This window comes from Pseudomonas sp. NCCP-436, assembly GCF_019656335.1.
Lineage (GTDB): Bacteria > Pseudomonadota > Gammaproteobacteria > Pseudomonadales > Pseudomonadaceae > Aquipseudomonas.
The window spans coordinates 112,416-168,790 of sequence record NZ_BPLZ01000007.1; the positions used below are offsets into that span (position 1 = coordinate 112,416).

The following is a 56,375-nucleotide window of genomic DNA, read 5'->3' on the forward strand; positions in this document are numbered from 1 at the left end:
CCAGAATGGCCGGCACCGAGCACCAGAGACTGACCCGGTGTTCGGCCAGCAGACGGTTCCAGCTAACCGCGTCCTTGTCTTCGCCGGGGCCCGGCAATACCAGTGTGGCTCCCGCACTCAGGCAGCCGAACAGGTCGAACACCGACATGTCGTGATGCAGTGGCGTCACCGAGATGAACACGTCGTCGGCCGTCACCTTCCAGTTGTGCAAAGTGCTGCCGATCACGTTGGCCGTGGCGCGGTTGCCCAGCACCACACACTTGGGCCGGCCGGTGGTGCCGGAGGTGTACAGGTAATAGGCAGGTGTGTCGCTGAGCGACAGTTCATCCAGGGTTGCCAGCTCCGGCAGGCGTGGCGGACTGTTCAGCAGTTCCTGGAAGGAGGTGCTTGTCCAGTCTGGGGCAGTCGTGTCGTTTGCCACCACCAGATCTGGCTGGCAGTTGTTCAGCAGGTAATGGCGTCGCTCATCCGGTGCCGTGGCATCAATCGGCACCCAGACGATACCGCTCAGGGCGCATGCCAGGGTCAATTGGACATGCTCCGGGCTGCGCGGCAGGCAGTTGGCGAGCACGCTGCCCGGGCGCAGTCCGCGACCCTGCAGCGCGCCCATGATGCGTGCCACGCGCTGGCCCAGCTCGCTATAGCTCAACTGCTGGTTGTTACAGATCAGGGCTGGATGCGGATTCTCGGCGGCGAACAGATTGGCGGCGATCCGGCTGAGAAATGCGTAGTCATTGGCCTGTTCCGGAGGACTGTTGAAACGATAGTGGCGACGGTCGATCAGCGCGGCACCGTCCAGTGCAAAGGTGGCGGCACCGGCCAGCTGTTTCAGCGCCTGATCGATGGCACTCAGCAACTCGTCGATCATTTCGTCATCCAGGGCCGGCCGGGCATAGTCGAGGTCGAGCAACAGGTCGCCGCTGGTATCCGTCGAAAAGCGCAGATCCAGTGCAACCTGGGGGGTCTGAGTCAGTCCGCCGCACAGGCGCATTGAGTTGTCGGCGGACAGTGCCGGCCAGGAAAGGCCGTTGGTAATGACCACCGGCAATGCCGGCCCCGGGCCGTTGTGTTCGAGCAGCAGGCGTCCCAGGTCGACCCCGGAAAAGTCCAGATGCTCCAGCCCTTCGAGCACGTCGCCCTGCAACCGGGCAGCGCGTTCGGCGAAGCTGCCCCGTTGTGGCTGCCAGTTCACTGCGATAAAGCTGGATCGATTGGCCAATTCGCCGGCGCTGGGAATGGCTACGGGCACGGCCACGCACAGCTCACCTTCGTCCAGCCAGCGTGACAGTACTTCCAGTAACAGGGCCATCAGCGTGGTATTGCGAAACAGCTGCTGACGGGCGCCGAGGCGGCAGGCCGCATTGAACACCGGTTGTGCCACGCGCAGGCTGCGGCGTGCAAAGCGTGCCGTGGCCAATTGCTCTAGCGGTTTCTTCCAGGGCAGACGTGGCGCCCCGCTGACCGTCGCCAGCTTGTTCTGCCAGTAGGCGGCGGCCGCTTCGCGGGCAGTTTCGCTGGCCGGCGCAGCATCCGCCGGGGGCGGTAGCCTTGCCGGCTGACCGTCGAACAGCTCTACCAGCAGGGCGGCGATGGCGCGGCCATCGAGGATCAGCGCATCGAAGCGGACAAAGACGACCAGTTCCTCATCGGCCAGTTGAAACAGGGTCAGGTTCCAAGGCGCGTGATGCAGGTCGGACAGCGTATGGGCATAGGTTTCGCGTCGTCTGTCCAGTTCGGCGAGGGCGGCGTCCCGGCTTAGATGGCGCAGGTCGACCTCATCGAGGTTGAGCCGCGCTGCCGCGCTGAGGTACTGCCGGTTGCGCTGCGCGTCGATCCGCGTGCGCAGGGACGGATGGCGCTGCACCAGCGTGGTCAGGCGCTGGCGCAGCAGTTGCGGATCGAAACGGCCGCGGTACTCGCGAAACTCCTGCATGGCCACGCCGCCCAGTGCCATCTGCTCGCTACGGCCGAACAGGTAGGCCTGCTGCAGGGCATTCAGAGACTGGGCCGGCTGCAGTGGCTGTTCCAGCATCTGCGGTTGTTTCGCCAGTTGTTGCAACTGTGCGACGAAATCATCGAACAGGCTTTCGACCCAGGCTAGCGGCAGGGCGTCAAGGCGGACGTCCCAGTTGATCAGCAGTCCATCATGGACGCTGGCAAGTTGGGCATCCAGTGCCACCTGGGGGCCTTGCGAGACGATCCAGCCCGGTTCGCCCAGTTGCTGCCGGACACGTGCGGAAAACAGCTCTTCCCCGGGCAGATCCAGTGCGGCCGTGAACACTACCGGAGCCAGTTGCGGCGAGCCTTTCAGGCGCGACAGGTCGCGCATCACGCTGACCCCGGAGTAGGCACTGTGGGCGATCAGTTGCCGTGTTTCGCCAGCCAGCTCATGGCACAGCTGCGCCAGCGAGCCAGCCTGCTGCAAATCGACGTTGACAATCAGCACGTTGGCAAACTCGCCGACGATTTCCTGGGTGCCGGCAAGCAGGGGCGGTCGCCAGAAACATGGCAGGTTAAGACGAAAGCGGCGGTCGCCGGTATGCCGGGCCAGGCTCTCGGCAAACAATCCCAGCAGCAGAACGGAAAAGCTCAGGCGCTGTTGCCGGGCCAGTTGCCGCAGAGCCTGCCGCTTGCTCAGCGAGAGCCGGGCGTGAAGTCGCCGGGTGCAGGGTTTCAGGACACCGCTGGTCAGCGGTAGGGAGGGTGCAGGTGCAAGCTGAGGCAGACGCTGGCGCCACCACTGGCGGGCTTCGGCCTGCTCTGCCTGTAGAGCGGGATCGCTGTGCGCCCGATCCAGCCATGCAAAGAAATCCGCAGGGGCCGGAATCGATGTTTGCGGATCTTCGTAGAGCCGCGCCAGATCCTCGACCAGGAGGCGAAAGCTGGACGGATCGACGGCCATCATGTCGCAGTCCAGGTGCAGGCGGCTGCGACCTTCCGGTAGCAGGCTCAGACACCAGCGGGCTACCTGACCACGGCTCGGATCCAGTCGCTGGTGCGTCCACTGCTGGCGGATCTCCTCCAGTCTTTGCTGCACGCTGGCGGTGTCAGTGTTACGCAGATCCTCGATCTCCAGCGGTGCGGCTGGCGGAGCTGGAGCAATGCGCTGGCCTCCTTCGGCGCTGATCTGCATCCGCAGCATGGGATGCAGGGCATAAAGACGATCCAGCGCCTGTTGCAAACGCCCTGCATCGATTCCGCTGCGGTCGAATTCTGCATACAGGTGGGCCGCTACGCCTCCCAGTTGCGCATGTTCTTCGCGCCCCATCCAGCAGGCGGCTTGCATAGTGGTAAGTGCTCTCATTGACGCCATGGCCTGGTTGACAAGTCCGTGTGGTATCCGTTTTTCTAGTATTAGAAATGAGAATCATTATATTTCAAGTGTTTTTTACCGTCCCGCTCAATCGCCACGGAGACATGTCTCATGAGAACGGCTCGTCAGCTGGTGTATGGATCACCCGAACAGGAAGGGGATGGCGACTGCCAAACCTTCTCCTTCGCCTCAGGTGATCTCGAACTTATCGCCCGGGGGCCGATGCAGCGCATTGACGCCCCGGCAGCCGGCGCCCAGTCAGCCGGCAGTCCCTTGCTGCACAGCATCGAGCAGGCCCTGGAGCGGGCAGTTCGCCACGGCCAGCGCCAGCCCATGGTGGTAGGGGCCATTCCCTTCGATACCAGCCAGCCGTCCTGCCTCTACGTGCCGCAATGCGTCGAATGGCGGCCGCTGGCCGCACCGGCCGAGACGGACGAGCCGCTGCCGGTGTTGCTGGAACAGCGCAATGTTCCAGGGGAAGCTGATTTCAAGCGCGCGGTCGAGCACGCCATCGTCAATTTTCAGCACAGTGATGTGCGCAAGGCTGTGCTTTCGGTGCAGCGCGAGCTGAGCTTTGCCGAAGACGTGGATGTGTCGGTCGTGCAGCAGCGGCTAAGGCGGCAGAACCGCAGCGGTTATCACTTCTGCGTACCGCAGGCCGACGGTGGGGTATTGCTTGGGGTCAGCCCTGAATTGCTGATCCGCAAGCACGGCCGGCAGTTCGTTTCCAATCCGCTGGCCGGCTCGGTGCGGCGCAGTGCCGAGGCCCGTGAGGATCAGGCCAATGCCGCCTGGCTGGCGGCTTCGGAGAAGGATCACTACGAGCACAGCCTGGTGGTGGAGGACATCCGTGCGCGGCTGCAGGGCATGTGCAGCCGTTTGCAGGTGCCGGAGCGGCCTTCGCTGATCAGCACCGCGGCGCTGTGGCACCTGTCCAGTCGCATCGAGGGCGAGTTGCCGGATGACAGGCTGTCAGCCCTGCAGCTGGCCTGTCGGCTGCATCCGACGCCTGCGGTATGCGGTTTTCCTACCGAGCGCGCGCGTCAGTTGATCCGCTTCGTCGAGCCATTCGAGCGTGGCCTGTTCACCGGCATGGTGGGCTGGTGCGATGCCGAAGGCAACGGCGAATGGGTGGTGACCATCCGCTGCGGCTCGATCCAGCGCAATCGCGTCCGGCTGTTTGCCGGTGCCGGCATCGTCGAGGCATCCCGCCCGGAAAACGAATGGAACGAGGTGCAGACCAAGCTCGGCACCATGCTGCGGGCCTTCGGTCTGCCCACCGATTCACCCGCCACTAGTAGGGACTGACATGAGCATCGAATTTACTCGCTGGCCGGAGCCGCGTGCCCGCCGTTACCGGGAGCTGGGCTACTGGATTGGCCAGCCGTTGAGCCGGATTCTGGAAATCCAGGCTCATGAGCGACCGGAGGCGCCGGCGATCATTTGCGGTGAGCGCATCTTCAGCTATGCCCTGCTTGACCAGCTATCCGGCAACCTGGCCAGCCGCCTGCTGGCCGGCGGCATGCGCCGTGGTGATACGGCGCTGGTGCAGTTGCCCAATGTCGCCGAGTTCTACATTGTCCTGTTCGCTCTGCTGAAGGCCGGTATCGTGCCGCTCAATGCGCTGTACAGCCACCGCCAGCTGGAGCTGGGCCACTATGTCGGGCAGATTCGTCCGCGCCTGCTGATAGCCTCGGCCAGCCATGAGGTGCTGCGTGACGACAGTTGGCTGCAGGGGCTGCGCGATGCCGGACAGGCGCCAGAGCGCGTGTTGCTGTTGGGTGAGAGCGCACTGGGCGAGCGTCTCGAGGACTGGATGCAGGCCCCGGCACGGCAGGCGCTCGCCTGTCGTCCTGGTCAGCCGGACGAGGTGGCGCTGTTTCAGCTGTCCGGTGGCAGCACGGGTACACCGAAACTGATTCCGCGCACCCATGACGACTACTGCTTCAACGCTAGGCGCTGCGCCGAGGTCTGTGCCTTGAGTGAACGAACGCGCTTTCTCTGCGCCTTGCCGGCGGCGCACAACTTCGTGCTCAGTTCGCCGGGCGCGTTGGGCGTATTCCATGCCGGTGGCTGCGTGGTATTGGCCGCCTCGCCGGACCCGCAGCTGTGTTTCCCGCTGATTGCCCGGCATGGCGTCAACGTCGCCGCACTGGTGCCCAGCGCCGTCGTCCTGTGGCTGGAGGCGGCGGCCGGCGATCGCGAAGCGCTGCGCTCGCTGGAGGTGTTGCAGGTAGGTGGCGCCAGTTTCGCCGAAGCGCTGGCGCGGCGCGTGCCGCAGGTGCTGGGCTGTCGTCTGCAGCAGGTGTTCGGCATGGCCGAAGGACTGATCAGCTATACCCGCCTGGACGATCCGCCGGAACAGATTTTCACCACTCAGGGCCGGCCGATCTGTGCCGACGATGAGATCCGCATTCTCGACGAGAACGGCCAGCCATTGCCCGACGGCGTGAGCGGAATGCTCGCCACCCGCGGCCCGTACACCTTCTGTGGCTATTACGCCAGTCCGGAGCAGAACGCCCGGGCCTTTGATGCCGAGGGTTTCTATCTGTCGGGTGATCTGGTGCGGCGCACTGCCGACGGTTTCCTGCAGGTAGTGGGGCGGGTCAAGGATCAGATCAACCGTGGTGGCGAGAAGATCGCCGCGGAGGAGGTCGAGCACCTGCTGCTGCAGCATCCGCAAGTCAGCCAGGCCGCTCTGGTGGCCATGCCTGACGAGCGCCTCGGCGAACGGAGCTGCGCCTTTATCGTCGCCTCCGCTAACGCTCTGAAGGCTCCGATGCTGCGCCGCCATCTGCTGGAGCTGGGCATCGCCGAATACAAGCTGCCGGATCGTATCCGTCTGCTGGACGCCATGCCGCATACCGCCGTGGGCAAGATCGACAAGCAGCAGTTGCGCCGGCAACTGGCGCTGGAGGCCAACCGCGAATGGCTGGCTGAGCGGGTGCGCCAGCTGGTGGAGGACGGCGAGGAGCTGGATCCGGCGGAGAACCTGATCTTCTACGGCCTCGACTCCCTGCGGGTGATGAATCTGGCGGCGGAGCTTAAGGCTCGTGGCATCGCCGTCAGCTTCGAGGAGCTGGCGCGCACACCCACCCTGCAGCACTGGCAGAGTCTTCTGGAAACCCGTCAGACGGCCGGTTAGGTCGGGCTGCATTGCTTTTCCCACGCATATGGAGTCAACCATGATCCTTTCGGCCACCGATCAGATGAAGCTGAACAGCTTCTGGCAGTACTGCCTGCAGCATCAGTATTTCAACATCAGCTACCCGGAGTCGGCGGATTTCGACTACTCGCAGCTGGAGCGTTTCCTGCGTTTTTCGATCAACAACTGCGGCGACTGGAGCGAGCCCGGCAACTATCTGCTGAATACCTTCGCCTTCGAGCGCGAGGTGATGAGTCACTTTGCCGGGCTGTACCGGATCGCCGTGCAGGATAGTTGGGGATACGTCACCAATGGCGGCACCGAAGGCAACATGTTCGCTTGCTACCTGGCTCGTGAGCTGTTTCCCAATGGCACTCTCTACTATTCGCGTGACAGTCACTACTCGGTGATGAAGATCGCCCGCCTGCTGAAAATGAGGAGTCAGGTAGTGGCCTCGCTGCCCAGCGGCGAGATCGATTGCAACGACCTGCTGCAGCGGATTGCCGCCAACCGGGGTTCAGCGCCGATCATCTTTGCCAATATCGGTACTACCCTGCGCGGCGCCGTGGACGATATCGCCGACATCCGTCAGCGTCTGGCGCTCGCCGGCTTTGCCCGTGACGACTACTATCTGCATGCCGACGCCGCGCTCAGCGGCATGATCCTGCCCTTCGTCGGCAGCCCCCAGCCCCATACATTCGCCGACGGCATCGATTCGATCAGCGTGTCCGGGCACAAGATGATCGGCTCGCCGATACCCTGCGGCATAGTGCTGGCCCGGCGGCGCCATGTGGAGCGCATCTCCGTGGAGGTGGACTACATCGCCGCGCGTGATCGCACCATCAGTGGCTCGCGCAACGGCCATAGTCCCTTGATTCTCTGGGCAGGACTGCGCAGTCGGACTCATGAGCAGTGGTGTCGCCGTGTGCAGCACTGCCTGCATATGGCCGAGTACGCAGTGAGCCGCTTGCGGCAGGCTGGCATCGCTGCCTGGCGCCACGCCAATTCGGTCACCGTGGTGTTCCCGCGCCCCTCCGAACCGTTGGTACAGGCCTTTGGCCTGGCTGCGTCGGGGCATGAGGCGCACCTGATTGCCATGCCCCATCACCGTGAGCCGGCTGCCTTCGACCCCTTGTTTGATGCTCTGATCGCCGACCGCCGCGAGCAGTTGCAACCGATCCAGGTGTATGCAGTCTGAACCGCGAGCCCTCGACTTTTGAGCCATTACGGAAAACATCCATGAGCACAATCAAAGCCCCGCAAGACTGCAGCAGCCTGGAGGACATCCGGGCCGCCATCGATCTTTACGACCGGCAGATTTTCGACGCCATGTGTCAGCGCCTGAACTATGTCAGGGCGGCGGCCCGCTTCAAGCCGGACGAGCAATCCATCCCGGCTCCGCAGCGGGTTGCGGCCATGCTGGCCGAGCGCAGCCGCTGGGCCGCCGAGGCCGGGTTTGACGAAGGCTTTACCCGCAGCCTGTTCGAGCAGCTCATCGCCTGGAATATCGAGCAGCAAATCCAGCACTGGCGACATCAGCGACAGCAGGCGGCGGGCTAAAGGCTGCCCTCAGCGGCTCAGGCGGCAAACACCCTCGGTAGTGCCGAGCAGCAGCAGGTCAGCCGGGCGGGCGGCGAACAAACCATTGGTCACTACGCCGACGATGGCGTTGATGTCGGCTTCCAGCTTCACCGGGTTGGTGATCGACATGTTGTGCACGTCGAGGATGATGTTGCCGTTGTCGGTCACCACGCCCTCGCGGTACACCGGGTCGCCGCCCAGCTTGACCAGCTCTCGGGCCACGTGGCTGCGTGCCATGGGGATGACTTCCACCGGCAGCGGGAAGGCGCCCAGCACCGGTACCAGCTTGCTGGCATCGGCAATGCAGATAAAGGTCCTGGCTACCGCCGCGACGATCTTCTCGCGGGTCAGTGCGGCGCCGCCGCCCTTGATCAGGTTCAGGTGCTCGTCGCTCTCGTCGGCGCCGTCGATGTAGAACTCCAGATCACTGACGCTGTTGAGGTCGTAGACCGGGATGCCGTGTGCCTTCAGGCGCGCTGCGGTAGCTTCGGAGCTGGCTACGGCACCGTCGAACTCCATCTTGTGCCGGGCTAGGGCATCGATGAAGAAGTTGGCAGTGGAGCCGGTGCCGACACCGATGATGCTCTTGCTGTCGAGGTTGGGGAGGATGGTGTCGACAGCGGCCTGGGCCACGGCCTGTTTCAATTGATCCTGGTTCATCACGGGGGATATGCCTGGAGGGTGGGAAGGTCGGAGACGGAATTATAGCGCCAAGCCCGGGGCGGCCGGCAAAACCCCTCCTTTCATGTGGTCGGCTGCGGCGGGGCTGCGGTAGACTCGTCAGCTACCTCCCGCCTCAACACCTGCGAAACCGCCATGCTTGAACAGTACGTGAAGAAGATCCTGACCTCGCGCGTCTACGACGTTGCCGAGGAAACCCCGCTGCAACCGGCCCGTCAGCTCAGCGAGCGACTGGGCAACCAGATTCTGCTCAAGCGCGAGGATCTGCAGCCGGTGTACTCGTTCAAGATTCGTGGCGCCTACAACAAGCTGGCTCAGTTGTCCCCCGAAGAACTGTCCCGTGGCGTGGTTACCGCCTCGGCCGGCAACCATGCTCAGGGCGTGGCGCTGGCGGCCAGGCATCTGGGGGTGAAGGCGACCATCGTCATGCCGCGCACCACCCCGGAGCTGAAGGTGCAGGGCGTGCGTTCGCGTGGCGGCAAGGCTGTTTTGCACGGCGATGCCTTTCCCGAGGCGTTGGCCCATTCGCTGAAACTGGTCAAGGAAAAGGGTTACACCTATATCCACCCCTATGACGATCCGTTGGTAATCGCCGGCCAGGGCACCGTGGCCATGGAGGTTCTGCGCCAGCATCAGGGCCGCCTCGACGCCATCTTCGTGCCGGTCGGCGGAGGTGGGCTGATCGCCGGCATCGCCGCGTACGTCAAATACCTGCGCCCCGAGATCAAGGTCATCGGTGTCGAGCCGGACGATTCCAACTGCCTGCAACAGGCCATGGCCGCCGGTGAGCGTGTGGTGCTGCCGAGTGTCGGGCTGTTTGCCGACGGTGTGGCCGTGGCGCAGATCGGTGAGCACACCTTCGAGATCTGCCGGAACTACGTGGATGAGGTCATCACCGTCAGCACTGACGAGATCTGCGCGGCGATCAAGGACATCTATGACGATACTCGCTCGATCACCGAGCCGGCCGGTGCTCTGGCCGTGGCCGGTATCAAACGATACGTAGAGCGTGAGGGCCTGCAGGGACAGGTGCTGGTGGGCATCGACTCCGGCGCCAATGTCAATTTCGACCGCCTGCGCCATGTGGCCGAGCGTGCCGAGCTGGGCGAGAAGCGCGAGGCCATCATCGCTGTGACCATCCCCGAGCAGCCGGGCAGCTTCAAGGCCTTCTGCGAGGCTCTGGGCAAGCGTCAGATCACCGAGTTCAACTACCGCTACAACACTGGTCGCGAGGCGCATATTTTCGTTGGGGTGCAGACCCACCCGGAAAACGACCCGCGCCAGGCGCTGGTCGATGGCCTGCGAGCGCAGGGCTTCCCGGTGCTGGATCTGACCGACAACGAGCTGGCCAAGCTGCATATCCGCCATATGGTCGGCGGCCATGCGGTCGGCGTCAGCAACGAGATGGTGCTGCGCTTCGAGTTCCCGGAGCGGCCGGGGGCGCTGTTCAACTTCCTGCAGAAACTCGGCGGGCGCTGGAACATCTCCATGTTCCACTACCGCAACCACGGCGCTGCCGATGGTCGCGTGCTGGCCGCACTGCAGGTGCCGGACGATGAGCGTCAGTTGGTGCCGGCAGCGCTGGAGGCGATTGGCTATCCCTACTGGGATGAAAGTGACAACCCGGCCTATCGCCTGTTCCTGGGCTGATGGCCGACACGCCGGGCGCCTGCAGCGTCCGGCGTTTGTGTATATGTAAAGCCTGTCTGATTGAGGAAAGCCTGATGGAACACTACCTGCTGGTACGCATTCTCCACAGCGCCCCTGGCGTACTTCTGCTGCTGGGGCTGATCGCTCATGGATTCATGCTGTTCAGGGCGCAGCGTAGTGGTGACGCCTCGGTGCTGGCACGCAAGCTGCGAGTCACTCTGCGTTACAGCCTGCCGGCCTTCGCCGTGCTGGCGCTGAGCCTGCCACTGAGCGGCTTCTGGCTGGTCGATACCGCCGGCTGGCCGCTTGACCAGACTTGGCTGCTGCTGGGCAATGTCCTCTTTCTGCTGATGCTGCTGGCTGGCCTGCTGCTGGTCGGGCGCCTCTCGGCCTGGCGTGCGCTGGGTGAGGCGCCTGCATCTGTGGCGCTCAAGCGCCTGTGCCTGATCTACGCCATCCTGATCGCCGTGCTGCTGCTGGCGATCATGGCCTTGATGGGAGCCAAGCCGGCATAGTGCGCATTATCGCAGGCTGATTATCGGCCAGCCGCGCTCGGCAGCAGTGGCACGCAACACCTCGTCCGGGTCGACCGCGACCGGGTTGCTCACTGCCTCGAGTAGCGGCAGGTCGTTGCGCGAGTCGCTATAAAAGTACGCGCCATCGAGGTTGTGTCCCGTTTCGGCCAGCCACTGGTTCAGGCGGGTCACCTTGCCGGCCTGGTAGCAGGGGATGCCAGTGATCTGCCCGGTATAGCGCCCGTCGGCCATGCCGCACTCGGTGGCAATCAGCGTCTCCACACCCAGGCGTTCGGCAATCGGTGCGGTGACGAAGCGGTTGGTGGCGGTGATGATCACCAGCTTGTCGCCAGCCTCGCGATGCTGGGCCAACAGGGCCTCGCCCTTGGCCAGGATGATCGGTTCTATCACCTCTGCCATGAACTCGCGATGCCATTGCGTCAGTTGCGCCATGTCGTGCCGGCCGAGGATCGCCTGGCTGAAGTTTTGGTAGGCCACTACATCCAGCCTGCCGGCGCAGTAGTCGGCATAGAAGGCATCGTTGCGGGCCTGGTATTCGTCGGCATCGACGAGACCGCGTTGGCAGACGAAGTCGCCCCAGCTATGGTCGCTGTCGCCGGCAAGCAGGGTGTTGTCGAGGTCGAAAAGGGCCAAGCGCACGGTTCTTCACCTGTATCAGCTATGAGGAAGGCGCGCCAGAATAGCCGCTTTGATCCGCCTTTCCCACTACAGTAAAAGCCGCGTTGCTGCTGTGCTTGGCTTTGTGGAACAATGCCGGAACTTGTGTCTACGAGGTTGCATGCCGTGATTGATCCCGATGGTTTTCGACCCAATGTCGGCATCATCCTGACCAACGATGTCGGCCAGGTGCTGTGGGCCCGGCGTATCAACCAGGACGCCTGGCAGTTCCCGCAGGGCGGCATCAATGATCATGAAACGCCGGAAGAGGCGCTATATCGCGAACTCAACGAAGAGGTCGGGCTCGAAGAGCGCGACGTGAAGATTCTCGCCTGCACCCGTGGCTGGCTGCGTTATCGCCTGCCGCAGCGTCTGGTGCGTACGCACAGCCAGCCGCTGTGCATCGGCCAGAAGCAGAAGTGGTTTCTTCTGCGTCTGACCGGCTCTGAGGATCGGGTACGCATGGATCTTACCGGCAAGCCGGAATTCGACGGCTGGCGCTGGGTCAGTTACTGGTACCCGCTGGGCCAGGTAGTCACATTCAAGCGCGAGGTTTACCGTCGCGCACTCAAGGAACTTGCTCCGCGCCTCGTGGTGCGTGACTGAACCCGGGATACCCTATCGAGCATGCTCAATACCCTGCGCAAGATCGTCCAGGAAGTGAACGCCGCCAAGGATCTCAAGGCGGCACTGACGATTATCGTGCAGCGGGTGAAGGAGGCCATGGGCAGTCAGGTCTGCTCGGTCTATCTGCTCGACCCGGAGAGCAACCGTTTTGTTCTGATGGCCACCGACGGCCTCAACAAGCGTTCTATCGGCAAGGTCAGCATGGCCCCCAGCGAGGGCCTGGTGGGTCTGGTCGGGAGCCGCGAAGAACCGCTCAACCTTGAGGACGCCGCCAGCCATCCACGCTATCGCTACTTCGCAGAGACCGGTGAGGAACGCTACGCCTCGTTCCTGGGGGCGCCGATCATCCACCACCGCCGCGTGATGGGCGTGCTCGTCGTGCAGCAGAAGGAGCGCCGCCAGTTCGACGAGGGCGAAGAAGCCTTTCTGGTCACCATGAGTGCGCAGCTTGCCGGGGTGATTGCCCATGCCGAGGCCACCGGCTCCATCCGTGGCCTTGGCCGGCAAGGCAAGGGCGTTAGCGAGGCCAAGTTCATCGGTGTACCCGGGGCGCCGGGTGTTGCCGTGGGCACCGCGGTGGTGGTGTTGCCGCCGGCTGATCTGAACGTGGTACCGGATCGCACGATCGACGATATCGAGGCCGAGCTGGCGCTGTTCGACAAGGCTCTGGGCTGGGTGCGTGAGGATATGCAGGAACTTGCGCAGAAGCTTGCCACCCAGTTGCGCAAGGAAGAGCTGGCGCTGTTCGAGGTCTACCTGATGATGCTCGACGACGCCGCTCTGGGTAACGAGGTGCGCAAGATCATCCGCACCGGACAGTGGGCCCAGGGCGCGTTGCGCCAGGTGGTGCTCGACCATGTCGGTCGCTTCGAACTGATGGACGACGCCTACCTGCGCGAACGTGCCAGTGATGTGCGCGACCTTGGCCGCCGTCTGCTTGCCTACCTGCAGGAGGAGCGCAAGACCACTCTGGTCTACCCGGATGACACCATCCTGGTCAGTGAGGAACTGTCGCCGGCCATGCTCGGCGAGGTGCCGGAAGGCAAGCTGGCCGGCCTGGTATCGGTGACCGGTTCCGGCAACTCGCATGTGGCGATCTTTGCCCGCGCCATGGGTATTCCCACGGTGATGGGGGTGGTCGATCTGCCTTATTCGAAGATCGACGGCATCCGTCTGATTGTCGACGGTTACCACGGTGAGGTATTCACCAACCCCAGCGAACTTTTGACCAAGCAGTACGCCGAGGTGGTCGAGGAGGAGCGTCAGCTCACCGAGGGGCTGGATGCGCTGCGTGAACTGCCCTGCGAGACGCTGGACGGCCACCGTATGCCGTTGTGGGTCAACACTGGCCTGCTTGCCGATGTAGCCCGGGCCCAGCAGCGTGGCGCCGAGGGCGTGGGGCTGTACCGCACGGAAGTGCCGTTCATGGTCAATGAGCGCTTTCCCAGCGAGAAGGAGCAACTTGCCACCTATCGCGAACAGCTGCAGGCCTTCCATCCGCTGCCGGTGACCATGCGTACCCTGGATATCGGTGGTGACAAGGCGCTGACCTACTTCCCGATCAAGGAGGATAACCCCTTCCTTGGTTGGCGCGGCATCCGCGTGACCCTTGACCACCCGGAAATCTTCCTGGTGCAGGTACGCGCCATGCTCAAGGCCAGCGAAGGGCTGAACAACCTGCGCATCCTGCTGCCGATGATCAGCGGGATTCAGGAGCTGGAAGAAGCGTTGCACCTGATCCATCGAGCCTGGGGCGAGGTGCGTGATGAAGGCACCGACGTGCCGCTGCCGCCGATCGGAGTGATGATCGAGATACCCGCCGCGGTCTATCAGACCCGCGACCTGGCACGTCAGGTGGACTTCCTTTCGGTCGGCTCCAACGACCTGACCCAGTACCTGCTGGCGGTTGACCGCAACAATCCACGTGTGGCCGATCTCTACGATTTCCTCCACCCGGCGGTGCTGCATGCGCTGCAGAGGGTGGTCGAGGATGCCCATGCCGAGGGCAAACCAGTGAGTATCTGCGGTGAAATGGCCGGTGATCCGGCGGCCGCTGTGCTGCTGCTGGCGATGGGGTTCGACTCGTTGTCGATGAACGCCACCAACCTGCCCAAGGTGAAATGGCTGTTGCGCCAGATCACCCGCAGCAAGGCCTGCGAGCTGTTGAGCCAGGTGGTGGCCATGGACAACCCGCACCTGATCTACAGTACTCTGCATCTGGCGCTGCGTAACCTGGGGCTGGGGCGGGTCATCAACCCTGCCTCCAACATTCAGGCCTGATCAGAGCGGGCTACTGCACAGCTGAACTTCGCCGAGCCACACCCCGTTGCGGCCGAAACTGCGTTCGCGAATCTGCCAGCTGCCGTCCTGATGCAGGGTCAGCAGCGTGCTGGCGCGGGTGCCGTAGGTCGGGCTGACGATGAATACGCTCGACAGCAGGCGCTCGGTTTCCTCGTCCAGGCCGGTGTTCGGTAGTAGGTGCGCCGATGGCTGGCGACCGTCGGCCATGATCTCCAGTAGTTGCTCGTCCTCGGCGTCGATTGCCCGGGCCAGTGCGTCACGAGCCTGCAGCAGCTTCGGCCAGGGGGTGTCGAGGCTGGCGTTGGCCAGGCCGTAGACACCACTGTTCAGTTGTCGGGGCTGACCTTCCTGTGAGTTGAAATGCCATAGCTGTCGGCTGTCACCGAGCAGAAGGTTGAAACCGGCGTATTGCTGCGCGTCTTCCATGACCTGCTGCAGGTAGGTCTGTGGTGTGCAGTCGCCGCGCAGGAAGGTGCTGGTCAGCTCGCCGCGTGAACGCGAGCGCAGCGGTTGGGACGTATCGCGAATATTGGTCAGAGCAGCGAAGCGCCCGCTTCGGGTTATTCCCAGCCAGGTGCCGCCTGCTTCCAGATCGCGCCCGCCGAACAGACCCGGTGCATCGGCCCATTCAGCCAATGGCGCGCTGGCGCGAGAATAGAATTCGTCACGATTGGCGGCGAGGCGCAGCGGGACTGGTGTGTTCGGGCGCCAGGCAAAGACGATCAGGCACATGGGATCCACCGGGTTAGGATTCTGCTGCAGGCTAGCGAGGCGGCAGGCTTAGGGCAACCGTGGGCGTATCGGCTGGCTGCGAGACACTGCAGAGGTCGGCGCGACTGCCGCAGACAGGGCTTTTCCGCTAACATGCCGGTTTGTTTTCGGGAGAATGGTGATGGAGCTGCTGCTGTACCTGGTGCTTGGCGCGGCGGCCGGCGTGCTGGCCGGACTGTTCGGTGTTGGTGGTGGTCTGATCATCGTCCCGGTACTGGTGCTGAGCTTCGCCTCGCAGGGTATTGCGCCGGAGGTGCTGACGCATCTGGCGGTGGGAACCTCGCTGGCTACCATCGTCTTTACCTCGATCAATTCCACCCTGGAGCATCACCGCAAGGGGGCAGTGCGTTGGCCGCTGTTTCGCTGGCTGGCGCTGGGGATACTGTTTGGCACACTGCTCGGGGCGCTGACGGCGGCATCCATTGATGGGCCGTGGCTGCAGAAGATCATCGGCACCTTCGCCGTCCTTATCGCGCTACAGATGGCGTTCGATCTGAAACCTCGTGCCAGTCGTGATGTCCCAGGCAAACCCGGGTTGACGGCTGCAGGTGGGGTGATTGGCTGGGCTTCGGCCATTTTCGGCATCGGTGGCGGTTCGCTCACCGTGCCATTTCTGGTCTGGCGCAGTGTGCCGATGCCGCAGGCAGTGGCCACCTCGGCGGCATGCGGTTTGCCCATTGCCATTGCTGGAGCCTTGGGTTTTATCTGGACCGGTTGGAACAATCCGCTGCTGCCCTCATGGAGTCTGGGCTTCGTTTATCTTCCGGCGTTGTTGGGGATTGCGCTGACCAGCATGTTTTTCGCCCGTATCGGGGCGCGTCTGGCTCATCGGCTGTCGCCGCGCCTGCTCAAGCGGCTGTTTGCCCTGCTGCTGCTGAGCGTGGGCCTGAATTTTCTCGTTTAAGGAGTAGCCAATGCTGCCTTACCCGCAGATCGATCCAGTGGCGCTGTCCCTCGGCCCGCTGAAAATCCACTGGTATGGCCTGATGTATCTGGTTGGTATCGGCGGCGCTTGGTGGCTGGCTTCGCGCCGGCTGAATCGTTTCGATGCAGCCTGGAGCAAGGAGAAGCTTTCGGATCTGGTGTTCTGGGTGGCCATGGGAGTGATCCTCGGCGGGCGGCTCGGCTACGTATTGTTTTACGACCTGGCGGCCTATATCGCCGAGCCGGTGAAGATCCTGCGGGTTTGGGAGGGCGGTATGTCCTTCCATGGCGGTCTGATCGGGGTGATGTTGTCGACCTGGTGGTTCGGCAAGCGTAACGGCAAGAGCTTCTTCGAGTTGATGGACTTTATCGCACCCCTTGTTCCGATCGGGCTGGGAGCCGGCCGGGTCGGCAACTTCATCAACGCCGAGTTGTGGGGCAAGGCCACGGATCTGCCCTGGGCGATGATCTTCCCGACTGATCCGCAGCAGTTGGCGCGTCATCCCTCGCAGCTCTATCAGTTCGCCCTTGAGGGTGTCGCGCTGTTTACCATCCTCTGGTTCTATTCGCGCAAGCCGCGTCCGACCATGGCCGTGTCCGGACTGTTCGCTGCCTGTTACGGCGTGTTCCGCTTTATCGTCGAATTCGTCCGCGTGCCGGACGCCCAGCTCGGCTATCTGGCCTTCGGCTGGCTGACCATGGGGCAGATTCTCTGCCTGCCGATGATCCTCGGCGGCATCGGCTTGATCGCCTATGCCTACAAGCGCCAGTGCGTTCAAGGAGCTGTCTGATGAAACAGTACCTCGACCTGATGCGTCAGGTGCGTGAGCACGGCACCTTCAAGGAAGACCGTACCGGCACCGGCACCTACAGCGTGTTCGGTTACCAGATGCGCTTCGACCTGGCCGATGGTTTCCCCATCGTCACCACCAAGAAGTGCCACCTGCGCTCGATCATCCATGAGCTGCTGTGGTTCCTGCGGGGCGATACCAACATCAAGTACCTCAAGGACAACGGTGTCAGCATCTGGGACGAGTGGGCCGATGAAAACGGCGACCTCGGTCCGGTGTATGGCTACCAGTGGCGCAGCTGGCCGGCGCCGAACGGCGAGTCGATTGACCAGATCAGCAAGCTGATCGAGATGATCAAGAAGACCCCTGACTCGCGCCGGCTGATTGTTTCGGCCTGGAACCCGGCGCTGGTGGATCAGATGGCCCTGCCACCGTGTCATGCGCTGTTTCAGTTCTATGTGGCCGATGGCAAGCTGAGCTGCCAGCTGTATCAGCGCTCGGCGGATATCTTCCTCGGTGTACCTTTCAATATCGCCAGCTACGCGCTGCTGACCATGATGGTTGCGCAGGTCTGTGGTTTGCAGCCGGGCGAGTTCATCTGGACTGGCGGCGACTGTCACCTGTACGCCAACCACCTTGAGCAGGCTGACCTGCAGCTCTCGCGTGAGCCGCTGCCGTTGCCGACCATGAAGCTCAACCCGCAGGTGAAGGATTTGCTGGCCTTCCGCTTTGAGGATTTTGAGCTGGTCGGCTATCAGGCCCACCCGCATATCAAGGCGCCGGTGGCGGTTTGAGGTCAGGGAAGCAGGGTAGGCTTTGAGCCCAACGCTTTACTTTTTGGAACTTTCTGTAGCAGGCCGCAGTGCGGCAAGCTCGGTGCGCAACTGTTCCAGTTGTTCGGTGCGCTCGGCATCCTGCAGGCGTGAGTGTGGGTTGAGCGATGACCACTCCGGATGGGCGCGGGCCATGCTCAGGGCTGTGGGTAGTCGACCCTGGCGCCATAGCGCCTCCTGCGGCGCGCTCAGGGTGATGGCTTCCATGGCGGCATGACCGCGACTGTCCAGTGCGGCCAGCAGTTGCTGCTGGCGCAGGGCAAGCAGGCGCAGTACGGCATCGTCGACTGTCAGCTCGCGCTGACCCTTGAGTTTGCTCTTCAGTCGCTGGCCGTAGTTGCGCAGGGTCTGGGCTGTTCCACCAATTACCGCGCCCACCGCTGCTGCGGCCCCGAGTGTGAGTCCGCCGACCAGAAGATCCACGCCGACTCCGGTGGCGGCACCGGCGGCCATGCCGCCACCGACCTTGATCCCCAACTGCCTGAGGGTTTCCGGGTTGAACAGGTCATCGCCCCAGCGGCCGTCCAGTAGCGGTAGGTCGCTGGCGTGGGCATCGTCCGGGCGGAAGGCGTACAGGCGCAATAGGGCTTCGACGCAACGTTGCTCGCGCTGGCGGATGGCATCGCGCAGCTCGAACATGGCCTGCTGTTCCAGTTGTGACTGGGCTGCGACGCTACGACGACAAGCGGCGCAGTCGATCAGCAGCTCGGCGATCAGTCGCTGGCCGGTCTGGCGGCGTGCCTGGCGCTGTGCCTCGTGATCATCGATCAGTCGCTCAAGCTGCGGACGGGCGCGCTCGATCATCAGCGCCAGGCTCTCGTACAGGCGGCGCTCGCCATCCTCGGGTGGTGCCACGCTGTCGAACGCCACCAGTGCATGCAGGCCCAGACGCGCCAACGCCTCGCGCCATTCGCCTTCGCGGTGGTTGTCGCTGGCGACGAAATTGAGTACCGGCAGTAGCGGGCGACCGCACATGCTCAGCACTTCCAGTTCGTCACGGTATTTGGCCAATACCGGCTCGCGTACGTCGATTACGTAGAGTCCGGCGTCGGATGCCAGCAACTGGCGCAGTACCTTGGCCTCCTGCTCGTAGCGCTGGCGTGCTTCGCTGCCGGCCAGAAATCGCTCAAGACGCGCCGGGCCGTCCAGACGCTCGCCGGGTCGATCCAGGCGTTCGAGGTAATCGAGTAGGGCGATGGCGTCTTCCAGACCGGGAGTGTCGTACAGTTCGAGCTGCGGCGCGCCGTCCACCGACAGTCGCGCACCTTCAACATGGCGCGTGGTGCTGGCACGCGGGGAAACTTCACCGAAGCCGACATCGCGCGTCAGGGTGCGCAGCAGCGAGGTTTTTCCGACGTTGGTATGGCCGACCAGGGCCAGTTTCAGTGGCTCAGTCATGGCCGTTCTCCAGCCAGCTCAACGGGGCGGCATCGTCATAAGCCAGTTGCAGCCTATCGAGGGCCTGATGCCAGTCAGCGAGGCGTGCGCTGTCGAGACTTTCTCCAGGGGCTGGCGGCATCAGCCAGATACGGGTGGCCGCAGCCGAGCGTGCCAGCTCTGCGAGCAGCGCCAGGGTGCCGCGATCCGGCGAACGGCGCGGGTCGCAGGCTATGGCCAGGCGCTCGGGCGGGAAACAGGCTAGTTGTTCGAGCAGGCGGCGGCGTTGTTCGCGACTGTCGATAATGCCGGCGTCGCTGACCGAGGACGTCAGCTTAAGTGGTGGCCAGGGACGTCCGGCGTCCAGCTCCACACCCACCAGCACACTGCCGCTGCCGGGCTGGCCGGCGCTACCGGCCTGCGGCTGGTGCAAGACCGAGGGTGCCAGATCGCATACGCCCAGACGCTCGCTGTCCGGCAGTAGGCGCGGGCGCAATAGGTTGTAGCTGGGCAGTTCGGGATCCAGCTGCAATGTGCTCTTGCCGCTCTGCCAGCGCCACAGGCACAACAGCGTCAGCAATAGACGTGGCAGCAGACCGTAGACCAGCACGACGCCGACCAGCCAGCCAGCCCAGTGTTGTCGGGCGGCCTCGCTGGACAGGGCTGTATCGCCGCTGGCACGGATCAGCTCGGCGTCCGGCAGGCTGAAACCGAGCAGTGCGGGCAGGGCGCCGAGAGTTTGAGTCAGGGCGATGAAGGCGTCGCCACCGAGGATGGTAGTTTCCCAGACAAAGCCGTAACGGCGCGTGGCGAGCAGCAGCAGCAGGGTGCTCAGGGCAGCGAGCAGTGCCAGCGTCCACAGCGCGTTGACCATCAGGCCCAATCCCCAGCGAGTCAGGCGCCTGCGTTGCAGCATCAGCAGCAGAGCCGGTGCCAGTTGCACTGCACTGGCGTTGCGGGCCAGCTTCTCGCTTAGCCACAACCACAGGCGTCCGAGGGCACCCGGATTGTCGCGGCTCAGTAGCAGACCAATTAGCCAGGCGGTCAGCATCAGCAAATTCGGTCCCAGCAGGCTGCCCAGTGCCCAGAACACATTGACCGGTTGGCGACCGTCGCCGAGGGCCGCCAGCGCCAGGCCGGCGCCACTGCAGAGGGCCAGTAGAGCCAGTAGCAGACCGGCCAGGCGAGCACCCTGCAGCCAGTGCAGCAGGGCCTGATACTGGCCGTCGCGACGCGCCAGCAACAGCGCTCGCTGTCCGATGCGTTCGGCCAGGCTGCCACCGGCCACACGGGCCAGGCGATTGGCTTCGTCATCCTCAAGCGGGCCAGCTTGTTCTTCGCGCAAACGGATTGTCTCGCTGAGCCAGAGGCGCTGGAAAGAGGTTAGGCGGGCGTCGTTCACGCGGTGTCTCGTCATCCGGATATGCGCTTGAGGATAACCTCTGTGCAGCGTCGCTGCGAACAGTCGATGTGCGGGCGGGCGCAGGCAGAGGGCTGCGCTTCTGCTATCCTCGCCGCCATGAAAACGAACCTGTCTCTTTGTCTTATCGCCGCCCTCGCGCAAAACCGCGTGATCGGTCGCGACAATCAACTGCCCTGGCGTCTGCCGGCGGATCTCAAGCATTTCAAGGCGATGACCCTGGGCAAACCGGTGATCATGGGGCGCAAGACCTGGGACTCGCTCGGCCGGCCGCTGCCGGGACGGCTCAATCTGGTGGTCAGCCGCCAGGCCGGCCTGTGTCTGGAGGGGGCTGAAGTTTTCGCCAGTCTCGAGGCAGCTATCGAACGTGCTGAAGCCTGGGCGCGCCAACAGGGCGTCGATGAGCTGATGCTGATAGGTGGCGCGCAGCTTTATGAGCAGAGCCTGGAACAGGCCAGCCGGCTTTATCTGACCCGCGTGGAGCTGGAGCCTGAAGGGGATGCCTGGTTCCCGCTGTTCGACGAAGAGCAGTGGCAACGCAGTGCCGAAGAGGCGCATCCGGCCGAAGGTGAGGCGCCGGCCTATCGCTTCGAAATCTGGCAGCGTACCTCCTGAAGACGCTATTAAGATTTATTATTATTAGCGTTGACATACAATTTCTTTACAATATTATTCCCCTCGCCCGCTTCGGGCCACCATGGGGGAAGTTCATCATGCTCGACCGCGCATCGCCCGGACTGTTGGCGCTGGCCGTTTCTTTAACCACCCTTGTCGCCGAGGCCCAGCAGGACGCCGCTGATGTGCTGGAGCTGGAGGCCGTCTCGGTTACCAGCAATCAGTTGGGTACCATCACGGAGCAGTCGGCCTCCTACACTCCCGGTACCATTGCTACGGCTACGCGTCTGGTACTGACGCCGCGCGAGACTCCGCAGTCAATCAGCGTGGTGACTCGGCAGAAAATGGATGACTTTGGTCTGACCAGCATCGACGACGTGATGCGGCATACCCCGGGTGTCAGCATTACCACCATCGACAGCGAGCGTACGGTTTATTCCGCGCGTGGTTTCGAGATCAACAATTTCCAGTACGACGGTATCCCGATGATGCGTGATACTGCCTACTCGGCCGGCAACACGCTCAGCGATGTGGCGATCTACGATCGTGTTGAGGTGCTCAAGGGGGCGACCGGTCTGCTGACCGGCAGCGGTGATCCCGGCGCTACCATCAACCTGATCCGCAAGCGACCGACCTATGACTTCCGTGGTCATGTCACGGCCGGTATCGGCTCCTGGGATGACTATCGCAGCGAGCTGGATGTCTCCGGGCCGCTCAATGACGATGGCAGCATTCGTGGCCGCGCAGTGGCGGCTTATCAGGATCGTCATGCGTTCTACGACCGTTACAGTCGAAAAACCACGGCGTACTTTGGCTCGCTGGAGTTCGACCTGAGTCCCGATACCCTGCTGACTGTCGGGGCCGACTACCAGGACAACGATCCGAAAGGTTCCAGCTGGGGCTCAATTCCAATCTTTACCAGCGACGGTCATTTCAACAAGGTTTCCCGCTCGTTCAATCCGGGGACTCGCTGGAGTGCCTGGGAGCAATATACGCGTACCCTGTTTGCCACGCTGGAGCACAACTTCTCCGGTGGCTGGGTCGGCAAGTTGCAGCTCAATCACCAGATCAACGGCTACCACGCTGCTCTGGGCTCGGCCAGCTCCGGTCAGCCGGATTCGCTCAGCGGTAGTGGCGTGTCCCTCTGGCAAGGCAAATACGTGGGTGAGACAGTCAGCAACGCTCTCGACGGTTACCTCAGCGGACCCTTCCAACTCTTTGGTCGCGAGCATGAACTGGTGGTGGGCAGCAGCCTGGCGCGCCGCGAGACGGATCGCAAGGACCATGGATTCTTCGGTGGTACCGTGCCTGACTTCTACGACTGGAACGGTCAGGTACCGGAGCCGAACTGGAATGCGCCGACACGGGAAAACACCGTGGTGCGCGAGAATGGAATGTACCTGGCTACGCGCCTTGATCTGCATGACGACTGGAAGCTGATCCTCGGTAGTCGCGTGGCCGACTACCGCAGCCGGGGTGATCGCGATGACATGACGGAGACAGGCGTGCTGATCCCCTATGCCGGGCTGATCTACGACCTGAATCGGAACTTCTCGCTTTATGCCAGCTATACCAGCATCTTTAAGCCGCAGACGTTACGTGACCGTCAGGGTTCGACGCTGGCCCCGCTGGAAGGTGACAGCTACGAGACAGGCGTCAAGGGCGAGTTCTTCGGTGGTCGACTGAACACCAGTCTGGCTTACTTCGAGATACATCAGGACAACTACGGCGTCGCTGACGGTTTCATCGATGGCACCATTGAGACCGCCTGGCGTGCGGAGCAGGGTGTGCGTACCCGTGGTTACGAGGCGGAGATCTCCGGCGAGCTTTCGCCCGGCTGGCAGTTGCAGGCAGGTTACACCCACAAGATTGCCCGTCTCGACGGCGAGAAAATCAACACGGTGGCGCCGGAGGACAGCTTCAGCTTGTACAGCAGCTACCGCCTGAATGACCTGACTCTGGGCGGCGGAGCGCGCTGGCAGAGCCGCAGTTGGCGCAATTTCACCTTGCCAGGCGGCGCTCGGGATTTTGCTCAGGAGGCCTACTGGCTGGTGGATCTGATGGCACGCTATCAGATCACCAAGGATCTTTCCGCCACGCTGAACCTCAACAACGTGCTGGACAAGAAGTACTACGATATCTCCCCCTACTTCACCAACTACACCTGGGGTGAGCCGCGCAATATGACGCTGAGTGCCCGTTACGACTTCTGATATGTCCGCAAGGGGCGTGGCTCAAAGCCCGTGAAACCCTCTGGCGAGAGACCAGGCTAACGCTCCGAGTGGCTCGGGGCGTTGGCATTTTTAATCGATGCAGGCATTGCCTTAAATGTGCACGCAGACTGCCGGATTTAGCCGCCTGTCTCCTGTGTTGCTGGCTCTGGCAGGAACCAGTTCATCAGCAGGGCGCAGATGCCGCCGGTGGCCACTCCAGACTCCAGCACGCTGTGCAGGCCGGCGGGCAGGTGGGCGAGAAATTCCGGGACCTGCGAGAAGCCGAGGCCCAGGGCCAGCGACACGGAAATAATCAACAGCGCACGGCGGTCCAGCTCGATGCCGGCAAGGATATTGATGCCGGCAGCGGCTACGGCGCCGAACATCACCAGGGCTGCGCCGCCCAGAACCGGCTCCGGCACTGCTTGCAGCACGCCAGCCACGGCCGGGAACAGGCCGAGGATCACCAGCATGGCGGCAATCCACAGGCCGACATGGCGGCTGGCGATGCCGGTGAGCTGGATGATGCCGTTGTTCTGCGCGAACACCGAGCTGGGGAAGGTGTTGAACAGACCGGCCAGCAGCGAGTTGGCGCCGTTGACCAGTACGCCGCCCTTGATGCTCTGCATCCACTGTGGGCCTTCCACCGGTTGGCGCGACAGTTTGCTGGTGGCAGTGATGTCGCCGATGGCTTCCAGCGAGGTCACCAGATAGATCACCACCAGCGGCACAAACAGGCTCCAGGAGAAGGCCAGGCCGAAGTGCAGCGGCATCGGCACTTCCACCAGATTGGCGCCGTCCATGCCGGAGAAATCCAGCCGGCCCAGGTAGGCGGCCAGCGTGTAGCCGATTCCCAGGGCAATAATGATCGCGCAGCTGCGCAGCCACACAAAGGGCAGGCGGTTGAGCACGATGATCGCAGCCAGCACCACGCCCGAGAGCAGCAGATTTTCGCCGTTGGCGAAGGTGCCGTTGCCCATGGCCGCATAGCCGCCGCCCATGCTGATCAGGCCGACCTTAATCAGCGTCAGGCCGATCATCAGTACCACGATGCCGGTGACCAGCGGGCTGATCAGGCGTTTGACGAAGGGAAGAACGCGCGAGACGCCCATCTCGATAAACGAGCCGGCGATCACCACGCCGAAGATCGAGGCCATCACGCTTTCCACTGGCATGCCCTGGTCAACCAACAGCACGCCGCCGGCGATCAGCGGGCCGACGAAGTTAAAGCTGGTGCCCTGCACGATCAGCAAGCCCGCACCGAATGGGCCAAAGCGTTTGCATTGGACAAAAGTGGCGATGCCGGAGATCACTAGGCTCATGGACACCACGATATTGGTGTCGCGCGCCGACACCCCCAGTGCCTGGCAGATCAGAAGGCCTGGCGTGACGATGGGGACGATGATCGCCAGCAGGTGCTGCAGGGCAGCGAGCAGAGCGGCGAATGGGCGGGGTTTGTCGTTGGGGCCGTAGAGCAGGTCGTTGCGCGGTTCGGGTTCGGTCATGGCGGCGGGTTCGCGTTAAAAAGCGCGCAGTTTACCCCATGATCGATTGGTCAGCTTTGCAGCGTGTTGTGCGTGCATCGGGGGGGCATTGCCTGTGGATAGGCGCGTCAGCAATCGGGTGCAGGCTTGCTACCTGCCAATTGCCCTGTAATCTGGCGCGGCTGTCGATGTGCAGTTCACTTGCCAGGTAAGGAGCAGGCATGGCGTTTGATTACGGTTCACAGACACTGGGCATCCGTAACCCCTTCCGTTTTGAAGGTGCAATTACGGCGGTGCGTGGTGCGTTGATTGCAGCACTTGGGATTTACGGGTTGCTGCGCGTGGCAGGGTTGGTGGCGCAGCAGCGTGAGGTCGAAGGCTGGCTGCATGCAAGCTTTGGCATTGTGCTGCTGATCTGGGGACTGACAGCTTTGGGCGCGGGCCTGCTCAAGGTGTTTCGCTTTTATGTGGGGCGTAACGTGCCGGCCAGTCTGGCGCTGAATCAGGCCGAACCCGATGCCCGCCACCGTCTGGCGTACAACGCCGATGAGCTGCACGCGATGCTCATGGGCCGCAAGAACACCACCTTTGCCGAGCCGCAAAGTTTGTTCGCACGCTTGGTTCATACGCTGATTCCGCGTTTGATTTTCCTGCCGCCGACCTATCGCGGACTGGCGGAAAACATCGCCTTTGGCCTGGCCATGACCACCTTTATGTTGCTGGTGTTTGCCCTGGCCTGGTTTGCCGGCGCCACCGGCCTTGCGCGCATTGAAGGCACGCCGGTGATGGCCTGGCTCGGCGTGTTGCTGGCCGCTTATCTGGTCAAGCTGTGGTTCAGCATGCGTAACCCGCTGGTGCACTACAGCCGCACCGGGCTGAACATCAGCCTGGCGCGTATCGGCGTGATCATTGCCCTGGCCATTTTGCTGCCGGTGGCGCTGGTGTTTGTGCACAACAACGTGCTGCATATTCCGGCGCTGGCGGTAAACCCGGCGCCGATTCTGTTCACCACGCTGGGCCTGTCGCTTCTGGCCAGTGGCCTGGGGCTGTACCTGCTGCTGCATCGTTTGCGCGGCGTAGCGCCGGTGACGGAAGTGTCCGAGCACCGCGATAACTGGCAGCGCAATCTGGTGCCGCGCGAGCTGTTTATCCGTCTTGAGGCGCACATTCTGGCCAACCGCCGGTATCAGGAAATCCCCAACCGCGTGTACCGCAAGTTCGAGCCGTCGATGATGGAAGAGGGCGGTCGCGACAAGGGCGCGTTTGCCGGCACCGCGCTGGTGGAAACCCAGCCGATTCTCCAGCCGATTGAATGGCCGGCGACGTTTCGCACGGTGCGCATTGTCGCCACCGCCATTGGCCAGAGCCTGCTGGTGGCCAGCGCGGTGTGGCTGGTATTGCTGATCGGTGATCTGGCCAAGGCTTCCGCGCAGCCCGGCGTGCTGCTCAATCTCGCTTACCCGGTGCTGCTGTTGCTGTTCGGCTTGATCATCTCGCGCATGAGCAACGTGTTCTGGGCCGAGTTGCAGTTCCGTTCGCTGCTGCTGGATCTGTCGGTTGAGGGCACCTACACCGAATCGCGCCTGTCCACCGGCCAGAGCATCTACGACAGCACCCGCTCGGAAAACACCGTGGTGCGCTCGACCATCACCCCGTGGTTCCTGCTGAGCAATCTGCACACCTGCACCTTTGCCCAGTCCGGCAGCCTGAACCTTGAGCAGGAGCGCTATATCCTGGCATTGGAAAAGGCTGACGACACCCTGCAGGCGGTGCTCGGTGAACTCGATGAGTTCTTCGAAAGCCGCGAGGCGATTGCCGGGATCAACGAGGTGGATTTGCGCTCGGCCAGCCAGATCTACCAGATGAACGAGCAGACCCGAGGCACGCATAACGCGGTGGGGATTGAGCAGCAGGAAGCGGCGGGACTGATCCGCCGTGACGATCCCCCTGCCGGGCAATGAAAAAAGGGCCGCTTAAGCGGCCCTTTTTGTCAGATCACCGGGGTCGGCTGGATGATTTCCACCCAGTAGCCGTCCGGGTCTTTGATAAACGCGATGTCCTTCATGCTGCCGTCGGTCAGGCGCTTCTGGAAGGGCACACCCAGCTCTTCGAAGCGGGCGCAGGCGGCGCGGATATCCGGCACCGAGATGCACAGGTGACCGAAGCCGCGCGGCTCGCTGTTGCCGTGGTGGTAGGCAAAATCCGGGTCGTTTTCGGTGCCGTGGTTGTGGGTCAGCTCCAGCACGCCGTGCAGGCGCGAACGCCAGATGTGACGCTCTTGCGGGTCAGCCGGAATCTGCGAGCGATCCTTGATCAGAGCCAGGAAGTACAGGCTGAACTTGGCTTCGTTGAAGTCTTTCTTCTCGATCAGGGTGAAGCCCAGTACGCGGGTGTAGAAGTCCAGCGACTTGGTCAGATCCTTCACGCGGATCATGGTGTGGTTGAAGGCGAAGTCGCTGGTAGCAGCGTCAGGCTTGGCGGTCACGCCGGGCAGGGCGTTGAGCTCGTCCAGGGTCATGGTGTTCTCCATCAGGCATGGCAAGGGTCACAAAAGGGTAAATGGACTCACGACTGGTGGATTTCAAGGTCGTCACAGGCGAAAACTGCACTGACACGGCTTTCAGACTTGTAGTTCCAGCAGTTCTGCCTGCGCCTTGTCGCCGTCGATCTTTAGCCGCGCCACGCCAATCGGCAGGCGGAAGCGCCGTGGGCCGGCGCTACCCGGGTTGAGGTAGAGCGCACCGTTGCGGTATTCGTGCAGCGGCTTGTGGGAGTGGCCGGCTACAACCACGGAGATACCCTCGGTTGCCGGATCCAGGTTGAGCTGCTTGAGGTCATGCAGTACATGGATGGCGACAGCGCCGAGACGCAGGGTCAGGCGCTCGGGGATGGCCTCGGCCCAGATGCCCTTGTCGTTGTTGCCACGTACCACCGACAGGGGAGCGAGGCGTTCGAGTTCGGCGAGGATCTGCGGTCCGCCAATGTCGCCGGCATGGATCAGTTGGTCGACGCCGCGCAGTGCCGCCAGCGCCTCGGCGCGCAGCAGGCCGTGAGTATCGGCGATCAGGCCGATGGTTCGGCGTGTCATGGGGGCGCTCCTCAACAAGCGACAAGCCCGGCGCATGGCCGGGCTTGCAGGGTAGGCTGCAGACGGTTAGCCGTCCAGCAGCGCCTTGTTGCGCACTGCTCCCTTGTCGGCGCTGGTGGCCAGCAGAGCGTAGGCCTTCAGTGCGGTGGTCACGCGGCGGGCACGGGGCTGAGCCGGTTTCCAGCCCTTGCGATCCTGTTCGGCACGGCGGGCGGTCAGTTCTTCATCGCTGACCAGCAGGTTGATGCTGCGGTTGGGGATATCAATGAGGATGCGGTCGCCATCCTGCACCAGGCCGATGGCGCCCCCGGCAGCAGCCTCCGGCGAAGCGTGGCCGATGGACAGGCCCGAGGTGCCGCCGCTGAAGCGGCCGTCGGTGAGCAGAGCGCATTGTTTGCCCAGGCCCTTGGATTTCAGGTAGCTGGTCGGGTAGAGCATTTCCTGCATGCCCGGGCCGCCTTTCGGACCTTCGTAGCGGATGATCACCACGTCGCCAGGCTTGACCTCGTCGCCGAGGATGCCTTTGACCGCGCTGTCCTGGCTTTCATAGACCTTGGCGGTGCCTTCGAACACCAGGATCGACTCATCCACGCCAGCGGTTTTCACTACGCAGCCATCCAGGGCGATATTGCCGTAGAGCACGGCCAGGCCGCCTTCTTTGGAGTAGGCATGCTCGACCGAGCGGATGCAGCCTTCGGCACGATCCAGATCGAGACTCGGCCAGCGGGTGCTCTGGCTGAAGGCGGTCTGGGTCGGAATGCCGGCAGGGCCAGCTTTGAAGAAGGTGTGCACCGCTTCATCGTCAGTCTGGGTGATGTCCCACTGGGCGATGGCGTCGGCCATGGTTTTGCTGTGCACGGTGGGCACGTCGGTGTGCAGCAGGCCGCCACGGGCCAGCTCGCCGAGGATGGACATGATGCCGCCGGCGCGGTGCACGTCTTCCATGTGGTACTTCTGGATGTTCGGCGCGACTTTGCACAGCTGCGGCACTTTGCGCGACAGGCGATCGATGTCGCGCAGGTCGAACGGCACTTCGGCCTCCTGGGCCGCGGCCAGCAGGTGCAGGATGGTGTTGGTCGAGCCGCCCATGGCGATGTCCAGGGTCATGGCGTTTTCAAAGGCCTTGAAGTTGGCAATCGAGCGCGGCAGAACCGACTGGTCACCTTCGCCGTAGTAGCGGCGGCACAGTTCAACGGCCAGACGGCCGGCGCGCAGGAACAGCTGCTCGCGGTCGCTGTGGGTGGCCAGCGTCGAGCCGTTGCCCGGCAGGGACAGGCCCAGGGCTTCGGTCAGGCAGTTCATCGAGTTGGCGGTGAACATGCCCGAGCAGCTGCCGCAGGTCGGGCAGGCGCTGCGCTCGTATTCGGCGACTTTTTCGTCCGAGCAGGAATCGTCTGCGGCGACCACCATGGCGTCGACCAGGTCCAGTCCGTGGGCGGCCAGTTTGGTTTTGCCGGCTTCCATCGGGCCACCGGAGACAAACACCACCGGGATATTCAGGCGCAGGGCGGCCATCAGCATGCCGGGGGTGATCTTGTCGCAGTTACTGATGCAGACGATGGCGTCGGCGCAGTGGGCGTTGACCATGTACTCGACCGAGTCGGCGATGATTTCACGCGATGGCAGCGAATAGAGCATGCCGTCGTGACCCATGGCGATGCCGTCGTCTACGGCGATGGTGTTGAATTCCTTGGCCACGCCGCCAGCTTTTTCAATTTCACGAGCAACCAGCTGGCCCAGATCCTTGAGGTGCACGTGGCCGGGCACGAACTGGGTAAAGGAGTTGGCGATGGCGATGATCGGCTTTTTGAAGTCTTCGTCCTTCATCCCGGTGGCACGCCACAGGGCGCGGGCGCCGGCCATGTTGCGGCCGTGGGTGGAGGTTTTCGAGCGGTAATCGGGCATGGCGGTGGTCCTGCGGAGCTGATCACGGCACGGGCGCATGGGACGGCCCGCGAATATTAGGCATAGGATGAGCGCGCCACGGGCCGCTGGCAAACGTCAGTTCAAGTGCCGGGCTGTAGGACCGTGTGGCCGGACGGGATCACCGCTGGCTCGGTCGGCTCAGTGCTCTGCCTGGGGATGGGGCAGCAAGAGGCGATTCTAATCCGACGGGGTGCGCTTGCGAAAGGGCACCCCGTCTCGCCTGGTTTCAGTCCGGAATGTCCACACCGCGCAGGCGCTCGGTACGGCGGCGCAGCAGTTCGATGGTGACCAGCAAAATAATGCTGAACAGGATCAGCAGGGTGGCCACCGCGAGGATGCTCGGATTGATCTGTTCGCGCAGACCCGAGAACATCTGCCGCGGAATGGTGCGCTGCTGCGGCCCGGCCATGAACAGGATGACCACCACTTCGTCGAAGGAGGTGATAAAGGCGAACAGCGCGCCGGAAATCACCCCCGGGCGGATCAGCGGCATGATCACATCGAAGAACACCCTGATCGGCGTGGCACCGAGATTCAGCGCCGCGCGCGCCAGGCTGTAGTCGAAGCCGGTCAGGGTGGCGGTGACGGTGATGATGACGAAGGGCGTACCCAGCGCGGCGTGCGCCAGGATCACGCCAAGGTAGCCGCCGGCCAGGCCGAGATCCGAGTAGAAGAAGAACATCCCGGCAGCGGTGATGATCAGTGGCACGATCATCGGCGACAGCAGCAGGGCGGTGATAAAGCGCCGCAGTGGCATCTCGCTGCGCGCCAGGCCGACGGCTGCGATGGTGCCCAGCACTGTGGCCAGCAGGGTGGAGAATACGCCGATAATGAAGCTGTTCTGGATCGCCAGTATCCATTTGGGATCGTTGAGGATTTCGCGGTACCAGCGAAGTGAATAGGCCTCCGGATCCAGGGTGAGCATGCCTTCGGTGAAGCTGAAGAAAGGCTCGGCGTTGAACGATAGCGGCACGATCACCAGGATCGGCAGGATCAAAAACAGCAGTACCAGCCAGGAACTGGTCTTGAGCAGCCAGTTGCCGAGGTGGTGCCAGAAGCCGTAGTAGGCTGGAATCTTCATCGTTTGATCATCCCAACTTGATGTTGCTGGCACCGACGAAGCGGTCGTAGACCCAGTACAGCAGCAGGATCAGCGCCAGTAGTAACGAACCGAGTGCGGCGGCCAGTTCCCAGTTGTTCGAGCGCTGCATGTGGAAGGCAATGATGTTGCTGATCATCTGTCCGTCGGTACCGCCGACCAGTGCCGGAGTGATGTAGTAGCCAACCGAGATGATGAACACCAGCAGTGCGCCGGCGCTGAGGCCCGGCAGGGTCATCGGGAAGTAGATGCGGATGAACGCCGGAATCGGTTTGTCTCCCAGGCTTAGTGCTGCGCGCAGGTAGCTCGGGTCGATGCCGCGCATCACGCTGTACAGCGGCAGCACCATGAATGGCAGGAGAATGTGGGTCATCGCCACCACGGTGGCGAACGAGGTGTAGAGCATCTCGAAGGGCTGATCGGTCAGGCCGATGCCCATCAGGAAGGAGTTGATCACCCCGTTGGTCTGCAGCAGTGCGATCCACGAGGTGGTGCGCACCAGCAGCGATGTCCAGAACGGCAGCAGTACCAGTACCAGCAACAGGTTGGCGCGATTCGCCGGCAGACCGGCCAGATAGTAGGCCAGTGGGTAGCCAAGCAGGGCGCAGAGCAGGGTGATGACCAGCGCCATGTTGAGTGTCTTGGAGTACAGCTGCAGGTAGATCTGCGTATCCTGGCGTACCTGGATGCCCTCATCCGGGTGTAGCTCAAGATCCAGGGCGGTCAGGTAGTAGTCGTAGGTGTAGACCTTGCCGGCGCGTTCGATGGCGTACCAGAGCGCCGGATCGCTCCAGTTGCGGTGAGCGTCGAGCAGGGTTTTCACGCCCTGGCTGGCCAGGCTTTCGCTATCCAGCCGGCCGATGCGTCGGGCGCTGGACTTGACCACGCTGGACATGCCGGCATAGGCGCGGTTGAACTCCTCGGCCAGCTTGCCGGACAGGCGCTGTTCGTTGAGGGCGTGAAGCTCGCCTGCGAAGACTTGCAGGGTCTGTTCGTCCGGCAATTGGCGGTGGTCGTCCCAGCGTTCGAGCTCGACCAGCGTCAGTGGAATCAGTTCGGCCACCGTCGGGTGGTGCACGCTGCGCCACAGCATGGTGGCAATCGGGGCCACGAAGGTCAGCATGATGAACAGCAGCAGCGGCGCCACGAAGGCGAAGGCCAGCAGCCGCTTGCGTCGGTGTGCCGCCGCGGCCTGACGGGCTTCGCCGGCGGTCATGGAATGCATCAGGGCACTGCGGGCGGGCATTGTATCTCCTTGGCCGCCTCGCCCGTGGGGCGAGGCGGCGACTGCGTCACTTCAACAGCCACTCGTTGAATTTTTCACCCAGCGACTCGCCATAGTCGGCCCAGAACTCGGAGCCGGCCTGGATACCTTTGTCCAGATGGGCGGTCGGCAGATGCGGTGCAGCGCTCGGGTCGGTCAGCGGCATGGAGGACTTGCGGGTCGGGCCGTAGGCGACATCGGGCATGCCGGCCAGCGGTTTGGAACCGGTGGCGTACTTGATGAATTCCATCGCCAGTTCCTTTTTCGGCGAACCCTTGACGATGGCCCAGGCGTCGAGGTCGTAGACGTGGCCGTCCCAGACGATGGTGAAGGGTTTCTTCTCCTGCACGATGGCGTCATAGAAGCGGCCGTTGGCTGACTGCACCAGCACTGCGCCACCGTCATTGAGCAGTTGCGGGGCCTGCGACCAGGAGTCGAACCAGACGATGTCCTTCTTGATGCTGTCGAGCTTGGCGAAGGCGCGCTGCTGACCTTCCGGAGTGCCGAGTACTTCGTAGACCTCTTCCGGGGCCACGCCGTCGGCCATCAGAGCCCATTCCATGTTCACCTGCGGGCGTTTGCGCATGGCCCGCTTGCCCGGGATTTTCTCCAGGTCGAAGAAGTCGCCAATGGCTTCGGCCTTGGTGCCGCCGATGGTGCCTTCGTTATAGGCGAACACTACGGACCAGACGATGTTGCCCACCGCACATTCGCTGGCCAGTGCTTCGGGAATGAAGTCTTTTGCCGCAGGAGTACCGTCGATGCCGGCCGGCAGCACGCCGTGGTCGAGGGTTTCCAGCAGACCTTCGGAACAGGCACGTTCAAGGTCGATTACTTCGAAGTCGACCACGTCCCACTGGATGTTGCCGGACTCGACTTGAGCCTTGATTTCGGCGACACCGCCGGAATAATCCTCAAACAGTACCTTGACCCCGGTATCGGCCTGGTACGGGTCGACGACGTGCTTCTTCTGCGCGGCGCCGTAGGAGCCGCCCCAGGAAACGACGGTGAGGCTGTCCTGGGCGTTGACTGTGCCCGCAGAAAGCCCCAGGGCCGCCACCAGGGCGAAGGTGGAAATGCTGGTAGTCAGTGATCTGGCCATTGTTGTGCTCCGTTTGCTTCTACTTGTCGTGAGTCCGAACTTACGATCGATCCAGGGCCTGGCTGTCTTCCGCCAGCCAGGTCAGGGCGACCTCTTCCTGAGTGCTGAGTTGCGGCGCTGAACTGTCGTTCAGGCTCTTAACCACCAGCTCGTTGCCGCTAGCGGTTTCGAAGTGGTAACGGATGTACTCGCCCACGTAGTGGCGGGTAACGAAGCGCGCCAGCACCTGATTGCCGGCGGAGCCGTGGCGATCCGTGAAGTTGAGCTTTTCGGGGCGCACGGAAACGGTAGTGGGCTGGCCAACCTCGGTGCAGTTGGCTTTCAGTGTGGTGACCAGGCCGCCGTCGAGCAGGCGTACGGTGACACGATCCGCGTCGACGCTTTCGATTACTCCCGGCAGTTTGTTGCTCTCGCCGATGAAATCGGCGACGAACAGGTTGGCCGGGCGCTCGTAGAGGACATGGGGCGGCGCGCACTGCTGCACCACGCCGTTGTTGAACACGGCGATGCGATCGCTCATGGTTAGGGCTTCGGTCTGGTCGTGGGTGACGTAGATCACGGTGAAACCGAGTTGCTCGTGCAGACGCTTGATCTCGAACTGCATCTGCTCGCGCAGTTTTTTGTCCAGGGCGCCGAGCGGCTCGTCCATCAGTACGATGTCCGGAGCGAAGATCAGCGCACGTGCCAGTGCCACGCGCTGGCGCTGGCCTCCGGAGAGCTGGGCGGGGTAGCGGCCGCCGAAGTCCTGCAACTCGATCAGCGCCAGGTATTCGTCCACCTTGGCGCGGATCGCGTCCCTGGACATCTTGCGGATTTTCAGCGGGTAGGCGAGGTTCTCGCGGATGGTCATGTGCGGGAACAGTGCGTACTGCTGGAAGACCATGCCGATGTTGCGGGCGTAGGGGGCGATGCTGGTGACGTTGCGGCCGTTGATGAGAATTTCACCGCTGGTTACGTCTTCGAATCCGGCGAGCATCATCAGACAGGTGGTCTTGCCAGAGCCGGAGGGGCCGAGCAGGGTGATGAACTCGCCCTTGGCCACGTTGAGGTTGAAGTCCTTGACCACCAGGGTCTTGTGATCGTAGGTCTTTTTTACATTGGTAAATCGCAGGAACGCCTCGTTCCCAACCTGAACTGTCATAGTCCTCCCGGCACCTTTCCTGAAACTGCCGTAAACGGTGGCGCCAGCTCGTGGCCCGGCTCCACCTCTTTGGTCGGTTCGTCCTTTCGTGTGGACGAGCCGTTATGGTGATAGCCAAAAGCAATAAGCAAGCCAGCCGCTCGGTAAGCCCTCTGGTAGCGCTCTGCCATGCAGTTTTGCCGCCCGCAGAGAGCAGTGCTGCCGGCCTCGACAGTGTGGGGGGAGGTAACAGTTTCGGCAGTGGGTGGCACCGGCCGACACGCACCACATGGGGACATGACGTGTCGGCCGGCCCTGTTTCGGCGCTAGCTGTTGGGCAGTAGGCGAACGGTGAGGCTCTTGATGTAACGCGTTTCGTTGATGGCCGGGTGTACCGGGTGATCCGGCCCCTGGGCGCCACGTTCAAGCAATTGGATATTGCGGTCGAGGTGGCGGGCGCTGGTCAGCAGGATGTTCTGCAGACTGTCTTCTTCCAGGTGCATGGAACAACTGGCGCTGACCAGGATGCCGTCTTTGTTGAGCATGCGCATGGCCATTTCGTTGAGGCGGCGGTAGGCGGCCTCGCCGTTCTTGATGTCTTTCTTGCGCTTGATGAAGGCGGGCGGGTCGGCGATCACCACGTCGAAGCGCTCCTCGGCAGCCTTCAGTTCTTTCAGCGCGGCGAATACGTCGCCTTCGACGCAGGTGAGCTTCTCGGCGAAGCCGTTGAGCGCGGCGTTGCGTTCGACACCGTCGAGGGCGAAGCCGGACGAGTCGACACAGAAAACTTCACTGGCGCCGAAGGCGGCAGCCTGTACGCCCCAGCCGCCGATGTAGCTGAACAGGTCCAGTACCCGCTTGCCTTTGACATAGGGCGCCAGGCGCGCACGGTTCATGCGGTGGTCATAGAACCAGCCGGTCTTCTGTCCTTCGCGTACCGGTGCCTCGAACCTGACGCCGTTCTCTTCCAGGGCGATCCAGTCGGGCACGTCGCCGTAGGCAACTTCGACGTAGCGGTGAAGACCTTCGGCGTCGCGTGCACTGGAGTCGTTCTTGAACAGGATGCCGCTGGGCTTGAGTACCTGTACCAGCGCCGCTACCACCGCGTCGCGCTGAGCCTCCATGGTGGCCGAAGCCAGTTGCACTACGAGGATGTCGAAGAAGCGATCTACTACCAGCCCTGGCAGCAGATCCGAGTCGCCGTAGACCAGCCGGTAGCAGGGTGTGTCGAACAGCCGCTCGCGCAGACTGAGGGCGACGTTGAGGCGGTGCACCAGCAGTGATTTGTCCAGCACATGTTTGCTGTCGCGCGATAGCAGGCGGGCGCAGATCAGGTTGTTCGGGCTCATGGCGACGACACCCAGCGGTTTGCCACCAGCGGCCTCAAGGATTGCCTGATCGCCTGCCGCAAAACCGTGAAGCGGGGTAGCGGCAACGTCGACTTCGTTGCTGTAGACCCACAGGTGGCCGGCGCGCAGGCGTCGGTCGGCTTGGGCTTTCAGGCGCAGGCTGGGCAAGGTCATGATGGGCTCCGTCAGGCAAAGACGCGGATTTTAAACGAGCTGCCCGCCGCCTGCGCGCACAACGCGGGAAAATCCTCGCCGCCGGTCTGGCTGATGACGAAGTTTTCTCCTCGCCAGGTAGGCAAAAAGTCGCTTGTGCAGGGTAGACTGTGCGCTCCATCACTTTTTCCTTTCTGTCTCCATGGACAAAGAGCTTTCTTCCGAGCAGATCCAGAAGTTTCTGCAAGGCATCAGCGTGCCGCCGCAGCCACAAATCATGGTTGACCTGCAGTTCGAGCAGGTCATGCCCAATCCGGATCTGAAGGCCATTGCGCGACTGATCAGTCAGGATCCCGGGCTTTCCGGTGCGCTGCTGAAGATCGTCAATTCACCCTACTTTGGATTGGTGAACAAGGTTGGTTCGATCCAGCGTGCGGTCAATCTGCTCGGCAGTCGCTCGGTGATCAATATGGTCAATGCCCTGTCGATCCGCGGGGAAATGAGCGACGAGACCATTGTCACGCTGAACCGCTTCTGGGATACCACTCAGGACGTGGCCATGACCTGTATGACGCTGGCCAAGCGGGTGGGTTGTGAACTGATGGACGAAGCCTACACCCTGGGGCTGTTCCACAACTGCGGCATTCCGCTGATGCTCAAGCGCTTCCCCAACTACATGGAGGTGCTGGAGGAGTCCTATGCCAGTGCTGGCCCCGAGCGGCGTGTGGTGGATACGGAAAACCGCCTGCTCAATACCAACCATGCTGTGGTCGGTTATTTCACGGCCAAATCGTGGAATCTGCCGATGCACCTGTGCGAGGCCATTGCCAACCACCACAATGCATTGGCGGTGTTCAGTGACGATAGCCGTGATGCTCAGTTGAAGAATCTGTTGGCCATTCTCAAGATGGCCGAACACATCTGTCGCAGTTATCAAATTCTGGGCAATCAGAGCGAGGATCATGAGTGGAGCAGCATCGAAGCACTGGTGCTGGACTATGTCGGCCTGTCCGAATACGACTTCGAAAACCTGCGCGAGACGATTCGTGACCTGGGACCGACCTGAGAGCCTTCGCCAGGCCGCCTGTCCCCTGCTAAGGTTGCTCGCCGCATTTCTCCCGTACTGTCGTCATGCCCGAATTACCTGAAGTCGAAACCACCCGCCGCGGAATCGCCCCTTATCTTGAAGGCCTTCGGGTTCGCCGCGTGATCGTCCGTGAGCGCCGCCTGCGCTGGCCAATCCCTGAGGATCTGGACGTGCGCCTGTCCGGCCAGCGCATCCAGTGTGTCGAGCGCCGTGCCAAGTACCTCTTGATCCGCGCCGAGGCGGGGTGCCTGATCGCTCACTTGGGTATGTCCGGTAGCCTGCGGCTGGTCGAGAGCGGCCTGCCCGCCGCTCGTCATGAGCATGTGGATATCGAACTGGAGTCCGGACTGGCGCTGCGCTACACCGATCCGCGGCGTTTCGGCGCGCTGCTCTGGAGCGAGGATCCGTTGCGTCACGAGCTGCTTAGCCGGCTCGGGCCGGAGCCGCTTGCCGACGGTTTCGATGGTGAACGGCTGTATCAGCTGTCGCGCGGGCGCAGCATGGCGGTCAAGCCGTTCATCATGGACAACGCGGTGGTCGTAGGCGTGGGCAATATCTACGCTACCGAGGCGCTGTTCGCCGCCGGCATCGATCCGCGGCGCGAGGCAGGCAGCATTTCCCGGGCCCGCTACCTACGTCTGGCTGAGGAGATCAAGCGTATTCTGACGCTGGCTATCGAGAGGGGTGGCACTACGCTGCGGGACTTCGTCGGTGGTGACGGGCAGCCCGGCTACTTCCAGCAGGAGCTGTTCGTCTATGGACGTGGCGGACAGTTCTGCAAGCATTGTGGTTCGACGCTGCGAGAGATCCGACTGGGTCAGCGCTCCAGCGTCTACTGTCCGCGCTGCCAGCGCTGACGAGCAGGGTAACGACCAGCACGACTAAGGATCATCGATGTCCGGCAATTTCCTTCCGCCCAACCGTGCCGCCGAATGGCTTGGGCGCAGCGTCCTGAAACTCATGGGCTGGCGTATCGAGGGACAACTGCCGGCATTGAACAAGTTCGTCGCTATCGGTGCCCACCATACGTCCAACTGGGATTTTGTGGTGTTCATCGCGCTGAAGTTCGTACTGCGCCTCAATGTCCGCTGGTTCGGCAAGCACAGCATCTTTCGCTGGCCGTTCGGTGGCCTGTTGCGCGCCTGGGGCGGCATCCCGATTCGTCGCGACCGCCAGGGCAACACCGTGGAACAGGCGGTACAGGCCTTTCGTGAGCATGACAACTTCATCCTGGTGCTGTCGCCGGAGGGTACGCGCAAGAAGGTCGAGCGCTGGAAGATGGGCTTCTATCACATCGCCCTTGGCGCAGGCGTACCCATCGTTCTGGGGGCGCTGGACTACGGAAACCGGCGTGTGGTGATCGGCCCGGTCTTTCATCCCACGGGGGACGAGAAGGCGGATCTGGCGGCAATCTTCGAATTCTTCAGGCCGTTCGTGCCGAAGAAACCGGAATATGCCTTTCACGGCGATTGATGTCCGTCACGCTGACAAGTGTCTAGGCGCTGTTATAGTTACTGGCACTTTCCCGAATAACACCTGAAGGATCGACCCATGAAAGCGCTTCGCACTCCCGCTGCTGTCCTGGCGCTGACCTCCGGCCTGCTGGCGCTGCCAGTGCAGGCGGACGTAGCTCAGCAAAATGTCAGTGGCGATCCGTACTACTCCGTCGAGGCTCCCAAGGCATTTTCCATGATCGGCGATCTGGTTGTGGCGCGCCCGCTGTTGATCGGAGCAACTGCCGTGGGTGCCGTGGCTTTCGTGGTCAGCCTGCCGTTCACTGCCTTGGGCGGTAATGTGGGTGAAGCTGCCGAAGCTCTGGTAGTGGAGCCGGGGCGGGAAGCCTTCGTGCGTTGCTTGGGTTGCACCAGCAGCGGCTACAAGCACGACTGATTCGCGGGTAAGCTCTGCAGCGGCCTCTCGCCTCTCCCGGGGCGAGAGGCCGTTTTGCGTCCGGGGGTGCGATGTGGCGCGCCTGCCGCTGTACAGGTAGTGCCCGATTAGGATGAAAGGGGGGGCAATGAAGTACCTGCGCTGGGTCATGCTGTTGCTGATGGTGCTGGGTTTGATGGCCTCGTTCTGGTTCAGTCAGGGCTGGCTTCAGTTGTGCGCGGGGCTGGCGGTGTTCCTGTTCGGCATGCAGTGTCTGGAGGAGGGCCTGCGACAGCTGGCCGGCAGCAAGCTGGAGCAGATTCTTGGGCACAGCACTGCGACGCCATTTAAAGGGCTGTTATTCGGGGTTGGTGGCACTCTGCTACTGCAGTCCAGCACGCTGGTGTCGCTGCTGACTATTGCTTTCATCAGTACCGGGTTGATCCAACTGGCAGGGGGCATCGCCATTCTCTTTGGCGCCAACCTTGGTGCCACCAGTGGCATCTGGCTGCTGGCGCTGGCCGGGCAGAATCTCAGTCTCAGTCCGCTGGCTCTGCCGCTGCTGGTGTTCGGTGTGCTGGCTGGTTTCTTCGGAAGCAGAAGCAAGTCGGCCGGGCGGATTGTGCTGGGTGTTGCCTTCATCTTCCTCGGCATCGATCAGATCAAGGAGGGCTTCTCCAGCTTCGGCGACGGTCTGGACATGACCGGCTATCAGGAAGGTGGCCTGCGCGGCGCCCTGCTGTTCACCGCCATCGGCATGGCCATCACCGTGGTGCTACAGTCCAGCCATGCCACGCTGATGCTGACCCTGGCGGCGCTGGCCGGTGGTCAGCTGGAACTGGGCCAGAGCCTGGCCATCGCCATTGGCTCGAACGTCGGTAGCAGTGTGACCACCGGATTCGTCGGCTCGCTGGGGGGAAATCGCAGTGGCCAGCGGTTGGCGCTGGCTCATGTGCTGTTCAATCTGGTCACCGGGGTGTTGGCGTTCGTGCTGTTGCAGCCGCTTACCTGGCTGGTGCTCAAGCTGGCCGGCTTGCTGGGCCTGAGCGACAACAGCCTGATCCAGCTGGCGATGTTCCATACCCTGTTCAACGCCATGGGCGTGCTGCTGTTCTGGCCGTTGCAGGGGCGCCTGGCGCAGCAGCTGATTCGCTGGTTGCCGGAGCGTAGTGAGCCGCAGGTACTGATCACCGAGCTGGCGATGCCTGCGGCCATAAGCGAGCCGGAGCGCACCCGGGCGCGTTACCTCAATGAAAGGGCACTGGACTCGGTAGAGTCGGCGTCAGTGGCGGTGGTGCAGGAGTTGGGACACCTTGGGCGCTTGAGTCTGGAGGTGATCTGTCACGCGCTCTTCCTACCGGTGGACCAACTGGCACAGGCTCGGGCCGACGAACGCCTGCTGCAAGCCCGGCCCGGTCCCGGAGGCTTCGATGCCGATCATCTGTACCAGTGCCACATCAAGGGCGTATATGCGGATCTGCTGAGTTTCATGGGGCGCATGGAGCTGCCGATGGATGAGGCGCATCAGCAATTCTGGGTCGGCTGTCAGTTGGCTGCGCTGCAACTGGTGGATGCGGTCAAGGATGCCAAGCACCTGCAGAAGAATCTCGGCCATTACCTTGAAGCATCGCCTTCGGCTGTGCGCGAGGCCTATGTGGAATTGCGGCGCCACCTGCTGTTCAGCCTGCACGAAGTGCGCGAGCTGGCCCGCGCAGATCTGCCGGAGGAGGCCTGGCGCTCGCGCCTGCAATGGCTGGACGGGCAGGCGGCGGGCTTCGATGCGCAGTTCCGCCAGCGCCTGTTCGCCGATGTGCGCAACGGTCGTCTCGACGGCCTGCAGACCAGTTCCTTGATGAACGACCTGGGCTACGTCAGTCGTATTTTCCAGAGCTTGCGCAATGTCCTGATGCTGGGCGACGAGCAGGCGCTGTTCCGAGAACTGCGACGCCTGGGGGAGGACGGGGAAAGGCTGATCCAGCTTGCCTGAGGGGCTCCCGGGCGCTGTAGCGCTCAGTTGCCGGTCGCCGTGCTGCCTATGCCGCGTGGATCGCTGGCCGCCTGTACCGTGCCGCTGCGTTTGTCCCAGAACAGCACCTGCTGGTTGCCGTAAGTCCGCTCCAGACGTTTTAGGTTGTGACCGCGGCGTTCGAGTTCGGTGATCTGCGTCGCATTGAACGTGTCCGGCTCATGTTCGAGTACATCGGGCATGAACTGGTGGTGATAGCGCGGTACGCCGGGCCAACGCTCGATCGGTTGACCGTCGAGGTATTCGAGCATTGCCAGTAACACCATGCTGGGAATGCGGCTGCCGCCGGGTGTGCCAAAGGCGGCAAAACTGTCGCCATCCTCGATGAAGCTGGGGCTCATGGACGACAGCGGGCGTTTGCCGGCAGCGACCGCATTGACCGGGCTACCGGTCAGGCCATAGGCGTTGGTACCCTGTACGTCGGCGGCGAAGTCGTCCATCTCGTTATTGAGCAGCACGCCGGTGCCCGGCACAGTGAAGGCGGCGCCGAACGGTAGGTTGATCGACAGGGTGGCGGATACGGCATTGCCTTCGCGGTCGAGGATGGCAAAGTGGGTGGTGTGGTCGCCCTCGTGCCAACGGGTGGCCGGCGCCAGACTGCTGCTGGGGGTGGCGTGGAAGGCGTCGATACTGGCGGCCAGGGCTGCCAGATGCGCAGGAGCCAGCAGTTGCTCCAGCGGGTTGTCGACAAAATCCGGATCGCCCAGCAGGCTGCGGTCGCGGTAGGCGCGGCGCAGGGCCTCCACGACATAGTGCACCCGCTGTACCGGTTCGGCCTCGCGCCAGGGCAGACGGGAGAGGATCGCCAGGCTCTGTGCCAGTGCCACGCCGCCGGCTGAGGGTGGTGGTGCGCTGATCAGTTCACGACCATCGTCCAGGGTGAAGTGCAAGGGGGGGCGGCGAACCACCTGGTACTGCAGAAGATCCTCGGTCGTCCAGATGCCCCCGGCCTGTCGCACGCCGTCAACCAGTCGCTCAGCCAGCGGGCCGGCATAGAAACCGGCGCGGCCGTGTTCGGCAAGTGTTTGCAGGGTCGCGGCCAGCTCGGGCTGGCGCAGCAGATACCCTTCGCCGGGTATGTTGCCTTCATCGAGAAACAGTCGGGCGCTTTCCGCATCATTGCGCAGGGCGGCCAGACGCCAGCCGGTTCGCTCGCGATAGACAGAATCCACCGCAAACCCTGCTTCAGCCAGATGGATTGCCGGCGCCAGGCTGCTGCTCAGTGGCAGTCGCCCATGACGTTCGGCGAGCTCCACCAGTGCCGCTGGCAGTCCGGGGATGGCCGCCGCCAGTGCGCCGTCCAGGGAAAGCTGGCGCTGTACCTGGCCGTTGCGTACGTAGAGATCGGCATCGGCCTGTAGCGGTGCGCGCTCGCGGGCATCGAGAAAAACGTAGTCGGCCACTTCGCCGGCTTTGCGCAGGAGGAAGAAGCCGCCGCCGCCGATGCCCGATCCATAGGGTTCGACCACGGCCAGCGCGGCACTGGCGGCAATGGCGGCATCAAAGGCGTTGCCACCGGCTTCCAGCATCTGTCGGGCGGCGGCGGTGGCAGCCGGGTGGGCTGTGGCGATGGCAGACTGCTGGGGAGCTGCCTGGATCAGCAGGCTGCTACCGAGCAGCAGGGTGGCAAGCAGGAGCTGGCGCAGCATGGGGTGTTTCCGGTTGGCCTGGGAGGCTGCAAGCTTAGCAGCCGTGGCCGGTAGCCGGGTGAATCAGCCCTTGCCGGTGATGCGGCGGTACTTTTCCATCAGTTGCTCGCGGCTCTCGACGTTGTTTTCGTCGAGCGGAATGCAGTCGACCGGGCAGACCTGCTGGCACTGTGGTTCGTCATAGTGCCCGACGCACTCGGTGCACAGGTTGGGGTCGATCACGTAGATCTCCTCGCCCTGGGAAATCGCCCCGTTGGGGCACTCGGGTTCGCAGACGTCGCAGTTGATGCAGTCGTCGGTGATGATCAGGGACATGGAACGGCTCCTGTCGGGGCGCGGAACCCGACATGTTACGGACAACGAAGTGGCCAATTGTGCCGGATTCACCGCACAGGCGCCATGCGCACCCGTGCAACTGGCGTTCAGTTCAGGCCTTGGAGAAACGCGCCTTCAGGGCTTCGGCCACCGCCGGGTGGACGAACTGGGAGATGTCGCCGCCGAGCGCGGCAATTTCTCGGACCAGGGTCGAGGAAATGAAGGAATATTTCTCCGAGGGGGTGAGAAACAGGCTTTCCACGTCCGGTGCGAGCTGACGGTTCATGTTGGCCAGCTGGAATTCGTATTCGAAGTCCGATACCGCGCGCAGGCCACGCAGGAAAACATTGGCACCTTGCTCCTTGACGAAATGCGCGAGCAGGGTGGAGAAACCAACCACTTCGACATTGGGCAGGTGCTTGGTGACCTCGCGAGCCAGTTCGACGCGTTGCTCCAGGGAGAACAGCGGGTTCTTCCGGGGGCTGGCGGCAACGGCGATGATGACGTGATCGAACAGCCGTGCGGCACGCTCGACCAGATCGCCATGGCCTTTGGTGATGGGGTCGAAGGTACCCGGGTACAACACTCGATTCATCGCTTCGTCCTGTTCGAGGCGGCAAGAGTCGCGGATGGTAGCGCAGCGCTTCCCCCCGGCCAAGCATGGCGAGCACAGGGGGATCAGCGTGGGCTGTGCATCTGCCGGAAAAGCCGCGGCCCAGAGCTGCAGGCCGGTTTCAGGCCCGCAGCCGCCGGGCCAGCAGGGTGGCAAGCTTTGCAGTCAGCCCATAGATCGACAGCTGCGGGTTGGCGCCGATGCTGGTGGGAAACAGCGAGCCGTCGTGGATCGACAGGTTCTCCAGCTGGTGGTGGCGGCCGAGGCTGTCGGTCACTGCCTGTTGCGGGTCTTCACCCATGGCGCAACCGCCCATCACGTGGGCGCTGCCCAGACGGGTGCGGTACAGCGCCAGCTCGAGGTTCTCGATCATCTCCCTGGCCTCGCGCCAGGTGCTGACGAACCGGGCATCGGCGTGAGTCGGCATCACCGCCCTGGCGCCCGCGGCGAACTGGATTTCGGCCATGGTCAGGAAGGCACGGCGCACACCGTCCCAAGTGTAATCGGTCATCGGGTAGTCGAGCACCGGGCTGCCGTCGCCACGTAGTTCCACGCGGCCTTCGGCGCAGTCCGGGTGGAAGCCGTCACGCAGCAGGGCGAGCATCACGTTGGTGTGCGGCAACTGCTCCATGCGCAGGGCGTTCTCGCGGCCGAAGTCGCCGAGCAGGGTGGCGGTCAGCGCCGGCTGCAGCGGCGGCACTTCCAGCTTGTAGGACAGGCGCCCGGTGGTGCCGTCGTCCCACTGGAAATGATCGGAGTACAGCGACTGCGGCGCACCGTAGAACGGGTTGATGACCTGTTCGAACTGCGCCGCGGAGAAATTCACCAGGTGCAGGTAAGTGCGCCGGCCGACGCGCTTGTGCGGGTCGGGCGCCGCGGAGCGCAGCAGGATGCCGGGTGTGTTGATGCCGCCGCCGGCCAGCACGTAATGCCGCGCCTTGACGCGGATGCGCTTGCCGTTGGGTGCCACACAGCGCTCGTCCATGCCCAGGCAGTCGATGCCGACCACCTTGTCGCCTTCGATCAGCAGCCTGTCGGCACGCGCCAGGTAGAGCAGCTCACCGCCGGCATCGAGGGTGGCGGGGATGGTGGTCACCAGCATCGACTGCTTGGCGTTGGTCGGGCAGCCCATGCCGCAGTAGCCGAGGTTCCAGCAGCCGCGCACGTTGCGCGGGATCGGCGCCCAGTGATAACCGAGCTTGTCGCAGCCGGTGCGGATTACCTCGTTGTTGGCATTGGGCGGCACCATCCAGGGGGCTACGCCCAGGCGCTGCTCCATCTTCTCGAACCAGGGCGCCATGGACTCGACGTCATGGCCTTTCACCCCATGTACTTCGGCCCAGTGCGCCAGGGTCTGCGGCGGGGTACGGAAGCTGCTGGTCCAGTTGATCAGCGTGGTGCCGCCCACGGCCCGACCCTGCAGGATGGTGATGGCGCCATCCTTGCTCATGCGGCCGATACCTTCCTGATACAGCGAGGGATAGGCCTCGGCTTCCTGCATCCTGAAGTCATCGCTGGTCTTGAGCGGGCCTTCCTCGATCAGCAGCACCTTGTAGCCGGCAGCGCTGAGGATTTCCGCCGTGGTGCCGCCACCGGCGCCGCTGCCGACGATGGCGACGTCGGCCTCCAGCGTCAGGTCGTTTTCCAGGCGCGAACCGTCGTAGGTCTTCCACCCGTTGGCCAGGCCATGCTTGAACAGATCGGGTACAGGCATTTCACCTTCTCTTCTTGTAGTAGGGCCGTCTGGAGTCACGAGCTTGGTGCTCGTCCTCATCGCGGATAAATCCGCTCCTACACAAACGGCCCGTATCCCGTGGGAGCGGCTTCAGCCGCGATGCTCTCTGCAGTTGGGCCGTCATACGGTCGGTGGGCCGGGGTAGCCGCAATGAGCCCAGGCTTCCTGGCGGCTGTACCAAGCCATCATCACCAGTTGCAGCAGCGAGGCGTGGCCCATGCGCAGCAGGCTCAGGCTGCTGTTCTGCCAGCGGCTGAGGAAATTGCGCACGTCATCGGCACTGGCGCTGTCCCAGCTGCCCCATACGCCGGTCAGCGGGCCGCGGGTAAGCGGCAGGGCCAGCACGTCGAACAGCTGCACGGTGAGTTTCAGCATCTGCGGCGACAGGTGCGCCAGGCCGTTGTCGAGACTCTTCAATGTGCCCTCGATGGCCTGCGGCATCCGCTCGGCGCTGACGGCGCCATCCAGCATCACCGGGATCAGCGCACGCAGAAATGGCAGGTCGCTGCTGCGCAGGATCAGATAGCCGCTGGCCGGGGTGCTGGCCGAACAGCCGCTGAGGGTGGCAGTCAGCCCGGCAGTGCCGAGCAGCGCCGAGCCCAGCAGGCCGACCTTGAGCAGGCTGCGCCGCGACAGTTGCGGCGCGCTGAGGGTGGTGTCGTTCATTGTTGTTATCACCAGGCGTAGAGCGGGCTCTGCCCGCGTTGATCAGCGTACGAACAGCTTGTAGACCAGCTTCTGGATCGCCTTGCCATAGGGCGGGTAGATCAGCCGTGCGGCGTTGAAGCGCTGCTTGATGAACACGCCCTTGGCCTTGCTGAAGGTCAGGAAGCCTTCGTGGCCGTGGTAGTGGCCCATGCCCGACGGGCCGACGCCGCCGAACGGCATATCGTCCTGGGCGACATGCAGCAGGGTGTCGTTCAGGCACACGCCGCCGGAGTGGGTCTCGTGCAGCACGCGCTGTTGCTCGCGCTTGTCGTAGCCGAAGTAGTACAGCGCCAGTGGCCGCGGTCGTGCGTTGACGTAGGCGAAGGCGTCTTCGATGCGATCGTAGGGAACGATCGGCAGCAGCGGGCCGAAGATCTCGTCCTGCATCAGCTTCATGTCGTCATTGACGTCCAGCACCAGGCTCTGTGGCAGGCGTCGGCCCTGCGCCTCGGGGTAGAGCGCGACGATGCGCGCGCCTTTGGCCTCGGCGTCCTGCAGGTAGCCGTTGAGGCGGGCCAGCTGGCGCTCGTTGATGATCGCGGTGTAGTCCGGGTTGTCCTTGAGCTGCGGGTAGAAACGCTGCACCGCCTCGCGATAGGCGCTGACGAAGCCGTCGACGCGGTTACGCGGCACCAGCACGTAGTCCGGTGCCACGCAGGTCTGCCCGGCGTTGAGGGTCTTGCCGAAGGCGATGCGCTCGGCGGCATCCGCCAGCGGCACCTCGGCTGAAACGATGGCAGGCGACTTGCCGCCCAGTTCCAGGGTCACCGGAGTCAGGTTCTCGGCGGCGGCGCGCATCACATGCTTGCCGATGCTGGTGGCACCGGTGAACAGCAGGTGATCGAACGGCAGCTTTGAAAAGGCCATGCCGACTTCCGCTTCGCCCAGCACTACGCTGACCAGATCCTCGGGGAAGATCCGTGCCAGCAGATCCTTGACCAGCTGCGAAGTAACCGGCGTGGACTCGCTCATCTTGATCATCACCCGGTTGCCGGCGACCAGTGCCCCGGTCAGCGGGCCGATGGCGAGAAACAGGGGGTAGTTCCACGGCACGATGATGCCGACCACGCCCAGCGGCTGATAAATAACCTTGGCCGAAGCCGGCATGAACTGCATGCCAACGCTGCGCCGCGAGGGTTTCATCCACTTGCGGATGTGCCGGATGGCGTAGTCGATACCGTGCAGGCTGGGCATCAGCTCGGCGAGCAGGGTCTCGTCGGCGGAGCGATTGCTGAAGTCTTCGCTGATGGCCTGGATCAGCGCCTGTTTCTCCTGGACGAGCAGCTGGCGCAGGGTCTTGAGCCACTGGATGCGCTGCTCGGCCGGAGGCATGGGATTGCCGGCGAACGCCGTGCGCTGTAGGGCGAAGGTGCTTTGCATCTGCTCGACTGACTGCGGGGTTTGGAGCGGGTGTGCGACGTCGGCGGCCATGGCGTGATCCTCGGCAGGGCGGTTGGCGGCAGGCACTGTCGGGCCGGCTGAGCTGGATTTTTAGAGTAATTGCTCTAATCTGTCAAACAGCCGTTTGTGAGTAGTTGTGCAGCCCCGGGGTAACGCCGCGAGAGCTGCGCCTGTATCTTTGTTTCCTTTTGCAATTGAGTCGAGCCGCGTGATGGCGCCATCGAAGACCCGTGACCGCATCGTTGCAGCCAGTCTGGCCCTGTTCAACGGCCAGGGCGAGCGCAATGTCACCACCAACCACATTGCCGCACATCTGGGCATCTCCCCGGGCAACCTGTACTACCACTTCCGCAACAAGCAGATGATCATCGCCGAGCTGTTCGCGCAGTACGAAGAGCGGGTCGACAGCTTCCTGCGGCTGCCGGTCGGTCGCGCCCTGACGATGGAGGACAAGACCTTCTACCTGGAGGCGCTGCTGGCGGCCATGTGGCACTACCGCTTCCTGCACCGCGATCTGGAGCACTTGCTCGATGCCGATACGGAACTGGCTGAACGCTATCGGGCCTTTGCCCGGCGCTGCCTGGATGGCGCCCGGACGATCTACCAAGGCTTCGTCGAGGCCGGCATTCTTGAGGTGACGCCGGCACAGACCGAGGCGCTGACGCTTAACGCCTGGATCATCATGACCTCCTGGGTGCGCTTTCTCTGCAGCACCGGCACGCATTCGGACAACCTCAGCCAGGACAGCATGCGCCGCGGTATTTATCAGGTGCTGGCGCTGGAAAGTGGTTATGTGACGCCATCAGCGCGGGTGGCGCTGGAGGCGCTCTGCGAGCGGCTCTATGTACCGCTGGAGCAGGTCCTCTGAGTGATCGCCGCGAGCCAGGCCGGGATGCGCCGTTCCAGGTAGTAACCGGGGCTGCGCGGGCTGCCGTCGACAAAGCCGACATGGCCGCCGCGGGAGTGCAGCTCGAACTCGGTGACAGACGATAGTTCGCCTGGCTCCGGTAGGCTGTGGCGGAAGATGAAGGGGTCATCTTCGGCCTGAATGATCAGCGTACGCGTGCGGATTTTTCCCAGGTAGAAGCGGCTTGAGGCGCGGTGGTAGTAGTCATGGGCATCGGTGAAGCCGTGCAGCGGCGCGGTGATGCGCCCGTCGAAATCCCAGAAGGTGCGCATGCCGTCCAGCGGGCCGAGGCGTTTCAGTACCGACAGGCGCTCGCTTTGCCCCTGTTCGCTGAACAGGCGCTGCTTGTTGTTCACGTAGGCGACCATCTCGCGCATGAAGTGCGCCTGGTACACCCGGGAGAAACCCAGGCCGATGCGGTCGGCGCACTGATCCAGACGAAACGGCACCGACACCGCCACGGCGCCTTGCAGCTGACTCTGCTTGCCGCTTTCGCCCAGGTACTTGAGCAGGACGTTGCCGCCCAGCGAATAGCCAACGGCGTATAGCGGAGCCAGCGGGCGTTGCGCACGCAGGTGATTGATCGCGGCGGCCAGGTCTTCGCTGGCGCCAGAGTGATAGCCGCGCGGTAGCAGATTCGGTTCGCCCGAGCAGCCGCGCCAGTTCAGCGCCACGCTGGCCCAGCCCCTGGCTGCCAGCGCCTGCTGCAGACCGAGGACGTAGAGCGAGCCGGAGCTGCCGGTCAGTCCGTGCAGCACCAGCACCAGCGGCGCATGGGCGTCGTGCGGGCCGTGCCAGTCCTGGTCGAGGAAGTCGCCATCGTCCAGCCATAGTCGTTCACGCCGCCGCTCCAGCCGGGGTGGCCGGCGACAGAGAGGATTCCACAGTGTCTGCAGGTGCGGGCCGGGAAGCCACCAGGCGGGTTTGAAGGTTGTCGACATAGGGGCGGTCACGGAGTTCAGGCGTTCGCCGGCGCCGCTTTCAGCGCCTCGGCTTGCGCAGTATGCGCCAGGCGCACCAGGCCAGCACCAGCAGTGCGACGATGCGCTGACCGGTCAGGCCCGGGGTGACGCTGGTGTCGGGGCCGTGGGGAATCGTCCGCAGCAGGCGGATAGCGATTTCCTGGTCGTGCAGCAGCACCGCCAGCGCCAGGCTGCCCAGCAGCAGATAGGGCAAGTGACTGTAGATTAAGTCCTTCATCCGCGTTGCCACAGGGCGTAATGCACCTGACCGGTGTGTTTCTCGCGGTGCAGGCGCCAGTTGCCGGGCAGTCCCAGGCTCGAAGGTGCGCTTTCGCTCTCGGTATAGATCCAGGCGTCGGGAGCCAGCCAGTCCTGGGTTTCCAGCAGTTGGCAGGCGCTCTGCAGCAGGTTCTGGTGGAATGGCGGGTCGAGCAGGACAACATCGAACTGGCGCAGTGGCTGACCAGCCAGCAGTTGCAGTGCATCGGCGTGGCGGACATCGCCAGTGGTGCACCGTAGTGTGGCCAGGTGTCCGCGCAGGGAGGCTACCGATGCCGGGTTGAGGTCACAGGCCAGGCCGCTGGCTGCTCCGCGCGACAGCGCTTCAAGGAGCAGGGCGCCGCTACCGGCGAAGGGGTCGAGCACGTGGGCGCCTTCGATGTAAGGCGCCAGCCAGTTGAACAGCGTCTCGCGTACCCGGTCCGGCGTTGGGCGCAGGCCTGGGCCATCTGGGAAGGTAAAGCGTCGTGAACGCCACTGACCGCCGATGATGCGCAGCTGACCCAGGCCGCCGTGCTTTCCGGCCGGGCCTTTGGGCGGTGTACGGGCACGCATCAGTGTGGCACCGTCGAGGGCTGTTCAGCCGGGCGTTCGGTGGGCGGCGGCAGTTCCTGTTGCGCCACGGTCGGGCCGGCGGTGACCACCACCAGAGCCTCGGGGGCCAGATGTCTGGCCATCGCCGCTTTCACCTGCTCGGCGGTCAGGTTCTGCACATCGCGCATGAAGTCGTCCAGGTAGTTCAGCGGCAGATCATAGAACCCCATCGAGGCAAGTTGTCCGACGATATCGGCGTTGCTGGCGGTGGACAGCGGGAAACTGCCGGCCAGCTCGCGCTTGGCATTATCCAGCTCCTGCTGGGTCGGGCCGTCACGCAGGTAGTCGGCCAGCAGTTGCTTGACCAGTGCCAGGGTGCCTTCGCTCAGTTCGGCGCGGGTCTGCAGGTTGATCATGAACGGGCCGCGCGCCTGCATGGCGCTGAAACCGGAGTAAACACCGTAGGTCAGGCCACGCTTTTCGCGCACCTCGCTCATCAGTCGAGTGCCGAAACCGCCACCACCGAAGATCTGGTTGCCCAGATAGAGCGCGGCGTAGTCCGGGTCACGGCGGTCGATACCGAGTTGGGCAATCATCAGGTGAGTCTGGTTGGACGGAAACTCGATATGGCTGTTGGAAGGGGCGGGAGTCTGTGGCTGGGCGATCTTCGGCAGTGCCGGGCCTTTGGGCAGGGCTGCGGAAATCTGGGCGGCGATGGCTTCGGCCTCGTTGCGCGAGAGGTCGCCGACCAGAGCGATCACCGCATTGCCGGCGGTGTAGGCGCGGGCATGGAAGGCCTGCAGCTGCTGGCGGCTGATGGCCGGAACCGACTGCTCGGTACCGTCACTGGGGTGGGCATAGGGGTGCTCACCGTACAGCCGGCGGAACAGTTCCAGGCTGGCCAGCTTGCCTGGGTTCTGCTTCTGGTACTCGAAGCCGGCCAGCAGCTGGTTCTTGATCCGCGCCAGCGCATCCTCCGGGAAAGTGGGCTTGCCCAGAACCTCGGCGAACAGCGCCATGGCCGGTTCGCGTTGTTCGCGAGCACTGAGGCTGCGCAGGCTGGCCACGGCCATGTCGCGATAGGCGCCGTTGGCGAATTCGGCGCCAAGGTTTTCGAAGCCGGCGGCAATGGCGCCGACATCCTTGCCCGGTACCCCTTCGTTGAGCATGGCGTTGGTCAACGCGGCAAGTCCTGGCACGTCACCGTCGTGGCTGCTGCCGGCGGCGAAGGTCAGGCGCAGGTCGAACATAGGCAGCTCATGAGCTTCGACGAACAGCACCTTGGCGCCCTGGGCCGTTTGCCAGGTCTGGATATCCAGGGTGCGGCGGGTGGGCGCCTTGTCGTCGAGGGCAGCCAGCGACTGCAGCTTGGCGGCATCGCCTGTCACTGCACTGTCGGACAGACTGGCGCAGGCGCCCAGCGCCAGGGTAGTGGACAGAACCAGGCCGAGCAGGCCCAGGCGGCGTTGCTCAGTCTTCATGACGGGACTCCTCGGGCAGAATATGGGCGACACTCAGGCGGTCGCGGACAAAAAAGGTGCGGGCAGCCTGCTGAATGTCGGCCGGGGTGACGGCCTCCAGTTCGGTCAGTTCCTGGTCGCTCAGGCGCCAGGACAGACCGACGGTTTCCAGCATGCCGATGCTGGTGGCCTGGCTGGTGATGGAGTCACGTTCGTAGACCAGGCCGGCGATGACCTGGGCGCGCACACGGGCCAGTTCCTCGGCAGAGGGCGGCGTTTGCTGCAGTGCCCGCAGCTCGCGCCAGAGGCCGGCTTCGGCCTCTTCCAGGGTTCTGCCCTTCTGCACGTTGGGCGTCGCCGAGAGGACGAACAGGCTGTCGCCACGGGTGAAGGCGTTGTACCAGGCGCTGGCGCCGGACACCAGTTCCTCGCCGCGTTCCAGGCGTGCGGACAGGCGTGCGCTGTAACCACCATCGAGCAGGGCCGCGGCCAGGCGCAGGGCGTAGACCTGGCGTGGCGTTTCGCTGGTGGCCAGACCGGGCACGTTGAAGCCCATCAGCAGGCTTGGCAGTTGAGTCTTGAGATAGAGTGTGGTGCGCCGTTCGCCCGCTGCCGGAAGTTCCAGTGGCAGCTTGGCCGGCGGTACCGTGCGGCGCGGAATGTCGCCGAAGTGGCGCTGAACCTGGGTGCGGACCTCGTCGGCAGTGACGTCGCCGACGATCACCAGGGTGGCGTTGTTCGGCGCGTACCACTTCTGGTACCAGGCACGCAGATCCTCGATATCCATGCGTTCGAGGTCGGCCATCCAGCCAATGGTGGGAATGCCGTAGCCGCTGGCCGGGTAGGCCATCGCCTTGAAGCGTTCGTAGGCCAGTGAGGCCGGACGATCATCAGTGCGCAGACGACGCTCTTCCTTGATGACCTCGATTTCACGGGCGAACTCGTCGGCCGGTAGTTGCAGGGCGGCCAGGCGGTCGGCCTCCAGCTCCAGGGCTACGTCCAGGCGGTCGCGGGCCAGAACCTGATAGTAGGCGGTGTAGTCGTCGCTGGTGAAGGCGTTTTCCTCGGCACCCAGCTCACGCAGGATGCGCGAGGCTTCACCGGGGCCGAACTTGCGGCTGCCCTTGAACATCATGTGTTCGAGGGCGTGGGACAGACCGGTGGAACCGGGCGTCTCGTAGCTGGAACCGACCTTGTACCAGAGCTGGGAGACCACTACCGGGGCGCGGTGATCTTCGCGGACTATGACCTTCAGGCCATTGTCCAGGCTGAATTCGTGGGTGGGTTGAGCAGGGGCGGCAAGCGCTACCAACGGCACGCAAAGTGCGCCGAGAAGCAGGCCGAAGGTTCGGCGGGCAATGGCATTCATCGAAAGTCTGACCTGTCGGATGAGCCGGGCGGTCGTACCGCCGGCGGGCGAAGAGGTGCTAGGATACCCCATCCTTTTCCGGGGTGGCTGGTCAAGGCTTTGCAGCCTGTAACGAGCGCCCATTTGAGATGCAAGCGACCCATGTTTGGTTCCAACGACGACAAGAAGTCGCCGGCCGAGGCCGGCCCACAGAACGCGCCAGTGACCGAAGAAAAGAAGTCTCTGTTCAGTTGGTGGCGCAAGAAGCCTGCCACGGCTGCGCCGACAGAGCCGGAGCAGGTCGAGCAGCCGGCAGTGGAAACACCCGTTGAGAGTGTCGAGTCTGTCAGCGTAGTGCCCGAGCCTGTACTGGCCGCAGAGCCTCCAACCGAAGTGACTGGCGAGCCCGTGCAGGCCGAGGTACAGGCGCCTGTCCCGGATGCCCTCCCGGCTCAGCCGGTGGAGCCGGAGTCGCCGCCGGCACCGGCTGCGCCTGCCACTCAGGAGAAGCCCAGCTTTTTCGCTCGCCTCAAGCAGAGCCTGTCGAAGACCAGCGCCAGCATCGGCGAGGGTATGGCCAGCCTGTTCCTCGGCAAGAAGGCCATTGATGACGACCTGCTCGACGAGTTGGAAACCCGTCTGCTCACCGCCGACGTTGGCGTTGAGGCCACTACCGCGATCATCGGCAACCTGACCAAGCGCGTGGCGCGCAAGGAACTGGCCGATAGCGGCGCACTGTACAAGGCGCTGCAGGAAGAGCTGGTGACCCTGCTCAAGCCTGTCGAACAGCCACTGGTCATTGATACTTCCAGGCAGCCTTATGTAATTCTCGTTGTGGGCGTCAATGGTGTCGGCAAGACCACCACCATCGGCAAGCTGGCCAAGAAGCTGCAGCAAGACGGCAAGAAGGTCATGCTCGCCGCCGGCGATACCTTCCGCGCCGCGGCCGTGGAACAGCTACAGGTCTGGGGCGAGCGCAACAACATCGCGGTCATCGCGCAGCACACCGGCGCCGATTCGGCCTCGGTGATCTTCGACGCGGTGCAGGCTGCCAAGTCCCGTGGCATCGATGTGCTGATCGCCGATACCGCCGGGCGCCTGCACACCAAGGACAACCTGATGGAAGAGCTGAAGAAGGTCCGTCGGGTGATCGGCAAGCTGGACGAGACGGCTCCGCACGAAGTGCTGCTGGTGCTCGACGCCGGCACCGGGCAGAACGCCATCAGCCAGGCCAAGCAGTTCAACCAGACGGTGAACCTCACCGGCCTGGCGCTGACCAAACTCGACGGCACCGCTAAGGGCGGTGTCATCTTCGCCCTGGCCAAGCAGTTCGGCCTGCCGATTCGCTACATCGGCGTGGGCGAGGGCATCGATGACCTGCGCCCGTTCGAGGCGCAGGCTTTCGTCCAGGCACTCTTCGAGGAGCGTGAGCGCGGATGATCCGATTCGAGCAGGTCGCCAAGCGTTATCCCAATGGCCATGTCGGGCTGCACGAGCTGACTTTCCGCGTTCGCCCCGGCGAATTTCTCTTCGTCACCGGACACTCCGGTGCCGGTAAGAGCACGCTGTTGCGCCTGCTGCTGGCCATGGAACGTCCCACCAGCGGCAAGCTGCTGCTGGCCGGGCAGGATCTTTCGACCATTACTACGGCGCAGATTCCCTTCCTGCGCCGGCAGATCGGTGTGGTGTTCCAGAACCACCAGTTGCTGTTTGATCGCAGCGTCTACGACAACGTCGCTTTGCCGCTGCAGATTCTCGGCTTGTCCAAGCCGGAAATCGCCAAGCGCGTCGGCGCAGCGCTGGAGCGTGTCAGCCTGAGCGACAAGGCTGCGCAGGCGCCGGGCGACCTGTCCACCGGGCAGCAGCAGCGCGTCGGCATCGCGCGCGCCATCGTCCATCGTCCGGCCCTGCTGCTGGCGGACGAGCCAACCGGTAACCTCGACCCGCGCCTGGCCGCCGAGATCATGGGCGTGTTCGAGGACATCAATCAGCTGGGCACCACGGTGCTGATCGCCAGCCACGACCTGGCGCTGATCGCACGCATGCGTCAGCGCATGCTCACCCTGCAACGCGGTCGCCTGATCGGTGACGGGGAGGCTGCCTGATGAGCGCATCGAAGATGCCCACGCCGCAACCGGCCGAGCGGGTCGGCGCGGCGCCGCGCAACAAGGTGGTGGATCGTCCGGCGGATGACCCGGATTTCCGCACGCTGTTTCATGCCTGGTTGGAAAGCCACCGTGCCAGTCTGGTGGATAGCCTGCGTCGGCTGGGTCGCCAGCCGGTTGGCAGCTTCTTCACCTGCCTGGTGATGGCGGTGGCGCTGAGCCTGCCGATGGGGCTGTCGCTGCTGCTGGACAACATCGAGCGGCTGGGGGGATCCTGGCAGCGCGCGGCGCAGATTTCCCTGTTTCTCGAGCTTTCCGCCAACGACCGTGATGGTCAGGCACTCAGTGAACAGATCGCGGCGATGGATGATGTCGCTGCAGTCGATTGGATCAGTCGCGAGCAGGCGCTGGATGAGTTTCAGCAACTGTCCGGCCTTGGCCAGGCGCTCAAGGAACTGCCGGAGAACCCGCTGCCCGGCGTAGTGCTGGTCACTCCCAGGGAAGTTGACAAGGCCAAGCTGGAGTCCTTGCGCCAGCGCCTGGCAGAACTGCCCAAGGTGGAGCAGGCCCAGCTTGATCTGGTCTGGGTGGAGCGTCTGACGGCCATTCTCAAGCTGGGCGACCGTTTCGTCTTCGGCCTGAGCGTGCTGCTGGTTCTGGCCCTGCTGCTGGTAATCGGCAATACCATTCGCCTGCATATCGAGAACCGGCGTGCGGAGATTGAGGTGATCAAGCTGGTCGGTGGTACCGACGGCTACGTGCGCCGCCCCTTCCTTTACATGGGGGCGCTCTATGGCTTCGGTGCCGGCATATTTGCCTGGCTGCTGCTGGCATTCGGACTGGATTGGCTGAACGATGCTGTAGTACGTTTGGCAGGTTTGTACGGCAGTGACTTCGCTCTTGGTGGAGTGCCGTCAGCCGACGGCTTTTACCTGCTGCTTGGCGCCGTGTTGTTGGGCTATATTGGAGCCTGGCTGGCGGTGGCCCGGCACCTGAGTGAACTGGCGCCGCGCTAAAAGCGCACGGCAGTCGGTCGAAGGTGTACCGCAAACCCTTGTATTGATTGGGGTCTACTGTCTGACACGGAACTTATCCACAGTCTCGGCGTCAGATAGTGCAGTGCTTAACTGCATGAGTTTTGTGAATCGGAGGATTCGAATGTCCACTTCCTTGCAGCCTGTTCATGCTCTGGTTCCTGGTGCCAACCTGGAAGCATACGTGCATGCCGTAAACAGCATTCCGCTGCTGACGGCCGAGCAGGAGCGTGAACTGGCCGAAAATCTCTACTATCACCAAGATCTTGAGGCCGCCCGGCAGATGGTGCTGGCTCACCTGCGCTTCGTGGTACACATCGCGC

50 protein-coding genes (2 of these 50 cut by a window edge) are annotated in these 56,375 nt (G+C 63.3%); 24 read left to right on the forward strand and 26 right to left on the reverse strand.

The features are described 5' to 3' along the window. Positions 1-3,313, reverse strand: the 5' portion of a protein-coding gene (locus NCCP436_RS09770; protein WP_375709482.1) for an amino acid adenylation domain-containing protein. 1,052 nt of this gene lie to the left of the window's left edge; only the first 3,313 of its 4,365 coding nucleotides appear in the window; the start codon lies at positions 3,311-3,313; its stop codon lies beyond the left edge, outside the window. Between the two features lie 111 nt (positions 3,314-3,424). Here NCCP436_RS09770 and NCCP436_RS09775 point away from each other — a divergent pair, with 111 nt between their 5' ends. From NCCP436_RS09775 to NCCP436_RS09790, 4 genes are read left to right on the forward strand one after another with little or no spacing between them, the layout of a single operon-like run. Next, a complete protein-coding gene (locus NCCP436_RS09775) occupies positions 3,425-4,621 on the forward strand; it encodes an isochorismate synthase MenF (RefSeq protein ID WP_220803806.1) in 1,197 nt (398 codons plus the stop codon). Position 4,622: 1 nt separating this feature from the next. Then, the gene (locus tag NCCP436_RS09780; RefSeq protein WP_220803807.1) at positions 4,623-6,458 is read left to right on the forward strand and encodes a (2,3-dihydroxybenzoyl)adenylate synthase; all 1,836 of its coding nucleotides are present in this window, start codon (positions 4,623-4,625) and stop codon (positions 6,456-6,458) included. A 40-nt stretch (positions 6,459-6,498) separates the two neighbouring features. After that, positions 6,499-7,656 carry a histidine decarboxylase gene (locus NCCP436_RS09785; protein WP_220803808.1) on the forward strand — a complete coding sequence of 386 codons (1,158 nt, stop codon included), beginning with the start codon at positions 6,499-6,501 and terminating at the stop codon, positions 7,654-7,656. Between the two features lie 50 nt (positions 7,657-7,706). Continuing rightward, positions 7,707-8,018 (forward strand): isochorismate lyase, encoded by a 312-nt coding sequence (locus NCCP436_RS09790; RefSeq protein ID WP_220803896.1) that lies wholly within the window; start codon positions 7,707-7,709, stop codon positions 8,016-8,018. A gap of 9 nt (positions 8,019-8,027) precedes the next feature. On the opposite strand, the gene rpiA is transcribed toward NCCP436_RS09790, so the two are convergent. Beyond that, positions 8,028-8,699, reverse strand: coding sequence for a ribose-5-phosphate isomerase RpiA (gene rpiA / locus NCCP436_RS09795; protein ID WP_220803809.1), 672 nt, complete (start codon positions 8,697-8,699; stop codon positions 8,028-8,030). Between the two features lie 156 nt (positions 8,700-8,855). Between rpiA and ilvA the strand changes: the two genes are divergently transcribed. Together ilvA and NCCP436_RS09805 are read left to right on the forward strand one after the other, a co-directional pair. Beyond that, the gene (ilvA, locus tag NCCP436_RS09800) at positions 8,856-10,370 is read left to right on the forward strand and encodes a threonine ammonia-lyase, biosynthetic (RefSeq protein WP_220803810.1); all 1,515 of its coding nucleotides are present in this window, start codon (positions 8,856-8,858) and stop codon (positions 10,368-10,370) included. A 74-nt stretch (positions 10,371-10,444) separates the two neighbouring features. Continuing rightward, entirely contained in the window at positions 10,445-10,885 is a 441-nt protein-coding gene (locus tag NCCP436_RS09805; RefSeq protein ID WP_220803811.1) for a DUF2269 family protein, read from the forward strand. Between the two features lie 6 nt (positions 10,886-10,891). On the opposite strand, the gene NCCP436_RS09810 is transcribed toward NCCP436_RS09805, so the two are convergent. Beyond that, positions 10,892-11,545, reverse strand: a complete 654-nt coding sequence (locus NCCP436_RS09810) for an HAD family phosphatase (protein WP_220803812.1) — start codon at positions 11,543-11,545, stop codon at positions 10,892-10,894. A 144-nt stretch (positions 11,546-11,689) separates the two neighbouring features. Here NCCP436_RS09810 and NCCP436_RS09815 point away from each other — a divergent pair, with 144 nt between their 5' ends. Both NCCP436_RS09815 and ptsP read left to right on the forward strand, forming a co-directional pair. Next, a complete protein-coding gene (locus NCCP436_RS09815) occupies positions 11,690-12,169 on the forward strand; it encodes an RNA pyrophosphohydrolase (protein ID WP_220803813.1) in 480 nt (159 codons plus the stop codon). A 21-nt stretch (positions 12,170-12,190) separates the two neighbouring features. Beyond that, positions 12,191-14,470 (forward strand): phosphoenolpyruvate--protein phosphotransferase, encoded by a 2,280-nt coding sequence (gene ptsP, locus NCCP436_RS09820; RefSeq protein ID WP_220803814.1) that lies wholly within the window; start codon positions 12,191-12,193, stop codon positions 14,468-14,470. Here the strand turns inward: ptsP and NCCP436_RS09825 are convergent, their stop codons facing one another. Then, on the reverse strand, positions 14,471-15,223 hold the full coding sequence (locus NCCP436_RS09825; RefSeq protein ID WP_220803815.1) for an NRDE family protein: 753 nt from the start codon (positions 15,221-15,223) through the stop codon (positions 14,471-14,473). A gap of 160 nt (positions 15,224-15,383) precedes the next feature. Between NCCP436_RS09825 and NCCP436_RS09830 the strand changes: the two genes are divergently transcribed. From NCCP436_RS09830 to NCCP436_RS09840, 3 genes are read left to right on the forward strand one after another with little or no spacing between them, the layout of a single operon-like run. After that, positions 15,384-16,166: a sulfite exporter TauE/SafE family protein gene (locus NCCP436_RS09830; RefSeq protein WP_220803816.1), complete on the forward strand. Its 783-nt coding sequence runs from the start codon at positions 15,384-15,386 to the stop codon at positions 16,164-16,166. 10 nt (positions 16,167-16,176) lie between these two features. After that, positions 16,177-16,977, forward strand: a complete 801-nt coding sequence (gene lgt, locus NCCP436_RS09835; protein WP_220803817.1) for a prolipoprotein diacylglyceryl transferase — start codon at positions 16,177-16,179, stop codon at positions 16,975-16,977. Then, positions 16,977-17,771, forward strand: coding sequence for a thymidylate synthase (locus tag NCCP436_RS09840; RefSeq protein WP_220803818.1), 795 nt, complete (start codon positions 16,977-16,979; stop codon positions 17,769-17,771). The genes lgt and NCCP436_RS09840 overlap by 1 nt, the downstream gene beginning before the upstream one ends. A gap of 36 nt (positions 17,772-17,807) precedes the next feature. Here the strand turns inward: NCCP436_RS09840 and NCCP436_RS09845 are convergent, their stop codons facing one another. Continuing rightward, complete coding sequence (locus tag NCCP436_RS09845; protein WP_220803819.1) at positions 17,808-19,208, reverse strand: GTPase/DUF3482 domain-containing protein; 1,401 nt, start codon at positions 19,206-19,208, stop codon at positions 17,808-17,810. Further along, complete coding sequence (locus NCCP436_RS09850; protein ID WP_220803820.1) at positions 19,201-20,604, reverse strand: DUF2868 domain-containing protein; 1,404 nt, start codon at positions 20,602-20,604, stop codon at positions 19,201-19,203. Before NCCP436_RS09850 ends, NCCP436_RS09845 begins: the two co-directional genes overlap by 8 nt. 90 nt (positions 20,605-20,694) lie before the next feature. On the opposite strand from NCCP436_RS09850, the gene NCCP436_RS09855 reads away from it, so the two are divergent. Next, positions 20,695-21,222 carry a dihydrofolate reductase gene (locus tag NCCP436_RS09855; RefSeq protein ID WP_220803897.1) on the forward strand — a complete coding sequence of 176 codons (528 nt, stop codon included), beginning with the start codon at positions 20,695-20,697 and terminating at the stop codon, positions 21,220-21,222. A 98-nt stretch (positions 21,223-21,320) separates the two neighbouring features. Beyond that, a complete protein-coding gene (locus tag NCCP436_RS09860) occupies positions 21,321-23,435 on the forward strand; it encodes a TonB-dependent siderophore receptor (protein WP_220803821.1) in 2,115 nt (704 codons plus the stop codon). 137 nt (positions 23,436-23,572) lie between these two features. On the opposite strand, the gene NCCP436_RS09865 is transcribed toward NCCP436_RS09860, so the two are convergent. Next, positions 23,573-24,940: a nucleobase:cation symporter-2 family protein gene (locus NCCP436_RS09865; RefSeq protein WP_220803822.1), complete on the reverse strand. Its 1,368-nt coding sequence runs from the start codon at positions 24,938-24,940 to the stop codon at positions 23,573-23,575. A 200-nt stretch (positions 24,941-25,140) separates the two neighbouring features. Here NCCP436_RS09865 and NCCP436_RS09870 point away from each other — a divergent pair, with 200 nt between their 5' ends. Next, positions 25,141-26,880, forward strand: a complete 1,740-nt coding sequence (locus tag NCCP436_RS09870) for a hypothetical protein (protein ID WP_220803823.1) — start codon at positions 25,141-25,143, stop codon at positions 26,878-26,880. 29 nt (positions 26,881-26,909) lie between these two features. Here NCCP436_RS09870 and gloA read toward each other — a convergent pair whose 3' ends face one another. From gloA to NCCP436_RS09910, 8 genes are all read right to left on the reverse strand, one after another. Next, positions 26,910-27,437, reverse strand: coding sequence for a lactoylglutathione lyase (gene gloA / locus NCCP436_RS09875; protein ID WP_220803824.1), 528 nt, complete (start codon positions 27,435-27,437; stop codon positions 26,910-26,912). Positions 27,438-27,539: 102 nt separating this feature from the next. Continuing rightward, the gene (locus NCCP436_RS09880; protein ID WP_220803825.1) at positions 27,540-28,007 is read right to left on the reverse strand and encodes a metallophosphoesterase family protein; all 468 of its coding nucleotides are present in this window, start codon (positions 28,005-28,007) and stop codon (positions 27,540-27,542) included. Between the two features lie 66 nt (positions 28,008-28,073). Further along, a complete protein-coding gene (gene ilvD, locus NCCP436_RS09885; RefSeq protein ID WP_220803826.1) occupies positions 28,074-29,912 on the reverse strand; it encodes a dihydroxy-acid dehydratase in 1,839 nt (612 codons plus the stop codon). A gap of 247 nt (positions 29,913-30,159) precedes the next feature. Further along, entirely contained in the window at positions 30,160-31,014 is an 855-nt protein-coding gene (locus tag NCCP436_RS09890) for an ABC transporter permease (RefSeq protein ID WP_220803827.1), read from the reverse strand. Positions 31,015-31,021: 7 nt separating this feature from the next. Next, on the reverse strand, positions 31,022-32,257 hold the full coding sequence (locus tag NCCP436_RS09895) for an ABC transporter permease (protein ID WP_220803898.1): 1,236 nt from the start codon (positions 32,255-32,257) through the stop codon (positions 31,022-31,024). 67 nt (positions 32,258-32,324) lie between these two features. Further along, a complete protein-coding gene (locus tag NCCP436_RS09900) occupies positions 32,325-33,398 on the reverse strand; it encodes an ABC transporter substrate-binding protein (protein ID WP_220803828.1) in 1,074 nt (357 codons plus the stop codon). 40 nt (positions 33,399-33,438) lie between these two features. Continuing rightward, positions 33,439-34,539 carry an ABC transporter ATP-binding protein gene (locus NCCP436_RS09905; RefSeq protein WP_220803829.1) on the reverse strand — a complete coding sequence of 367 codons (1,101 nt, stop codon included), beginning with the start codon at positions 34,537-34,539 and terminating at the stop codon, positions 33,439-33,441. Between the two features lie 305 nt (positions 34,540-34,844). Beyond that, positions 34,845-36,041, reverse strand: a complete 1,197-nt coding sequence (locus NCCP436_RS09910) for a class I SAM-dependent rRNA methyltransferase (RefSeq protein WP_220803830.1) — start codon at positions 36,039-36,041, stop codon at positions 34,845-34,847. Positions 36,042-36,276: 235 nt separating this feature from the next. Here NCCP436_RS09910 and NCCP436_RS09915 point away from each other — a divergent pair, with 235 nt between their 5' ends. The 5 genes from NCCP436_RS09915 to NCCP436_RS09935 all read left to right on the forward strand — a co-directional run bounded on the left by NCCP436_RS09915 (position 36,277) and on the right by NCCP436_RS09935 (position 40,963). After that, complete coding sequence (locus NCCP436_RS09915; protein ID WP_220803899.1) at positions 36,277-37,086, forward strand: HDOD domain-containing protein; 810 nt, start codon at positions 36,277-36,279, stop codon at positions 37,084-37,086. 65 nt (positions 37,087-37,151) lie between these two features. Continuing rightward, the gene (mutM, locus tag NCCP436_RS09920) at positions 37,152-37,964 is read left to right on the forward strand and encodes a bifunctional DNA-formamidopyrimidine glycosylase/DNA-(apurinic or apyrimidinic site) lyase (RefSeq protein ID WP_220803831.1); all 813 of its coding nucleotides are present in this window, start codon (positions 37,152-37,154) and stop codon (positions 37,962-37,964) included. Positions 37,965-38,001: 37 nt separating this feature from the next. Beyond that, on the forward strand, positions 38,002-38,580 hold the full coding sequence (locus tag NCCP436_RS09925) for a lysophospholipid acyltransferase family protein (RefSeq protein WP_220803832.1): 579 nt from the start codon (positions 38,002-38,004) through the stop codon (positions 38,578-38,580). 78 nt (positions 38,581-38,658) lie between these two features. Next, on the forward strand, positions 38,659-38,997 hold the full coding sequence (locus tag NCCP436_RS09930) for a multidrug transporter (RefSeq protein WP_220803833.1): 339 nt from the start codon (positions 38,659-38,661) through the stop codon (positions 38,995-38,997). Between the two features lie 127 nt (positions 38,998-39,124). Further along, positions 39,125-40,963 (forward strand): Na/Pi cotransporter family protein, encoded by a 1,839-nt coding sequence (locus NCCP436_RS09935; RefSeq protein ID WP_220803834.1) that lies wholly within the window; start codon positions 39,125-39,127, stop codon positions 40,961-40,963. Between the two features lie 23 nt (positions 40,964-40,986). Here NCCP436_RS09935 and ggt read toward each other — a convergent pair whose 3' ends face one another. The 6 genes from ggt to NCCP436_RS09965 all read right to left on the reverse strand — a co-directional run bounded on the left by ggt (position 40,987) and on the right by NCCP436_RS09965 (position 47,453). After that, positions 40,987-42,651 (reverse strand): gamma-glutamyltransferase, encoded by a 1,665-nt coding sequence (gene ggt, locus NCCP436_RS09940; RefSeq protein WP_220803835.1) that lies wholly within the window; start codon positions 42,649-42,651, stop codon positions 40,987-40,989. A 63-nt stretch (positions 42,652-42,714) separates the two neighbouring features. Beyond that, positions 42,715-42,966, reverse strand: coding sequence for a YfhL family 4Fe-4S dicluster ferredoxin (locus NCCP436_RS09945; RefSeq protein WP_220803836.1), 252 nt, complete (start codon positions 42,964-42,966; stop codon positions 42,715-42,717). A gap of 112 nt (positions 42,967-43,078) precedes the next feature. Then, a complete protein-coding gene (coaD, locus tag NCCP436_RS09950) occupies positions 43,079-43,561 on the reverse strand; it encodes a pantetheine-phosphate adenylyltransferase (protein WP_220803837.1) in 483 nt (160 codons plus the stop codon). Positions 43,562-43,700: 139 nt separating this feature from the next. Then, entirely contained in the window at positions 43,701-45,293 is a 1,593-nt protein-coding gene (locus NCCP436_RS09955) for a GMC family oxidoreductase (protein WP_220803838.1), read from the reverse strand. Between the two features lie 141 nt (positions 45,294-45,434). Beyond that, positions 45,435-45,980, reverse strand: a complete 546-nt coding sequence (locus tag NCCP436_RS09960; protein ID WP_220803839.1) for a twin-arginine translocation pathway signal protein — start codon at positions 45,978-45,980, stop codon at positions 45,435-45,437. 42 nt (positions 45,981-46,022) lie between these two features. Continuing rightward, positions 46,023-47,453, reverse strand: a complete 1,431-nt coding sequence (locus tag NCCP436_RS09965) for a coniferyl aldehyde dehydrogenase (RefSeq protein WP_220803840.1) — start codon at positions 47,451-47,453, stop codon at positions 46,023-46,025. Between the two features lie 181 nt (positions 47,454-47,634). Here NCCP436_RS09965 and NCCP436_RS09970 point away from each other — a divergent pair, with 181 nt between their 5' ends. Continuing rightward, complete coding sequence (locus tag NCCP436_RS09970) at positions 47,635-48,291, forward strand: TetR/AcrR family transcriptional regulator (RefSeq protein ID WP_220803841.1); 657 nt, start codon at positions 47,635-47,637, stop codon at positions 48,289-48,291. Here NCCP436_RS09970 and NCCP436_RS09975 read toward each other — a convergent pair. The 5 genes from NCCP436_RS09975 to NCCP436_RS09995 are packed head-to-tail and all read right to left on the reverse strand — an operon-like array spanning position 48,264 to position 52,934. Then, a complete protein-coding gene (locus tag NCCP436_RS09975; RefSeq protein ID WP_375709483.1) occupies positions 48,264-49,271 on the reverse strand; it encodes a YheT family hydrolase in 1,008 nt (335 codons plus the stop codon). The genes NCCP436_RS09970 and NCCP436_RS09975 overlap by 28 nt on opposite strands. Positions 49,272-49,311: 40 nt before the next feature. Next, positions 49,312-49,530 carry a hypothetical protein gene (locus NCCP436_RS09980; protein ID WP_220803843.1) on the reverse strand — a complete coding sequence of 73 codons (219 nt, stop codon included), beginning with the start codon at positions 49,528-49,530 and terminating at the stop codon, positions 49,312-49,314. Beyond that, entirely contained in the window at positions 49,527-50,126 is a 600-nt protein-coding gene (gene rsmD / locus NCCP436_RS09985; protein WP_220803844.1) for a 16S rRNA (guanine(966)-N(2))-methyltransferase RsmD, read from the reverse strand. The genes NCCP436_RS09980 and rsmD overlap by 4 nt, the downstream gene beginning before the upstream one ends. Continuing rightward, entirely contained in the window at positions 50,126-51,586 is a 1,461-nt protein-coding gene (locus tag NCCP436_RS09990) for a pitrilysin family protein (protein WP_220803845.1), read from the reverse strand. The genes rsmD and NCCP436_RS09990 overlap by 1 nt, the downstream gene beginning before the upstream one ends. Continuing rightward, positions 51,576-52,934: a pitrilysin family protein gene (locus NCCP436_RS09995; RefSeq protein WP_220803846.1), complete on the reverse strand. Its 1,359-nt coding sequence runs from the start codon at positions 52,932-52,934 to the stop codon at positions 51,576-51,578. Before NCCP436_RS09995 ends, NCCP436_RS09990 begins: the two co-directional genes overlap by 11 nt. Positions 52,935-53,075: 141 nt before the next feature. Between NCCP436_RS09995 and ftsY the strand changes: the two genes are divergently transcribed. From ftsY to rpoH, 4 genes are all read left to right on the forward strand, one after another. Further along, positions 53,076-54,353, forward strand: coding sequence for a signal recognition particle-docking protein FtsY (gene ftsY, locus NCCP436_RS10000; RefSeq protein ID WP_220803847.1), 1,278 nt, complete (start codon positions 53,076-53,078; stop codon positions 54,351-54,353). Continuing rightward, a complete protein-coding gene (ftsE, locus tag NCCP436_RS10005) occupies positions 54,350-55,018 on the forward strand; it encodes a cell division ATP-binding protein FtsE (protein WP_220803848.1) in 669 nt (222 codons plus the stop codon). Before ftsY ends, ftsE begins: the two co-directional genes overlap by 4 nt. Further along, the gene (gene ftsX, locus NCCP436_RS10010; protein ID WP_220803849.1) at positions 55,018-56,034 is read left to right on the forward strand and encodes a permease-like cell division protein FtsX; all 1,017 of its coding nucleotides are present in this window, start codon (positions 55,018-55,020) and stop codon (positions 56,032-56,034) included. Before ftsE ends, ftsX begins: the two co-directional genes overlap by 1 nt. Positions 56,035-56,176: 142 nt before the next feature. Then, positions 56,177-56,375 carry the beginning of an RNA polymerase sigma factor RpoH gene (gene rpoH, locus NCCP436_RS10015; RefSeq protein ID WP_220803850.1) on the forward strand. The gene runs 656 nt beyond the window's last position, so the window shows 199 of its 855 coding nt (coding positions 1-199); its start codon is at positions 56,177-56,179; its stop codon lies beyond the right edge, outside the window.

Bases quoted from the DNA above. Each gene is read 5' to 3' on its own strand.
- ggt (WP_220803835.1), bottom strand. From the start codon at position 42,651: ATGCTGCGCCAGCTCCTGCTTGCCACCCTGCTGCTCGGTAGCAGCCTG.
- lgt (WP_220803817.1), top strand. From the start codon at position 16,177: ATGCTGCCTTACCCGCAGATCGATCCAGTGGCGCTGTCCCTCGGCCCG.
- NCCP436_RS09975 (WP_375709483.1), bottom strand. From the start codon at position 49,271: ATGTCGACAACCTTCAAACCCGCCTGGTGGCTTCCCGGCCCGCACCTG.
- NCCP436_RS09960 (WP_220803839.1), bottom strand. From the start codon at position 45,980: ATGAACGACACCACCCTCAGCGCGCCGCAACTGTCGCGGCGCAGCCTG.
- NCCP436_RS09910 (WP_220803830.1), bottom strand. From the start codon at position 36,041: ATGACCTTGCCCAGCCTGCGCCTGAAAGCCCAAGCCGACCGACGCCTG.
- NCCP436_RS09880 (WP_220803825.1), bottom strand. From the start codon at position 28,007: ATGACACGCCGAACCATCGGCCTGATCGCCGATACTCACGGCCTGCTG.
- NCCP436_RS09935 (WP_220803834.1), top strand. From the start codon at position 39,125: ATGAAGTACCTGCGCTGGGTCATGCTGTTGCTGATGGTGCTGGGTTTG.
- NCCP436_RS09825 (WP_220803815.1), bottom strand. From the start codon at position 15,223: ATGTGCCTGATCGTCTTTGCCTGGCGCCCGAACACACCAGTCCCGCTG.
- NCCP436_RS09890 (WP_220803827.1), bottom strand. From the start codon at position 31,014: ATGAAGATTCCAGCCTACTACGGCTTCTGGCACCACCTCGGCAACTGG.
- NCCP436_RS09860 (WP_220803821.1), top strand. From the start codon at position 21,321: ATGCTCGACCGCGCATCGCCCGGACTGTTGGCGCTGGCCGTTTCTTTA.
- mutM (WP_220803831.1), top strand. From the start codon at position 37,152: ATGCCCGAATTACCTGAAGTCGAAACCACCCGCCGCGGAATCGCCCCT.
- ftsX (WP_220803849.1), top strand. From the start codon at position 55,018: ATGAGCGCATCGAAGATGCCCACGCCGCAACCGGCCGAGCGGGTCGGC.
- ilvD (WP_220803826.1), bottom strand. From the start codon at position 29,912: ATGCCCGATTACCGCTCGAAAACCTCCACCCACGGCCGCAACATGGCC.
- NCCP436_RS09870 (WP_220803823.1), top strand. From the start codon at position 25,141: ATGGCGTTTGATTACGGTTCACAGACACTGGGCATCCGTAACCCCTTC.
- NCCP436_RS09930 (WP_220803833.1), top strand. From the start codon at position 38,659: ATGAAAGCGCTTCGCACTCCCGCTGCTGTCCTGGCGCTGACCTCCGGC.
- ftsE (WP_220803848.1), top strand. From the start codon at position 54,350: ATGATCCGATTCGAGCAGGTCGCCAAGCGTTATCCCAATGGCCATGTC.
- NCCP436_RS09905 (WP_220803829.1), bottom strand. From the start codon at position 34,539: ATGACAGTTCAGGTTGGGAACGAGGCGTTCCTGCGATTTACCAATGTA.
- NCCP436_RS09965 (WP_220803840.1), bottom strand. From the start codon at position 47,453: ATGGCCGCCGACGTCGCACACCCGCTCCAAACCCCGCAGTCAGTCGAG.
- ilvA (WP_220803810.1), top strand. From the start codon at position 8,856: ATGCTTGAACAGTACGTGAAGAAGATCCTGACCTCGCGCGTCTACGAC.
- NCCP436_RS09955 (WP_220803838.1), bottom strand. From the start codon at position 45,293: ATGCCTGTACCCGATCTGTTCAAGCATGGCCTGGCCAACGGGTGGAAG.
- NCCP436_RS09945 (WP_220803836.1), bottom strand. From the start codon at position 42,966: ATGTCCCTGATCATCACCGACGACTGCATCAACTGCGACGTCTGCGAA.
- gloA (WP_220803824.1), bottom strand. From the start codon at position 27,437: ATGACCCTGGACGAGCTCAACGCCCTGCCCGGCGTGACCGCCAAGCCT.
- NCCP436_RS09850 (WP_220803820.1), bottom strand. From the start codon at position 20,604: ATGACGAGACACCGCGTGAACGACGCCCGCCTAACCTCTTTCCAGCGC.
- NCCP436_RS09845 (WP_220803819.1), bottom strand. From the start codon at position 19,208: ATGACTGAGCCACTGAAACTGGCCCTGGTCGGCCATACCAACGTCGGA.
- NCCP436_RS09865 (WP_220803822.1), bottom strand. From the start codon at position 24,940: ATGACCGAACCCGAACCGCGCAACGACCTGCTCTACGGCCCCAACGAC.
- NCCP436_RS09925 (WP_220803832.1), top strand. From the start codon at position 38,002: ATGTCCGGCAATTTCCTTCCGCCCAACCGTGCCGCCGAATGGCTTGGG.
- NCCP436_RS09980 (WP_220803843.1), bottom strand. From the start codon at position 49,530: ATGAAGGACTTAATCTACAGTCACTTGCCCTATCTGCTGCTGGGCAGC.
- coaD (WP_220803837.1), bottom strand. From the start codon at position 43,561: ATGAATCGAGTGTTGTACCCGGGTACCTTCGACCCCATCACCAAAGGC.
- NCCP436_RS09990 (WP_220803845.1), bottom strand. From the start codon at position 51,586: ATGAAGACTGAGCAACGCCGCCTGGGCCTGCTCGGCCTGGTTCTGTCC.
- NCCP436_RS09840 (WP_220803818.1), top strand. From the start codon at position 16,977: ATGAAACAGTACCTCGACCTGATGCGTCAGGTGCGTGAGCACGGCACC.
- NCCP436_RS09995 (WP_220803846.1), bottom strand. From the start codon at position 52,934: ATGAATGCCATTGCCCGCCGAACCTTCGGCCTGCTTCTCGGCGCACTT.
- NCCP436_RS09785 (WP_220803808.1), top strand. From the start codon at position 6,499: ATGATCCTTTCGGCCACCGATCAGATGAAGCTGAACAGCTTCTGGCAG.
- ptsP (WP_220803814.1), top strand. From the start codon at position 12,191: ATGCTCAATACCCTGCGCAAGATCGTCCAGGAAGTGAACGCCGCCAAG.
- rsmD (WP_220803844.1), bottom strand. From the start codon at position 50,126: ATGCGTGCCCGTACACCGCCCAAAGGCCCGGCCGGAAAGCACGGCGGC.
- ftsY (WP_220803847.1), top strand. From the start codon at position 53,076: ATGTTTGGTTCCAACGACGACAAGAAGTCGCCGGCCGAGGCCGGCCCA.
- NCCP436_RS09775 (WP_220803806.1), top strand. From the start codon at position 3,425: ATGAGAACGGCTCGTCAGCTGGTGTATGGATCACCCGAACAGGAAGGG.
- NCCP436_RS09970 (WP_220803841.1), top strand. From the start codon at position 47,635: ATGGCGCCATCGAAGACCCGTGACCGCATCGTTGCAGCCAGTCTGGCC.
- NCCP436_RS09895 (WP_220803898.1), bottom strand. From the start codon at position 32,257: ATGCATTCCATGACCGCCGGCGAAGCCCGTCAGGCCGCGGCGGCACAC.
- NCCP436_RS09900 (WP_220803828.1), bottom strand. From the start codon at position 33,398: ATGGCCAGATCACTGACTACCAGCATTTCCACCTTCGCCCTGGTGGCG.
- NCCP436_RS09830 (WP_220803816.1), top strand. From the start codon at position 15,384: ATGGAGCTGCTGCTGTACCTGGTGCTTGGCGCGGCGGCCGGCGTGCTG.
- NCCP436_RS09805 (WP_220803811.1), top strand. From the start codon at position 10,445: ATGGAACACTACCTGCTGGTACGCATTCTCCACAGCGCCCCTGGCGTA.
- NCCP436_RS09780 (WP_220803807.1), top strand. From the start codon at position 4,623: ATGAGCATCGAATTTACTCGCTGGCCGGAGCCGCGTGCCCGCCGTTAC.
- rpiA (WP_220803809.1), bottom strand. From the start codon at position 8,699: ATGAACCAGGATCAATTGAAACAGGCCGTGGCCCAGGCCGCTGTCGAC.